This is a genomic window from Klebsiella sp. RCJ4, from assembly GCF_009025755.1.
Lineage (GTDB): Bacteria > Pseudomonadota > Gammaproteobacteria > Enterobacterales > Enterobacteriaceae > Klebsiella > Klebsiella michiganensis.
The window spans coordinates 57,672-115,342 of the sequence record NZ_WCIN01000011.1; the positions used below are offsets into that span (position 1 = coordinate 57,672).

Consider the following 57,671-nt stretch of genomic DNA (forward strand, 5'->3'; position numbering starts at 1 on the left):
TCATCACGTTCGGAATTTGATACGACGCGTGGAAGGTATGAATATTGTAGGTGCCTTCATCCTTAATCCAGCAGTCGTTCTCGCAAATCACCCCGGCATAATCGCTGATTTTGTTATGCGCGTAGATATATCCCAGCTCGAAGCGCCGCCACAGCGCGTTCACCCCGGCGGTAAAATCCTGTTCGTTGCTGGCGTCCATATAAGCGGTATTCAGATTCACCACCACCCCGTCCTCCGGGTCGCGCTTCAGGCCGTTCCAGGTCATGGTCAGGCCATAGCCGGTGCGCCCCGACTGATCGATAAAGTTGCCCTGGGCATCTTTATAGCCGTAGGCGTTCTGCACCACGTTCGCTTCCATGGCCGCGGCAACGGAAAATTCGTCTTTCGCCCATGACACCACCGGGCGCAAATAGGCGACGTTCTTTTTCTGCTCCATATCGCGACCATGATAGCCATCGTTGTCGTACAGCGACGTACCGTCTTCCAGCAGGGTGTTGAGCTCAAAATACCAGTTATCAAGCTGCTTGCTCAGCAGGAAGTTGCCGCCTGCGTCAGAGCGGCCGCGACCCTCTTTCATCATATAGATATAGCCATGGCCGTCGCTGTAGAGGTCGTTGGCGGTATTACCGGAGTGCTCGACGAAGGTGTCCTGATTCAGCGGGAACATGTCGTACGCTTCAAAGCGCCCCACTTTCACCTTCCAGTCGTTCTCCTGACCAAAGAAGAAAACCGCGTCGTCGAGGTTCATCGAGCCGGTCATATCCGCCAGCGGCTGGACAGAGAAACCGGCAAAATAGCCGTTATCCGTTTTGCGGATACCGTCGAAGCCGAGCAGGATACGGCCGTTTAAATCCCACTTATCGTAGGTGGGATCGCTGCCAACATCGGCGTTGGTCATCGCCAGCAGGCCGTGTTTGCTTTCCGCGTCCATGTTGAACTCCACGTCGCCGTAGATTTTCAGATCGCCATAGCCGGATAATTTCAGCTCCGGGACGCTAAGATTCTTTTTACTCTCCGCGGTTGCTGCCGCGCTGTTTACCGGCACACGGGTTTGCGCCGCCTGAATCGCGGCATTCTGCTTCGCCTGTAAATCCCGCACCTGGCCTTCCGCTACCGTCGCCCGGCTTTCCGCGGCGGCTAGCCGCGCTTCAAGCTGTTCCATTCGTTGTTCCAGCGTCAGTTGATTATTTTTTCCGACCGCCGATCCCGTCATTAAACACAAGCCTAGCGCTATTGATAATGTTGTTTTATTCATTTTTATTTTCCCAGAGGTAAAAGGTGGGATAAGGTGAATAAAAATATTCACCTTTTATATTTTGATTTTTATTTAGCAGAAGAATGAATGAAATAAAGTGTAATCTGCCTCCTTAAATAACGTCATTCGCTATACGGATTAACAAACAGAGTGAATATTAATTTCCAGCAACCGGTGTCGCCCTGAAGGCATTACGCGCTCGGTCTATGACCACCTGTGCGTCACTGCCGCTATCAAGTATCGTGTTTTGCGCGGATTCTTTTTCTACCTGCACGGCGACCGCATCGAGTTCTTTTAACCTGGCCGTCGTCAGCAAAGCGCTGACCTGCGCCGCAAAGCAGGCATCCTCTTCGGAGGGCTGCGCCTGCGCCGCTGAAGTCTCCGTGGTCGCCACGATATGGTTATTCGCAATATAATTCCCTTTGCCGGAAACAAGGCGGATGATGACCGGTTTTATTCCCTGCGGCTTGAGATACTGGACATCAATCGTTTCGGAAATATGATTGGCAATAACCGAATTATTACTGCCGTTTATATGCAGCAAGCCATAGGCATCATCCAGGCCGTTGTCATAGGCCTGCATCGGCGGCCAGGGTTCACGATCGCGCAAGAAATGGTTTGCTGAGATCAGATTCTCCGCACAGTTGTTCTCGAGAACGAGCATTCCCGGATAAAATGAATGGAATCGATTGCTGGTGATGCTAGAGCGGACCACGCCCGATAAGTGAACGCTGCTTGCGCCGCGCGGGAAGATATTGTTGGTAGAAATTAATAGCCCACCAAAATTTTCGGCATAAATAGAATAGCCTTTATAGCCCGCGCCAATCAGGTTATCGGTTATTTTTGAAGCCTGCCCGGCGCCACGCAGCTCGATACAGTTACCGCATTCGGCGATAAAGTTATTATGGATCGCCATTGCATCGCTATTGTACGTGGTGAGGCCATGCTCCAGATAGATAAATCCCATCCCGGTAATGCGGAAAGCATCCTGCGCGCTGGCGATATAAATCCCGGTTTTGCCGTTCGTATAGCTATTTTCCGGGTCGTTGTTTCCCAGCCCATCATCAACAAAGTGCAAACCATCAATACAGAAGTTTTCGAACGCCACCGAACTGATACGCGGCGCCCCGCTGCGTTTCACGTAAAATGCAGCGCCAGCGTGTTCATCATCGCCGGGCTGCGGGCAGAGATCGACCAGAATACGGCTCCCGCCCGGCCATATATCGTGCAAATTCGCCCACTCGTCCGCCGGCGTATTAAAGCGAATGCTCGAGGAGACAAAACCATGCCCGGAACCCATAATTTTTAAATAACTGATATCAATTAAGACCTGCGTCTTCAGATGATAATCGCCGGGCGGAATATAAATCGCGGCGCCCGGTTTACCCCCGTCGTTAATATCGGTTTCCGTTTGTCGCGATTTAATATCGGCGAGAATACTGTTAATGACTTCGCCAATATCCTCATACGGGTTGCCGACGTGCCACTGCGTAACATCATAATAATTTTTACGTACCATGAAAAACCGCCTCTAATGATAATAAGAAATCGAACATCAACGCTTAAATTTGACTTTGCTTATTCCTGCGAATACGTCGAGCGATATTGCGTAAGCTGTGCCGGCGCGCCGGAGAGCTGGATCCGGGTGAGCTGACTGCATGAGTAATAGCGTCGCGTACCGCATACGCTGCCCTGATTTGCGAAGACCTCAACAATCCCGGCATCAAAACACAGCGTGACGTCGCTGACGCTGGGCACCGGCGCGCGGTAACGCCCATCGTCCCGGCCTTTTTCATATAGCGTCAGATTTTTACCCTCCTGTTCGAGGATGATTTGCTGGCCGCTATCGCCCGTTAACGTCAAACGGAAACCACCGGCAGGCATAAAGGTTACAATGCCGGCTTTACAGCCTTTCTCATTAACCCAGATATCACCGTCATCCAGCGCATGGCGGCTGACGACCAATGATTCCGGCGGCAGCTCCGGCATCATGCATAGCCGCTGCTGCGCATTGAGATGAAAGCGACGCGGGAGCGACATTTCCCCCGAGTAAGCGGAATCCACCGGTTTCTGGGTCGCCCAGTTATATAACCAGGCAAAGCCGATTCTTCGGTCGTCCTCGCCCCAGGTTTGCAGGGCGTAGAAATCCGTACCGAAATCTAAAGTCTGTAGCGGCTGCTCGGACGGCGTGAAATAGCCGTTCCGGAAAGTACCGGTCTGGGCAAAAAGCAAATTATGCCGCCCGGTTGTCGGCTCCTTGTAGCCAACGACGCCGATAATTAATACCCATACGCCATCCAGGCAGAAGAAATCCGGGCATTCGACGCAGCGACCGCCGTTTTCGCGAAAATAGCCGGGAGCGACATACAGCACATGATGGAACGTCCAGCGTTCACTATCCGCAGAGTGAAATAGCAGCATCGCCGGATCGCCGTTTACCGAGGCGCCGAGGATCATATAAAAGGTGGCATCGGCCTCTTCGTACCACACTTTTGGATCGCGGAAATCGCAGTCCACGCCCGCAGGCAGGTCGGTTAAGACGGTTTTCACCCATTCCGGCTTATCGTAGTCGTCGTGCGCAACGGCCATTTTCTGCACTTCCCGGTAGCCGCGATACAGATCGTAAGCCGGGAGCCGTTCGGTATACCAGAAGCGGGTTTTTCCTTGTTTATCAATATACGCGCTGCCGGAAAACGCGCCGCCCGTCGCGCCCAGCGCGGAAAGATTCTGCTCCGGCTGGAGGAAAACCGGATAATGCCGCCAGTGATACAGATCGCGGCTCACCGCATGATTCCAGTGCATGGGGCCCCATTGGCTGGAGTGCGGATGATACTGGTAAAACAGATGCCACTCGCCGTTCTTATAGTGCAGCCCGTTAGGATCGTTCATCCAGCCGGTACGCGGCGAGAAATGCAATGCCGGGCGCAGCGGCTCCCGCAGATACTCGTCAGCAATATCCTGACCGCTCATCAGGCGCAAATCCTGCCCGGCTGTCGCGATAAAGGTGACGCCGCGCGCGCGCAGTGAATCCGGATGCCAGGTGTAACAAAGCGATATCTCGCTATATTCCGGCAGCCACTCCAGGGTGGCAACGCCGTCCTGAAACGAGGTCCAGGTAAAATACTGGAAGTAGCGCGGCGCCTCCTGAATCTTAAATACAACCTGACCGTTCACGCGAATAGAAAACAGGGGTTGCGCCGCCGGTTCGGACGCTTTCAGCCACAAATCAATGCGCTGACCTTGTTTAATATTAAATGACAGGGACATCCTGAACCTCCTGTGGTTGACCGCGACCTTTTTCCAGCTCACGTTTTGCAAGATCCGTTTTGATTTTCTCAAGGAACGCGTTATTCAGCTTGAAGTAGCGCACCAGATACGCGCTGATGAAATAACTCACCATCGGCAGCAGTGAAAACATCATGATAATGCCTTGAATGGTCTGCGAATTTTGCTGCGGCTCATTCGCGACATAGCCGGTAAACGCCAGAATCCAGGCGACGATAGCGCCGGCGACCGCCAGCCCCATTTTGAGCATAAACAGGTTTCCCGCGAAGGAGATGCCGGTCAGGCGTTTACCAAATTTCCAGTCACCGTAGTCATCGACATCGGACATCATCGCCCACAAAATGGGGCCAGACTGAATTAAATGCAGAACGTTAATAATGATGAATAGCGTCATCAGCGGGGTCAGGGATTGCGGATCAACAAACCACAGCGCAAATGAGAGAATGCCGAGAATAATATTAATAATGCGGAACAGCGCCAGCTTATCAAAGCGATCGGTCAGTGGTTTGGCAAGCACGCTGCCCAGCATATTACAGGCCACGCCCAGCGCCATAAAGAAGGTAATAAATCCGACCGACTCTTTCATGACGTAAGTAGCATAATAGATAGTGACGCCGCCGCGGATAAATGCCGGGAAAACGTTCAGGAAGGTAATAGTGATCATCAAGAGCCACTGATCGTTTTTGATAATATCCCGCAGGTCTTTCTTCAACGACTCGTTTTGCTTAACCGACACCACCCGCTCTTTAATGCTGGAAAAGCAGAACAGGAACATCAGCGTTGCCGCACCGCCCATAATGATCATGGTTAGCTGGAAACCGGACGCGCGATCGCCGTTACCCAGCCAGTCCGTTAACGGCAGAATAGAGGAGGAGATAATTAATGTTGCCAGGCCATTAAGGAAAAAGCGCCACGACAGGCAGCCCATGCGCTCTTTCTGATTGAGCGTAATGACGCCGCCGACCGAGCAATAGGGAATATTAATCGCGGTATAAATCAGCGACATGACCAGATAGGTAACCCAGGCATAGATAATCTTGCCGTTCATGCTGAGCTCTGGGGTCGTGAACATCAGTACCGCGCCCAGACCAAACGGAAACGCCATCCATAATAACCATGGGCGGAATTTACCCCAGCGCGAGACGGTGCGGTCGCAGATGGCCCCCATCAGCGGATCGCTAAAAGCGTCAAAGATGCGGATAACCAGGAATAATGTGCCCACCACCCCGGCGTTCAGGCCATATACATCGGTATAAAACCACGTCAGATAGAGCGCCAGTACGCTCCATATCATTCCTGAACCAGCGTCACCCATGCCGTAGCCGATCTTCTCCCTCAGCCCCAGCTTTTCATAAGCGCTTGGCTTTTCCATTGCGGTAGCAGACATAAATATACCTATTTTTTGTTAAAAGGAGCCCATGGCGCAAATTGTCGCGCCATTTCTAAACATAAATCCCTTACAGGGAAGTAATATTAATTTTTACGCTGCTCTCACGGATAATTAACCGCGAGACAATTTCGTGCATTTCAATACTGTCCGGCTGCTGTTGATGTTTCACCATCTGAAACGCGAGGTGAGCAATTTCATTTACCGGCTGTGCAACGCTGGTGATTTTTTTAGTTTGCGCCAGCAGGGTATTATCAAAGCTGGCAATCGCAATATCTTCAGGAACGGAGATGTTCTTTTCTTTTAGCCCATCGATAATATAGTTTGCCGCAATGTCGTTATACACTAACAGACATGTACAGGTTCGCGTCGGCTCGCTGAGTTTCTCGATAATATCATCAAGAATACTAATATGGCCTGATATCTTTTCACCCTCGCCTTTGGCTATCCAGAACGAATTATCTTTCGCAAGCTTTAAACCGTGACTCGCTATTTTTTTGCTGTACGACGAGACCTTGCGGCTATCCACCCCTTCCTGGGCAACAAAGCCAAATGAAAGATGGCCCGTATGAATAAAATGTTCCGCAATACTTTCCGCCCCCCGATCCTGGTTAATCGATACGGAATTAAAGAACCGGGACACCTGGGTGACAACGGCAACCGGGATCCGGGTAATGCTTAACCATTCTGAAAGTTCGGCTTCAGCTTCTGTCGGCACCCATAGCAAGCTGTCAATGCCCATCCCCACTAAGGTCTGAATAATATGTTTATCCTGCTGCGGCTGGTTCTGATGCGTTTTAACGATCACCGATTTGCCGATATACCGGGCCTCTTCTTCTACCGTCGCCAACAGTTCGCAGAAGTGAGGATTCACCAGATTAGGCAAAACCACACCAATCAGCCCTGAACATTTCCCGCTAAGCTGAAACGAACTCTTGCTGGGGACATAGCAGAGGTAATCCATCGCATCACGCACCGCCTGCCGCGTTTCCGGCACGACGCTGGGATGATTGTTGAGCACTCGCGATACGGTCGCCGTCGAGACCCCCGCTCTTTTCGCTACGTCTTTAATGGATGCCATGATGATTGAATACGCCCCCTAACACTGGCGCTCACTATAAATGGCGAGCGCGGTTGAAAATGTAAGCCAGTTCACATGTTGCTTTGTTACATGGAATCACGTTTAGCCTTCGCAATTTCATAGCCCTATTATGGGTTTTTATTAAAACCAGGCGAGAATATATTACGAGCACCATCAACAGGAAAGCAGAATACAGGAAGGGAGAATAAGAGATTATGCTATTGCTGCGGGATGGCGTTGGCTGGCGCGATAAATACGCAGCATGCGGGGATCCGCGGATGGTCTATGCACGCCCGGCCACGGCAGCCTGCTACGCCGTACGCGACCATTAGCGTTTAAATTGTAGAATTAAAGATGACATGCTGGGCGCGCCGAGTTTTTTCAGCGCTTTGATTTTATGCGTGCTCACGGTTTTAATCGTAATACCCAGTGATTTCCCTATGTGATGATACTGCTTTCCGCAGCACAGCATTCTGATCACTTGATACTCTTTATGGGTCAGCAGGGTCTCCCAGCGGGAGATATAATTATTTCGCTGATAGCCCCTCAGTATTAATTTCAAATATTCCCATATTTCATCTTCAGTTGAGGAAACATGATAGCGCGCATAATGCGGCAAATCAGAAAGATTGCTCCAGAATGAGCGAAAAACGAACACGGCGATGTCTCTGGCCTGCCTTTTTAGATAATCGCCAAAAACAAACGCATCGTAGATGTTCTCTCCTTCACCAAACGTTTCCATTAGCACGCCGGAGAGCGTAACGCTCTCCATTAATGCTTTTAAGGACTTCAGGTCGTGACAAAAGTGCAGCTGAATAGCGGGCATCGCCTTTTGTTCATGCAGGCTATTCAGCCCCAGGCAGAAATAACGATTTGGAGACATTACGGCCACATGTAAAATAGAACTCATAATGAATAAACACCATCTTATAATATATTTCATTTTGCAGAGTGAATTAACCAAGGGCCGTGGAAATAATCAACCGGCAGCATCAGCGTATCACCAATAAACGACAGCGGCGTATCCAGGGTCCATAATGTTCCCTGAAGATAATTATAATCATACTCGCTGTCACCGCGGATCACCGCGATATCCGTTTTAACCCCTGGATACCACGTTTCGCCCTCCGCCAGAGTGGTTCTTCCCATGACGCTGCCGCAGCCCGTCAGCAGAAAACAGACAGCCATACAACCCATCACTTTCGGATTCATATCATCTCAGCCATCAGGATAACGTTGGTACGGTGCCGGCCACGCGAATATCCATCTGCGGATAAGGAATCGCAATATGATGTTCGTCCAGCGCCTCTTTAATATTCTCCAGCAGATCGTAATAGGTATCCCAGTAGTGGGTGTTTTTCACCCACACGCGCACGGTAAAATTAAGTGACGAGGCGCCAAGTTCGGCCAGACGAACGGTGGTGTCACGCTGCCGATCGATGCGTCTGTCAGCATCGATGACCGCCAGAATAACGCGCTTCACTTCCGCAATCCGGCTATCGTAGCCGACGCTAATCATCAAATCGATACGCCGAAATGGATGGCGCGAATAGTTAACGATGCTGTCGGCGATAATTTTGCCGTTCGGGATCACCACGTCTTTATTATCCGCGGTGAGCAAGGTGGTAGAAAATATATGTACGGATTCCACCACTCCGGTAATGGCGCCGATCTGCACCAGGTTTCCGGCCCGGAAAGGACGTAGCGTGACTAGCAGTACGCCAGCGGCAAAGTTTGATAGCGATCCCTGCAGCGCAAGCCCCACCGCCAGCCCCGCCGCGCCGATAACCGCAATAATTGAAGACGTTTCTATGCCTAAGCGGCCAAGCGCGGCGATGGCCGCAAACGCCAGCGTGATATAGCGTACCAGGGCGGCAAAGAAATGGATAACGGTAATATCTACCCTGCGCCGCAGAAGTATTTTCTCGATACCTTTAGATAATAAGGTTGAGACAACCCGGCCGATAAAAAAGAGAATACAAGCGGCAATCACGTTCCAGCCATACTGAAGAATTGTATCGCCATGCCCTTTTAACCACTCCAGCGAAGAAGCGATCTGCGGAAATAAAACCACCTTAGCCATATATTATTTCTTTTCTGCGTAAAACATATGAGGAATAGTATAGAGGAATATGTGGTGATTCAATAAATTCGCAGCGATAAAGTGGTCGTAGATTGTAAGAATAATAAAATTATGTAATTTCTTGCTAACATCTTAATTTTCTGACGAGATAAATATCTTCAACCCAATGAGCTGAAGATATTTAAATGTCATTAAACTTAATAGTAATTAATCGTTAACTGTTCAAGCTGCTTTTGTTTATCAAGAAATGTTTTTTGCACCACCGCATTACTGACATCCAGCGAAACGCTGCTGACGTGCGCCGCGGAATAATGAGAAACGGTCTTATCGCGATAACAGAATAATTCATTTTGGCCGGGCGTGTTCCAGCATCCCGACTCCACAACGGTGCCAATGAAGCGGACTTTTCCGGTATGGCCGGCGTAGCAAAAAGAAGAAGTGCAGGCGAGAAGTAAAGCCGCTGCGGCAGTGCATTGACGTGCGTCCATGGGGTAACACTCCTGTGTTGGGCATTTTTGAAATCAATTTCAAACCACAGGAGATAATTACACTGCTAATTATATTCGATCAATATTTTTTCAGCCCCGACCGGCAATATACGTAAAAAGGCTCAGCTGCCTCTGCGACGCTGAGCCCGGGATCATAACAGGCATCGTGGCTACGATGAAAAACGCCGGTCCTCAGGATAGAGCCGCCGGGCCTCCTCGCGCAAAGCCCGGGCATTTTTCTGTTGCCCAAGATACCGCTCGACGTTAATAAGATTGTTGTACATATCGGCGTCGTTCCACACCGCAATCCAGCGCCTGCCGAGCTGGTTGAAAGCCTCCAGATCCTCCACGTTAGCGCTCGACTGATAGCGGATGATATAGCTGAGCGCCCGATCTTTACGCAGCCTTTCGCTGCCGATGCCGATGTCATGCAGCCGCAGTACGCGGCTGGCAAAACGCTGCGGCGACTGCTGAAAAGCGGTCAGATAGTGCCCCTGCCAGAAGGCGCAGCCGGTGAGCAGCGCGCCGTAGCAGGCCAGGATCATCAGCGCGCAGGGCACCGGCCGCGTGGAGGGCGCGGTGAATGCGGACAGCGGCGCCTGTTCGCCGGTCGGACAGCGATCGGCCAGGTTGACCAGGATAAGAACGAGCAACCAGTGTACCGGCGATTGATACAGCGGATACTCCAGCTGCGTGTGCAGCAAAATGGGCATCAGGCAGGCCAGCAGCGCCAGCTGCCGTACGCCGGGGCGGCGCAGCAGTAGCCTGAATCCGCTAACCCCCAGCACCAGCAGCCCGAGCAGGGCGACCGCTCCGCCCTCGACCCACCAGAACAGCAGGTCATTATGCGGATAGGTTAACCCCGGGACCCGGCGGGACAACGGCGGGACGCTATCGGCCACGAAATGGGCAAAGGACCAGGCGTATCCCCCGTAGCCCCAGCCGACGATCGGATGCTGCAGTATCATTTTCCAGGTCTGCTGCAGAATAAAAACCCGCTCAAGATTCGAGCCGTCATGTTCATGCAGGGCGTTGAGTAACGAGACCGATAGCAGGGCAAGCCCCAGCAGCACGCCGGCCACCGGCGCCAGTACGACACGCCAGCGTGCCCCGCGCGCGGCGGAGCGGCGTAACGGCGAGAAGCAAAAAATGGTCACCATCATCAGCCAGCAGACCACGCCGCCCAGCCATCCGGTGCGGGACTTCAGCAGGGTCAGCGTGGCGTAGAGCAGCCCGAGCCCGAGCGCGCTTCCCCACTGACGATATCTCTCCCTCGCGACGCTGCGGCAGACAAAGCGGGCGTCGGCCGCCAGCCACAGCAGCACCGCGGCGCCGGTGGCAATAAAGGAGCCGGTGACGTTGCGTTGCAGAAAAACGCCGATCGCGAACTGACCGGCCTGGCGCTGCGCCGCCTGCGCCGGCAGCGGCAGCCACGCCGGATGACCGATACCCACCAGCGCATAGACCGCCTGAATCAGGGTGGCGGCGACGATCAGCCATAGCACGGTCTGCTGCTGACGCGGCGTGAGCCGACAGTTCAGCAGCAGAGAATAAAACGCCACGCCCGCCCACAGGCCCGCCAGGCGCGGGAAGGCGTCCAGCCGCCAGTCGGCGGAGGGGCTCCAGAACAGGGGCAGCGTCAGCAGGAACGCCGCCAGCGCCATGCCGCGCAGGAACGGGCTGCTGCGTAGCCTCTGATGCCGCAAAAACCAGGCGCAGCCGACCATCGCGGCCAGCAGCACGCACCAGACCAGCAGCGGTTCCGGTAAATCGGCGCCGCTGCCGCCGGTGCTGGGCAGGACAATATGCATAACGCCAAGCAGGATCAGCGCCAGCATCATAAGGAGCCAGCGGGAGGCCGCCGATGAGTTTTCGGAAATGGTCATCTGCATTAACCTGTCAGAAGCGGGAATGCAAAATGGGTGTCGCCGCCCCGTAATCATTTATCGCCTGCCACTGAATATCGCAGCTCCCGGCCTCAGGACACCAGGACTGACTCAGAGATGAGTAAGGCGCTACCATCCCCGGACGAGCAATATTCTGCCCATTTACCGTTAAGGTCAGTAGCGTAACGAAATAAGGCGTCGGGTTTTTCACCGTTATCGTTTTTCCCTGACGTGACCACGCCAAAGATTTATAGGCATCCTTAGGATTTCCCGGTAAATTTTTCGGTCGATAAAATAGCTTCATTTTATTACGTACAGCTATTTGTACAATATTATTTTCTTTAGCATCCTGGCTGGCTGGGATGCCTGCTATCGTTAACCAGAACAAAGTTTCTCTATCTTGAGGAAGTTGCCCGGGGACTTTCAGAATACGAACATAGTTATCGCGTAATGGTTTTAAGCGAAATAGCATCGGCGTTGCAATAAAAGGGACTTCATGAACTTTATCGTGAGCGTTGTTATTACCTTCGCCGTCATTACCGGAGAAAATTTTAGTCTGCACCAAATATACATTAGCAGAAGTATTTTTCACCTGAAACGAAATACTGTCTTGATCACCATTAAAGATAAAGCGGGTTCCGCCCACGACAATACCAGCGTGGGCAGGGAAAACGCAAAATAAAATGACATAAATTGAGCAGCAGGTCCCAGAGATAAATTTAAACATGCGATCCCCATTACTGATAAGTTAATGAAAAGGTCGCCGTTCCATTTGCCGTACCTGCTGTCACATTTGTGCTGGTTGCCATATATTGTGCATAAAAAACCAAACGATTATCCGCCTGACTGGGGTCGATCGCATAATCTTTACTGGCTTTGTTCAACGGTATCAGGGTTGAATCATCATCTTTGATGGCAATACCTAATCCGGAAGCAGAACCAGCCTCATCAGACAACGCCAATAGATCAGAATTATCACCATCTACTGAACCTGAAAAAGTGAATGAAACCCCTTTAGTCACGCTACTACAGTTTTGTAAATCAATGACAAAAGCAACAGCGGATGACACCGCACCAATATTGCTTAGCTGTCGTGAGTCAATATCCCCAAGCGATACCGTTTGATCGATGGACTCCTGCGCAACAGTACAGGTCTGATTTTGAATCATACCAGAAATATTCACAGTGCCGTCATGGGCGAAGGCCGAAAACGTCCAACCGATACACAATAATAATAATAGTTTCTTTTTCATTATTGATAGTCCACATCAAAATACATCACAGCCGTTGCATACCCTGCGGTTACGGGAATCGTTGTCGCTTTATAATGTAATAAAAAATTCAATGTATTATCGCCTGCAAAGAGCGGGTATTGCTTGCTGGCGGTATTTAATGGGATTGTCGTACCATCACTGTCTTTAATTTCCACACCGACGCCACTTGCCAGCATACCAGTACCGGTCGTATCAGATAACGCCAACAGATTAGAATTACCAGAATCCGCGTGGCCGCTAAACGTTAACGTTGCCCCTACAATACTGTCACCGCATCCTGTCAGCTTAATATCTAAAGGAACATCGGGACTGACATCACCCGTGCTGGAAAAGGTATTTGCTGAGAAGGTTCCAAGATTGATACTTTGCGTCTGGCTGCTGCTATCAATATCACAGGATGAAGGCAGAACGGTACCATTAATCGTCATATTCCAGGTCCCAATCTGGGTATCTGCCAGGGACACACCGCTAAGCAGAAAAAAAGGTAAACATAACCAATACATTTTCATGTCATGCCCTTATTAAGGAATAGTCACCGTGATAGTTTCAATCGCCGAATAATCACCTGGCGTCGGGTTTTTCCCGGTAATGGCCACGGGAACATAGGTAAATGGTACATCCACTGCGCCGTCGCTGAGGGTGGCTGATACATCACCATTATTTGCTGATACAGTATTACCACTACCATCCAAAACTCTTACACCGACGTCTGGATTGGAGGTCACAATATCATCACCGGAAACTTTGCTGGTGGTAACATGCAGGTCAATGGTGGCAGACTCGCTACCACCTAAACATTGAATGCTCATAGGCTGCGTGGTGCCAGTTCCCACTTTCGCTCCAGTACCGGCTTTGCCGTAATCGCCGGAGTAGGTATCCGGTAATATCACCACTGAATTGGATGCAAGTTTACAGGAAGCAGGAACAGTTATCGTACCTGAGACGTAAACAGTTGTTAAAGGGGAGCCATCTGCTGCCCAGTCAGTGGTGAGAAATATTCTCCCAACAAGCTTGTTAGTAATAGTAATGTTTCTTGCTTGAGTTGAGTCAGATATAAAGAAAAATGCCAGTGCTTTATTCCAGCCATTTAGAGTAGTCAGACTATCCTTCATTTGACCGCTGGCAGGATATGGTCCTCCAGAAATAGAAACACCCCAACAACCTCCATAAGTTAATGTATTCACAGAAGGTGAACCATTGGTAACCGCTGCGCCTGCGGTAATACCTGGCGAAATAAAAGTAGAGTGACCACCAATATTATACTGATCGTCAGTCCCACAAATATACATTGATTGACTTGCTGCTGGGCAAACGTATGTCTCATCGGAACTACCGCTCCAGAATGTTACAGGAGCATCTTCATTTGTAACATTTGCACCATTGGAATTAGCTTTAAAATTAAATGGATGGTTAATTGTCACGTTTGATACTGCCGATGTCAAACTACAAGAACTCGCCATCGCCTTATCCGTTTTCCCCCACAGAAAAGCGGCGAAGAATACAAATAGCCCGTATTTAATTAATTTCATCACTGACACCTTTCACTTAATTTATTCACCGGCTGCTGCTTCGCGCTCTCCGGAAGTTGATATTTCACCACGCAGTGCTGTCCGGTGCCCTCGCCCCACTGCACTTCCAGCATGCCGTTCAGTGGCAGCCCGGCGAGATAGGCCTGGCCGTCGTCGCCGACGATGGTGCTGTTACCCGCCTTCTGGCTGACCGTGGCGCCGAACGGCACCGGCTTGCCGTTATGCATCAGGGTCATCAGCGCGCGCACCCCGACGTGGGCGTTAAATTCGGCGCGCACCAGCGCCCCCTGGGTCGGCACCACGTTGGTGACCGCGTCTTCAATATCGACGTTCTGCCCCATGGAGTTGGTATTCAGCGCCACGCGGTTCTGGCGATAGGTAGTGGCGTACGGGATCACCGCGTAGCCGCGCCAGTCGGTTTTCACCCCGGTGGCGTTTTCCAGCTCGACCCCGGCCGCCCCCGGCGCTTTCACCAGAATATTGGTGTCGCCGAGCGGCTGGCTAAGGGTGACGCCGTTGCGGTGGACCACCACGCCGCCGCTCACCCCGTAGTTCACCTGATGGTAGCCGTCGCTGTAGTTGTAGCCGGCCTGCAGGTTACCGTAGGTGCCCTGATAGCTCATGTTGGCGTTGCCACTGTTGCTGGTGCCGTGGTTGCCGTCGCTCTCCTGCACGTTATAGCTCAGGTTGTTATCCGCCAGCAGCGTCCCGTTGATGCCGGTGGTCCCGGTGGTCTTACCGTGCTGGTCGGTGGTGGTGCCGAAGCTCATATTGGTGGTATTGGCCGAACGGTAGATATCCGCGCTATGGTTGCTGGAGAGCCACTGGACAATCGGCAGCGAAATATTAAAGGCGTAGATCTGATCCGCCTCCTCTTCCCCCGGCGACTTGTCATAGTTCCACGTCAGGCTATAGGAGATGCCGTTCCAGCTGCCGTTATAGCCCACCTGCAACATGCGATCTTTCTCATCGGTGTGCCAGTAGGTCTGCTCGGAGCCGGTGACAAAAATCGAGCCGATTTTGCCGACCTGCTGCGAGATATTGAGCTGCGCTTTGCCTTTTTTGGTGTAGTAGAGATCGTAGTAATCGGTCCACACCGGCTTATCCTGCTTGCCGTCGTGATCCTCATCCTTCCACTCATTGTCGCCGGTATAGCCGCTCATGTTTTTATACGTCGTCTCGTCGAGGGTGTAGAACCCCTCCGTCGAGTAGCGGTAGCCCAGCAGCTGGAAGTTGGTGCCGAGATCGTTCAGCGCCTTGGCGTAGAGGAAGCGCACCGACTGACCGTCGTGCTGGCTGCCGTCGGCGAGGGTACTGTTGGCCTGGGTGACATCGGCGGAGATCGCGCCGAAGTCCCCCATGTTCAGCCCGGCGCCCAGCGCAAAGGCGTGGTAGTCGTTGCTGACCTGCGTACCGCCATACAGCGTGAAGCCATGCGGCAAACCGTAAATTGCCGTTCCCTGGGCGAAATTGACCTCATCCTGATCATCGTTGGTGCTGCGGTATTTACCGGCGGTCAGGGCGTATTTAAGCCGTCCTTCGCGCTGCAGCAGCGGCACCGCGGAGTACGGCACGGTAAAGGTATTTTCGCTACCGTCGCTCTCTTTTACCGTCACCTGCAGGTCGCCGCTCGACGAGGTCGGGTAGAGATCGTTAATGGCGAAGGCGCCCGGCGAGACGTAGGTCTGGTAGATAACGTAGCCGTTCTGCTTGATGGTGACCCTGGCGTTGCTCTTCGCGATACCGCGGACCGTCGGCGCAAAGCCTTTCAGGCTGTCCGGCAGCATGTTGTCATCGGAGGCAATCTGGACGCCGCGAAAGCCGAGGCTGTCGAAAACGTCCGACGGGGTGTAGCTTTCCCCCAGCGTAAGCTCCGCCTTCAGCGGCGCGATCGTGCGCTCGACGTAGGTGCTGATATGCTCCCACTTGTTCTGCGTGTCGCCCTCGCCGCTGGTGTAGTTCCAGGTGGAGTAGTCGCGCAGGCGCCAGGCGCCGAGGTTCAGGCCGCTTTGCAGGTTGAGATAGTAGCTGTCTTCTTTGCTATCACCGCCGCTGTTGCCGCCGGTGAAGTCATAGTTCAGCAGCAGCGCGTTGATCCCCTGATCCCACTCTTCCGGGGGGATATAACCGCGCGCGCTCTGCTTTAGCGCCGCCTGCGGCACGCTGATGTTCAGCTGCTGATGCTCAAAGTCGAATTCGGTGGTAGCTTCCGGTATGGCGGCAAAGGGCACGCACTGCTCCGGCGCCAGCTTCGCCAGGTCCGGGAAGGCTTTGGTATTGACCCCCATCTGTTCCAGACGCCCGGTGGTAAAGCACGGCGCCAGCCCGGTATCATCCTGGCCGCCTTTTGTCGCTTTAAAGTTCACGTCTTCCGTGGAGACCAGCTGCTTATTCAGATAAATATCAACGTGATATTTACCGGGGGCCTGGCTATCGCCCTTTTCGAAATGCGAAAGATCGGCCACCGCGTTAGGATCGTCCGATAAAAACGCAGGGTTAAAATAGTTATCCGCCAGCGCGGATAACGGTAATGCCGATAAGGTTGCCGGCAAAATAATACGGTATACCCGACGCCGGGCAAATAGAACCTGCATCACCGCGAGGGTGATATATTTTATTTTTAACGTCATTATTTTGCCGACCTGTTTATTATTCTATTATGGCTTTCTGTTCGGGCGAGTTTGCCCCGTAATCATTAATGGTCTGGAAGGTGATATTTCCCTGCGCGTTCGCCGGCAGTTTTAAATCCGCCTGCGACATCGGCGCCACCATTGTCGTCGGTAACGTTGCGGTACCGGCGTGAATCTGTACCAGCGTCATATAATAGGGCGTGGGATTTTTCACCGTCAGGGTATTACCGCTTTCGTGGAAGCGCAGCTTCGCCGGCGCATCAATCGAGGCCATTGGCAGATTTTTCGGGCGAACAAAAAGTTTAATCCGGCTCAGCACCGCGATCTGCAGGGTATTTTTCCCTTTGGTGTCTTTTGCCGCCGAGGGAATCGCTTTGACGTTAACCCAGTAGAGGCTTTCGCGATCCGTAGGCAGATTATTCGGCCCGACGTACATAATGCGCAGCGTATTTTCTTTCTGCGGCTTCATCACAAACAGCGGCGGGGTGATGACAAAATCGCTGCTTTTGCTTTCGCTGGCGTTTTCCACCCATGACTGAATTAAAAAGGTGGCCTTCGGGTCGGTATTATTCACCGCCAGTGAGACCTGATTATTGCCCTGCGGATAGATGACGCGGGTGGAACCTAGTGATACCCCGCCGTTCGCCGCGGCGTGCGCCTGCGCTTCGGTTTGCGCCTGCGCCGCGGGCACGGCCAGACCGGCACCGGCTAAGGCCAGCGCCACCAGAGACAGGCGGGAAAAAGAAATAACGGACATAAAGTGCCTTTCACAATAAAGATTTGCCGCGGACGGCATCAGGAAATTACAAATAGGTTAACGTGAACCAGGTTTGTGCGTTTGCATCCCCTGCCACGACGGTTCTCGAGGTCGCGCGATATTTGGCGACAAAATTGAGTACGGTCGTATTGTCCTGAATAGCGGTAAAATTCATCGGCTGCGTGTTCGGGATAATTTGATTTCCCTGATTATCAAAAATGCCTAACCCGACGCCCTGCGCGCTCTGCGCACCGTCGGTCACCGCCAGTACCCCCGGATCTTTGCCATCCGTCAGGCCGCGAAAGGCCACGCTGACTTGCTGGCTTACCGTGGTATCGCAATCCTTCAGCGTAATGGTAAACGCCTGCGGATCTGTCCAGCTTCCCAGCCCATGAAATTCATTGGAGCGCACCTGCCCCATCTCAACGGTTAAATCCTCGCTACCGGCATCCACCGCGCAGGCGGCATTGACCACGGCGCCCTGAAACTCAACGTCGCCGCCCTTTACCGTTACCACGTGGTGGTTGCCCGCCTGTGCCAGAGCGGGAAACAAAAACGCCCCCGCGAGGGAAAACGCCTTCAGCCGTTGTGTAGTGAAATTCATATCTACTCCTTTCAATGACACAGCCGCCGTCCCTGGCACAGGATCCCTAAATGAAAATGACTGACGCGACCTTACTGGTAAGTCACGTTAAACGTGGCAGTGGTGTCCACGCTACCGGCAGTCGCGGTATCCGCAGTCTGGTAGTAGTCAGCGGAGAAGTTCAGGGTGTTGTCGCCGTCGATCAGCGTAACAGCCTGAGACGCGGTGCCCAGATCCAGCGCAGAGCCGTCTTTGTCATAAATCTGGATGCCCACGCCCGCCGCGCTACCCGCGCCAGAGGTGTTGTCCAGCACGCCAGCTTCACCCGCCGCCGCGTTGCCGTCGAAGGTCACAGATGCCTGAGAAGCGACGGTGGTATCACAGTCAGCCAGCTTGATGCTGAACGGGGTTTTCTGGTTAGCAACGGAGTCTTTACCGGTGAGGGCAGCCAGACGAACCTGACCCATGTTCACAATCTGGTTGCTGGTATCTGCGGTTACCGCACAGGCCGCATCGACAACAGAGCCTTTAAACTCAACGGTGCCGCCCTGAACGGTGGTAGAAGAACCGCTGGTTGGTAAAGCAGCCATTGCAGAAGAGATACCGCCAGCCATAACCATTGCCAGAACGACGCTTTTTACCATAAATGCTTTTTTCATTTTTAATCCATACACATTAAATTAATTTTGTATTCCCTCATTCATTACCGCTTATTTTTTTATGGCCGAAGTCATTCCCAGGGAACGTTCCCTGCGGCGATAAAAAAGACGGTTTAAATATAAGAAGACACTCCGTGTTGTCCTGGGAATAATTCTTACAGAGAATTTTATTAATCTAAATCAATTTTTTCGTCCAAAACTGGACATTCGAAAATGATGCAAGTCAATAATGATAATTACGTATAAAAATCATGATGTTAATAATTCAAAGAGCTGGTGCGTCTAAAAAACAGGCGTTGTTGTTAATATATTGTTATGGACTTATTTAAAAATCGATAGGAATTCGTTTATTAATTCCCTTCAGCACGCCTCGATGGACGCTGATGTACTCCCCCTTGCGCAGTTCAGACAGGACGTACAGTATTCCGCTGCGGGAAAGATTGGTGCGCCGCTGGATAAAATTGAGCACGTTGATTTGCTCGCGATATTCCTCAGGATAGGAGCCGAGTTCCAGAATCAACGTCCGGATCATGATGAATGATTCCACGCCAATAAACTCCTTCTCGCGGATGGCCATGACCAATAACCGATGGGCCAGAATCCGGGCGATATCATGCCAGAGATTTTGCTCGTCCATAATCTCTACAAACTTAGCAAGCGGAACCAATTGACCAGAGCAAGATGTTTCCGCAGAGAAAAAATGCTTCGGCCTGGCCTCTACGTCGTAAAAGGTACTATATCCATCAATCAGCCCCAGTACCGAGGGGGAAAATAGCGTGGTTATCGCCATATTATTTTCACTATGGCAAACCACGCCGGTCCCCTCGAGCAGGAGGAATATATTCGCGTTATTTTCAGTATCGCAAAATTCAAATCGCTCGTCCGGCTGCAGCTCAAGCGGTGTGCTCACGGGCAGCAGCGCCTGCAAAATACGCTGAATCGCTAACGCGGGCTTGGTATTACGGCCAAACGAAAAGGAACGTAAGGAGCCACGATCAAAATCATCACCGATAATAAACATTATTTATTCTCATATTTAGCCTACGACATTACTTAATTAAAATACTAGCACCAAAAATCGAGGAAATAAAAAAAATTAAAATATCATTATAACTCAACAGGTTAATTTCATTTTGCGTTTTTTACACTAGTCATATCCTACTGATATATCAGCATAAAAACTCTCATTTTCTGCATGGATAAAATACCCTACCCAAGGGAAAAACCATTACTTTTTCTACTCATGAACTATAAATTTATTCACATAAAAACCACATAAAAACGCTATAAAAAATCACATTATCATAAAAAATAATGGCTAAAATGATAATTAAAAAGGCGCTGAAAAAGCATATTAACGCTTGTCCTCCTCAGCTGAAAAAGGCTGAGGAAATGAATAAAAAAAACGAGAAAATAACGATGGCAAACGTTTGTCTGATTATGATGGAAGGGGCTAAGTTTCACGAAAAATTAGCATTCAGCGTAACGCGAGAAATGCCTGGGCAATGAATAGTCAGGCAAAAGCATCATGATGTCCCGGCGGAAATGCGTCCCCGCAGGCAGATTGCGCGATGTCTACCCGGGAGGGGGCATGAAGCGCCCGCCCGGCACCGCGACAATTTACGCTGTAAACAGCTGAAACTTCTTTTTATCGCTGTCGTCGATCGCTCTTAATACCCGGCAGGGGACCCCAGCGGCGACCACGTTCGTCGGTATGGAACGGTTCACCACGCTGCCGGCGCCAATGACCGAGTTTTTTCCGATGGTGACGCCTGGGTTGATAATCACCCCGGTTCCTAACCATACGCCGTCTTCAATTATCACCGGCTGAGAGAACTGCTGCTGGGTATGGCGCAGATCCGGATGAATCGGATGGCCGGCGGTGGAAATGGTCACGTTGGGCGCAAACATCACGTTATTGCCGATGATAATGTCGGCATCATCGACCAGCGTCAGGTTGAAGTTCGCGTAAAAATTATCGCCAATGGTGGTGTGGGTACCGTAGGCCACATGAATCGGAGGCTCTATCCAGCACTGCTCGCCCACGGCAGCGAACATCCGCTGAATAATGTCGTTTCTTAATTCCTGATTAAAGGGGTGCGAGTGGTTGTATTCGTAAGCTCGCGCCTTGCCCATCAGCCGCTGCTGCGGTAACCCATATCCTGAATCAAGATAAAGCTCGCCGCTGTTCATTCTTTCCTTCATATCCATGGTCAATATTTCCTCATTTATCAATCACATCCTTGTGAATTATCGGACTGTTTTCTAAACCGTCATCGCGCTATCGCTCATCTTTTCCGACGTTGCCTTACCCGATAAGGTAAAGGCGGAGATTAGCGTGACGCTCAGCGCAATGCCGCCAAGGATCATATAGGTATCCTGGAAACCGATACGGTCATACATATTCCCGGCAAATGCGGAGAGGAAGATCGCCGCCACCTGTTTGGAAAACTGGAAGCCAACCAGGTAAATCGTCGCCGACAGGCGGACGTCAAACACGCCGGTAATATATTTAAACGCGCCTACCAGCAGGAACGGGACTTCCAGCGCATGGAGCATTTTCAGCGCCACCACTTCAGCGGCCGTCGTGGCGAACGATGACCCGATCATCCTTGCCGCCATCACCATGCCAGCAATCAGCAGGGTATTCTTCGCGCCGATGCGGTTAATAATCCACGGCGAGCTGAACATAATAATCGCGTTACATATTTCCCCGGCGGTGGTCGCAAAACCGAAGGCGCGGGTGCCCGATTCCGGGGTAGCAAAGAAGGATTTAAAGAAGGTGGCAAACTGCTGATCGAAAACGTCATAGACGCAGGCGACGCCGATGACGTACAGAATAAACATCCACATTTTGCGCTGGCGGAACATGCCCACGGCAGTTTTTAAATCCACCGCCGGGCGATTGGCACCTAAAGAATCCATCACCTGTGCGGTCTGGCTGGCCTGCGGTTTCGCAATGGCCACCAGCACGACCAGTACCAGCGCGGCGGCCGACCCCATCCAGAACACCCACTCGGGGTTAACGCTGAACAGCATCCCCGCCGTGGTGGCGCACAGCGCCCAGCCGAGGCAGCCAAAAGTCCGCGCTTTGCCGTACTCAAACCCGCTGTTGCGGCTCACGCGTTCAATATAGGCTTCCATCGCCCCGGCGCCGGCAGAGAACACAAAGCCGATGTAGGCCCCGCCGCTCAGCGCGCCGAGCCAGATATTGGTTTTCAGCAGCGGTGCAAAAACGTACAGGAAAAAGGGCGCGATCAGCACCAGCAGCACCGTCACGATCCACATCAGATGCTTTTTCAGCCCCAGCTTATCGGAGATCACGCCCAGTATCGGCTGAAAACAGATGGCAAACAGCGACAGGCTGGAGAAAACAATGCCGGTCTCGGTTTTATTCAGGCCGATGACGTCCGATAGCCAGATCGGCAGAAACGGAAAGCAAGTGGCCATGATGAAAAAATAGAGAAAGAAGAACAGCCCGAAAATCCAGAAATTGGGGTTGTTTTTATGGGTACAGACGGTCGGGTTCATGGTGTATTCCTCAAAAAGGGCCGACGCGCGGCCCGTCGTCATTACACGCGTTGCAGGCCAATCAAAATGGCGCTTTCCGGATCGAGGACTGGCAGCGCCAGCCCCGCCTGTTGCAACCACTCACCGCTGACGGTCTGCGGCGTCGTCATCCATTCCGGCAGCTTACGCATGGTATGGCCGCCCTCTCCCGTAATCTGAATATCGGGATGGTCGAGCAGCGTCACCTCATAACGGGCGCCCGCTTCCAGCCCCGCCACGCGCAGCGGCGCCATCAGGGTGTAGTCCGGCATCGCCAGCTGGCTGACGAGGAAAATCGCCCGATGCCGATCCTCGCTCACCACGCCGTGCGCGAGGGTAGTGGCGTCCGGCATATCGATACGCCACTGCACGCCGTGATGAATGACATCGCGCCACTGCTTATGCAGCGCCGCGTATTTGCGATAGCCCGCGCGCTCCTGCTCATCGGCGGTCACCGGATCCAGCTCAAGCCCCATATGACCGAACAGCGCCGTCAGGCCGCGAAACGCAATGCTGTGCTGGCGGAAGGTGGCGTGGCAGCGGCGGTTGCCGATGTGCGCGCCCATTACTTCCGGCGGGAAGAAGTAGCTCATGCCGCGCTGGATGGTGTTGCGCTCAAGAGCATCGTTATTGTCGGAAGCCCAGAAGCGATGGCTGCGCTTCAGCACTTCATAATCGATACGCCCGCCGCCGGAGGAGCAGGATTCAAATTCAATATGCGGGAAGCGGGCCACCAGCGTATCCAGCAGGCGATAGAACTGGCGAGTTTGCGCATCGGCGGCGGCTTTGCCGTTATGGGCAGGCTGCACCAGCTCGCGATTCATATCCCACTTCACATAGTCCACCGCGTGCTCGCCCAGCAGCCAGCTCATCCGTTCCAGCAGATAATCAAAGGCTTCGGGGATATTCAGGTTCAGGACAAACTGATGACGCCCGGGCAGCGGCGTATAGCCCGGCAGCGCCAGCAGCCAGTCGGGATGGGCGCGGTAGAGATCGGAGTTCGGGTTAATCATCTCTGGCTCAACCCAAATGCCGAACTCCATCCCCAGCGACTTCACGTGGTCGATAACCGGCGTCAGACCGTCAGGATATTTTTTCTCATCAAGATACCAGTCGCCGAGCGCCGCCCAGTCGTCGTTGCGCCCTTTAAACCAGCCGTCATCAATGATAAAGCGCTCCACGCCCAGCTCCGCCGCCTCATCCGCCATGCGCATGATGTACTGCGGGTCGTGGTCGAAATAGATCCCTTCCCAGGTATTGAGATGCACCGGACGCGGTTTGTTGTCCGGGAAGCGAATAATCTGTTCGCGCAGATAGCGGTGGAACTGCTGGCTCATGCCGTTCAGCCCCTGCGCCGAATAGCTGGCGTAGAGGTTCGGCGTCCACAGCGTTTCCCCTTCCGCCAGCGCCATTTCTCCCGCCAGATAGAGCGCTTCCGCCTGCAGATAGCGGCGACCGTCGGTTTTCACTTCCGCCCGCAGGCGGTGGTTACCGCTCCAGCCCAAATGCACGCCCCACACTTCGCCCTGCATCTCGCTAAAAGCACGGCTGCCGGTAATCAGCGCCGGAAAATGTTCGTGAGAAGTGCGTCCACGACGGTTTTCCAGCACAAAGCTGTCGTGTTCAAGGGTCAGACGATGGGGCTGAAATTCGCGGATCCAGCGGCCATGAAAGGCCATGACTTCGCGGGCGCGCTCGGCGACCGGCAGCGTGACCGCCAGGCGGTCCACCTGCCACGGCTGCGGGCGCAGGTTGGTTAAACCATGACGAACGCTGAGCACGCCGCTGCTATCAAGCTGAATTTCACTGCACAGCCGCAGGCCCGCCTGCGCGTCTTCGCTGAGAAGAGTTAAATTCTGCCCATCCTGCACCACCTCGGTCGTGGTAAACATCGGTGAGGCATCCAGCCCCTGGCGGTGGCCTTCAATGCCCGGCGCGCCAAACAGGCCGTGGCCCAGTTCGGCCATCAAGGTCACCGGGGAATCGACGTCGAGGCGGCCATTGGCCACCGGGCGGGCGATGCTGGCCGCATCCTGCGGCGTAAAGTGGCTTAAATGCGGCCCCCAGTAGATAATTTCGGCGAACGGACGGGTTTTGATCACCACATCAGCCGCTGCGCTTTGCAGACGTAAAATCGAATCAGACATGAGACATCTCCACAACAAGGAATGCCTTACTGTTGATCCGAAACGTTTCGGATGCCAACCAAAACGTTTCGGATCCGTGATCGAGTTCAGGAAATTAATCTGACGGGAGGGGAATCAGGCGGTTTCGCCAGGAATAAATTCAGGCTGCCAGAGCACCTGGAGAGAGGCCAGATCCTCGCCGGCGATTAAGCGGCGGACCATGGTGGCAATCTGGCGGCCCACGCCCTGCCGGGTGGACTGAACCACCGCGCCCACCGGGGTTTCGATGATGCTGTCCTGCGGCAAGCCGTCGTAAACCACCAGCGAGACGCGATCGGCGCCGGTGAGGCGTCCGAGCTGAGCCAGGGCCATCGCCGCGCCGTCGCCGTGGGTGTTGCAATCGGTGACAATCGCCGTTGGCGGTTCAGGCAAGCGCAGCAGTTCCATCGTTGCCTGAAACCCGCCGCGGCGGGTGGGCGGTACGCTGCGCAGCCAGGTTTCCGCCAGGCCCGCTTCGCGCAGCGCCTGCAGGTAACCGTTGCGGCGCTGGGTAATAAACGCCTGATTGTTATTTTCGCTCAGCAGCGCGATGCGCTGATGCCCCTGGCTAATCAGATGACGGGTGGCGCGGTACGTTCCCGCCTGGTTATCGAAATCAAACCAGGCGTAGGGCTGCGGCAGGCGGCTGCGCCCCAGGGCGAGAAAAGGAAAGCCGGAAGAGAGCAGCTGAATCAGGCGCGGGTCGTCGTCCAGGGTATGGGCCACGATCAGCGCATCGACGCGACGACTCTGCACCATACGCATATAGCCGTGCTTATCGGCCTGTTCATCGTCGGCAATCAGCAGTAAATCAATCTCATAGCGCGCCAGCTCGTGACTGATTTCTCCCACCATTTCGAGAAAGACGTTGTTATTCAACGGCGCGGGACGCACGGGGAAAACGAGGCCAACGGCGTCGATTTTGCCCATTTTCAGGCGGCGGGCGAAAGTATTTGGCCGATATCCACGGCGCTGGGCTTCGGCCTCCACGCGGGCGCGCGTCTCCTGCGACACGTCATCATAGCCGTTTAGCGCACGGCTGACGGTCGTTACCGAGATCCCAAGTTCTTTAGCAATGGCTTTCAGCGACATAAGTATCCCTGTCTTCGCGGGAGAATGCGGCTAGTGTCCCGCAATACGGGCATGGCGTCCAGCAAGAGCGACGCCGCGCGGCAATACCTGAACACCGCCGCCCTCGGCGCCTGATGATACGTCACAACGAAATGAGAGGCAGCAAGACCGTTTATTCAACGTGGCGGTAAATTAAACGCCCCCTTCCCCATAAGAAAGAGACGAAGATGCGCTGTGATTCACCAAGCTGAATATATTTGAATCCGACAGGTTTACCCTATACAAATCATATGGTTGATAGATGAATGAGTTAATCGCTCAACCCTGGAAAAATAACGCAACGTCTGGAAAACGTACATTTAATCCCCATAAATCATTCGATTTATTTTTAATTAAAATATGAAGTATGTATCGGAATTATAATTCGCAGTTAAAACAAACATGAACACGGTCTGTTCATTGATATTTATCAACTAAGAATCACTTGATAAAAGTTTTTAAAAAGAGGGAGTGATATAAAAGCAAAATAATGGAATATGTTAATAACAGGGTTTTATGTATAACTCACTACTGCCTGTTTCTTCACGGCACGCTTTATTTTTCTGTTTATTTCTTTCAACATTCGAGCTGTTAACTTATGTCGCCAGCGATGTAGTAATGCCGGGAATGCTAACGGTTATTAAAGATTTAAATGCTCAACCGCATTACGTACCGTGGTCACTTAATGCCTATTTACTTGGCGGCGTCAGCTTTCAGTGGCTTATTGGACCGGCGTCGGATAGATTTGGCCGCAGGCCTTTATTACTCATCGGCTGTGCGCTTTTTTCTGTTTCCTGCCTGGCCACGCCATGGGTAGACAATATCCAGGTTTTTACTCTCCTGCGGTTTATTCAGGGAATAGGTTTGGGGTTTGTGGTGGTGGTGAGCTATCCGGCCCTGCAGGAAGCATTCAACGAATCGGATGCGATCCGCTTAATTGCCCTGTTTGCCAATATCGCGCTGCTGTCGCCGCTGTTTGGCCCTTTGGTCGGTAGCGTTGTGCTTGCATACCTGTCATGGCGCACGCTTTTTATTGCTATCGCGCTGATGGCGGCGCTCACCTGGTTCGGTTTGCTACGCTGGATGCCGGAGACGATCGGCGTCGTACGCCAGGATGGCAGTAAAATTGAATGTCAGCCGCTCGAGGTAAAAACCCTCGCGCGTGCTTATGGCGATTTGTTTACGAACCCACGCTGTATATCCGGCAGCGTTGCGCTTGGCCTCGTCGGGCTGCCTCTGATGGCGTGGATCGCGCTCTCCCCGCTGCTGCTGGTGCATCATCTAAAAATGAGCATGCTGGAGTACGCGCTATGGCAATTACCTGTTTTTGCGGCGTTGATTGCGGGGAATATCGTCCTTAACGTTACCGCTGAAAAATTTAAGCCGGAGCAGTTATTATACTTTTCACTGTCTCCCGTATTTATCGGCATTATGCTGGCGCTGGTCATGACGCTAATATGGCAAAATATTATTGCGCTGATTATCGGCATGGCTATTTATGCTTTTGGCCTGGGCATTTGCAACGCCACTCTGTATCGCCTCACGTTATTTTCCAGCGAGCATGGAAAAGGTTCAGTATCGGCAATGATAGGCATGATTTCCGTCGCTATTTTTAGCCTCGGGGGGGCGTTAATGGCCGGATTGGGCGCCGGCGACAGCCTCAGCGCATATATTATCGCGGCCACTATTCCGATGCTGGCAGCATTATTCATTATCGTTAATATATTCACCCGGCAGAAGAGGAGTAAAACGAAAATAACAGCTTCAGGCCATTAATCACTCACGGACGACTTTTTATTAAGGATGAATAAAATGGACACTTTATCCTGCGTCGATGCCCTCTGCGCACTCGACAGCCCTTATCATGAAGATAGCGATTCACAACGGCTCTTTGATGAAGCCATGCGTGAAATCGTTGCATTTCATGTTATGAATACGCCGGGCTACCGCCAGTGGCTGGCCCGCCACAATATTCCGGCAGATGCGGCCAATATAGATTCGTGGTCGCAGCTGCCGCCGATCTTTGCCGACTATTTCAAACAGAATCTGCCGATCGGCCGCTCCGGTGAGGATGCGCTTGAACTCACCTCTTCCGGTACCAGCGGGCAGAAAAGTCGAATGCGCTATGATGCGCGCAGTATCGGAGCCGCCCAGGGAATGGTCGATCGCATTTTCCGCCATTATGGCTGGGAAACGCCCGATGCGCCCTGCAACTACCTGCTCCTCAGCTACGAACCCGCCGATATCATCACGCTTGGCACCTCTTTTACCGACCAGTTCTTGTGTAAATACGCGCCGGTCAAACGCGCCGTTTACGCGCTGCGTCACACCGGGAGCGGGCATGAGTTCGACCCTTTCGGCGTGATTCGCGCTTTACAGGAGTTTGCTGAAGAGGGGTTACCGGTACGAATCCTGGGTTTCCCGGCATTTATGTGGTTCATACTTGAACGGATGCGAGAAATGCAGCTACCGCCGCTCCAGCTTCATCATCAATCGCTGGCCTTTTTCGGCGGCGGCTGGAAAACGCATGCCGACCGTGAAATCCCTAAATCCGCGTTCTATGCGCGGCTGACCCAACAGCTCGGGATCCCCGATAGCCGATGCCGCGACGGCTATGGTTCCGTGGAGCACTGCGTGCCCTACATTGAATGCGCGCATCACCATTTCCATATTCCCGTTTATTCCCGCGCCTGGATCCGCGATACCGCCTCTCTGGCGGTGAAAGATTATGGGCAGCGCGGTTTTATACAGTTTGTGTCGCCTTATATCACCTCCTGCCCTGCGCACAGCGTGGTCATGAGCGATCTAGCACAATTGCACCGCGCCGAAGAGTGCGGATGCGGTGTGACAACCGATTGGTTTGAGCTGCTGGGCCGGGCCAGCCATAGCAAAGCACGTAGCTGCGCACTGGCGGCGTCAGAACTGATTAAGGGAAATTAATATGTATTTCATTCAGGGAAAAAACTATTCCTCGCTCACGCCAGAAGAGGCCATCGCCATGTTGACGAGCGGGCTGGATAGCGCGCTGGGCCAACCGCCGCGTCCGGAAACCGTGCTTGCCTGCGCCGGGCGTTTTATCGAACAGCTAAAAGACCACGCTTTCCTTCCCCAACTGGGCCCGGCTTATCGGGAAGAGGTGAGAAAGTTTTGCCAACCTGACGCGCTGCGCCAAAAGCTCGAGCATGAGCTGGGGGATAACCCCTTTTCCGTGCGCCGCATTAACTACCGTGAACCGCAGTTTGAAGGCTGGCGTCCTTTGGGCGTCGTGGTGCATGTCACCCCAGCCAATGCGGAACTGCTTCCCTTCTTCGCAATAATAGAGAGCCTGCTGGTCGGGAATATTAACTGGCTGCGCCCAAGCGCCAGCGAACAAGGAATGACAATCGATCTGCTACGGGCGTTTATCCGCTGCGATTTAACTGACCAGCTGGCTAACTTCGTCGCCGTGGTTCCCGTCGAAACCACGCGCCTTTCCCTGCTGCTTACCCACGCCGATGGTATATCGGCCTGGGGTGGCGATACCGCCCTCGAGGCGATTCGTCAACAGCTCCCTGGCGGGTGTCGCTGGATCCCCTGGGGACATAAAATCAGCTTTGCCTGGCTACAACCGGATGCCGTTAATGAAGAAAGCCTTCTCGCGCTGGCGGATGACGTTTGCTGTTTTGACCAGCAGGCCTGTTCCAGCCCGCAAATCGTTTTTGTTGATAGCGATGATTCGGCGGTATTGCAGGATATTGGCGGAAGACTGGCAGAGGCCATGCGGCGCCGTCACGCACGGTGGCAACCGTTAATGCCCGATGAAAAGGCGGCGGCGGATATCACCCGCGCCGTCGCCTTCGCGCAGCTGGACGCCGTATTTGCCGGGGCTGACAACGCTCTGCTGGCAGGAGACGGCTGGCGCATCATTCAGCAACACACCTCGGCCATAACGCCTTCACCGCTGTTCCGAACCGTCCTGCTGCGGCCGCTACCGCAAAATAAAGTGATGCAAACGCTGCGCCCCTGGCGAACCCACCTGCAAACCTGCGGGCTGGTTGCCGCCGATCGGGACAGAATCCCCCTCAGCCAACTGCTGCTGGCAGCCGGCGTCAATCGAATTACCCCCGTCGGTAAAATGCATGACAGCTATCACGGCGAACCGCATGACGGCGTTTACGCCTTAAGCCAGCTGGCTCGTCGCGTCACCGTGACGCTGGATGCCGATGTCCTGCCGCAGCAGGCCACGCTCGATCCGAACCCGCCGCCGCCGATGCTGACGGCGCAGCAGCCGATTATGGATAAAACGGCATTCTTACAGCACGCGATGCGGCCCAGCGCCCAGCTTTTCTTTCGCAGCGGCGGCAGCAGCGGCGTGCCTAAACTCGCCGGGTTTACCTATCGCGACTATCGCCGCCAGATGCAGGCCGCCGCCGCAGGCATGTTCGCCGCCGGGCTGGATCCCGCCCACGACAAAGTGCTCAATCTGATGTACGCGGGCAATCTCTACGGTGGTTTACTCAGCTTCTTCACCCTACTGGAAATGCTTGAAGTGACCCATCTTCCCATGGGCGGCCCCCATGATGATGACTATCACGAGATCGCCCGAACTATTGTGAATCAGGGCGTTACCACGCTCATTGGTATGCCAAGCACGCTGTATCAGCTCTTTACGCGAGAAGAGGCCATTCTGCGCGACTACGGCGGTATTCAGAAACTGCTGCTGGGCGGCGAACATATGGGCGTCGCCCAGCGTGACTATATTCATGGTTTCGGGGTGAAAACCATTCGCTCGGCGCTGTATGGTTCGGTTGATGCCGGGCCGCTGGGACATGCCTGTACGCATTGCCCGGATGGCGTGTTTCACCTGATGACGGATATTCAATGGCTGGAGATTGTCGACCCGCTCGACGATCGGCCCGTCGCGCCCGGCGATGCCGGCCGCCTGCTCTTTACCTCGACGGCCCGCGAAGGTCAGAAGGTTATTCGTTATGACATCGGCGATATGGGTCGTTGGCTGCCGGGCGAATGCCCCTGCGGCGCCCCCAGCCCCCGCTTTGAACTTTTAGGCCGCCACGGCAGCCTGGTGCGTATCGGCACGATGTTTATTCAGCCCCAGCGGCTGGCAACGCTCGCCGCTGCCCCTGTTCAATTGATTCTTCAACATAACCCGCGCAGCGGGCTCGAATGCATCAACATCTTCACCGACGGCAATATTGATACCGTCAAACAGCGGGTCTGCACCGACCCTGAGCTCAAAATGGCATTGGACGCCCATTTGCTGGAGTTAGCCGTGACCAGCCGCCCGTTCAGCGAATTTGAACGGCATCCGCAAAGCGGCAAGACGCCGCTGGTCATTGATAAACGCCGTTGAGCGCACTCCCGCCGATCGGTTCACAATAAGGATATTTGAATATGACAACAGCAAAGATGATGGGTCGCCTTGATCCGCAATCCACCCAAACGGAAGAAGTGGCCGTAAGCCCACCGGGTCTCGAACAGCTTGTCGAGAGGGTTCGCTGCCGCTCGCCTTTCTATGCCGAACACTATCGCCATCTCGCCACCCGCGGCTGGCAGCTGAAGGACCTGCCGCTTATTAATCCCGAACGCTACTGGGAGGGGAGCCAGGGCCTGAAAAACTGGCCCGTCCTCACCGGGCCGGTGGAGGACGGTATTGTCTTTAAGACCGGCGGTACCACCGGCGGCGGCAAGCTGTCGGTTTTTTCCCGCCAGGAGTGGCGTGCGTTCGTCACCAGTTTTGGCCGCAGCCTCTCCAGCCAGCTCAAGCCAGGCGCGCGCGTGGCAAATTTATTTTTCGCCGGTGATTTGTACGCGAGCTTCTTATTTATCCACGGCGCGCTTTCGCACATGTCGATACCGGTATGCGAGTACCCTTTCACCGGATCGCTTGAACCGCACACCCTCACCGAACAGATCGTCCAGCACGATATCAACGTACTGGTGGGCGTCCCGGCGATGCTGCTGCAATATGCGGCAGAGCTCGCTGGAAAAAACCACCGTCTGCCCGGTATCGAGACCATCCTTTACGGCAGCGAGAGTCTTTTTACTGAACAGCTACAGCTGCTGAAATCCACCTTTCCCAACGCCCGTATTGCTTCTATCGGCTGCGCCTGCGTGGATGCCGGGCTTATCGGACTCAGCACGCCGGATTGCCTGGCGGACGAGCATCGGGTCTTTGAACCCGAAACTATCGTGGAAATTATTGATGAAGCGACGGGCGAGCCGATCGACGAAATCAATCGTTCCGGAATGCTGGTGGTCACCAGCCTTACGCGCACGCTGATGCCGCTGATTCGCTATCCGGTAGGCGATTTGGCCGCCTGGCGTGAACCTCCGGGAAGCAAACATCGCAAGTTTATTTTGCAGGGACGCAGTAGCCTCGGGCACCGCTTGCGGGTAGGTTACGCCTCGCTGTTTCCTGATGAAATAGCGGCCCTTATTACGGAAGAGATAGGGCATCAGCAGTGGCAGCTGATGCTGGAGCACGCCGATAACCGGGATCGTTTGAGCTTACGTATCGCCTTTTCCGGTACCCGGCAGCAGGCCGACAGGCTCTGCGGTCAATTACTCGCCAGGGATCACGCTCTCGCAGAACTACAGGCTGCCGGCCAGCTGTGCGTTCAGGTTCACTGGTGCAGCCAGGCGGAACTTATCCGCAATACCCGAACAGGTAAGCTGCAGCGGGTGATCGACAAACGCGCCTACCTCGCGCAGGAGGCGGTGAAATGATTGAAATCAGAGCGTTCCAGCGACAAGACGGCGAAGGCATCAGCGCCTTATTTCGCACGGTTTACGGCGATCGCTATGTCTATCCTGATATCTATATGCCCAGCCTGATTGGCTGGCGCAACGCCCGGGACGAATGGCACAGCGCGATAGCCGAACAGAATGGCATCATCATCGGGCATGCCGCCTTATGGTGGCACCACGCGGATAAGCAGACGGCCGAACTGGCCATGTTCGCGGTGCACCCCGCCTTCAGAAACCGGGGCGTAGCCACCCAACTGGGGGAATATTTGCGTCTTGCCGCAAGCAGGCTTGGCCTGGGCACGCTAACCATCAAAATGGTATCCAGCCATCCACACTCGCAGCGCCTGGCGCAGAGGCTGGGCTTTTACTCAACGGGGTTGCTCAGAGATTACGTCCCCTCCCCCTTTCAATCCGGCCTGCGTGAAAGCATTATCCTCGGCGTATTACCCTTGCAGCCACGCCCCGTCCCGCTCACCGCGGATGATAGCCGCGATGATGGTTGGATAAACTTGCTAAAGGAAAAATTTGGCGCGGCGCAGATCCCGCCCGCCAGGGAAACTTACGCAGCCCCCGTTGAAATTGCCCTTTGTGATGATCGGGTGGACGTCACGATGAATATATCAACGCAACAGATGGTCGACGAGATTTCCCGCCTGCCGGCCCGTAAACTGATTTATATCCGGGCGCGCGTAGATGGCGCGCTGATGTCGCTACGACCCAGGCTGCGGCGAGCAGGTTTTACCGATATGGGGCTGGAGCCAGCGGCCGGAGGCGAGTGGTTCTGGCTGCTGCAGCGCGGCTATCATCCCCGACAGCTCGACCTCTCCTGCCCTATCGCTATTGCCCTGCAGAAAACGGCCGATGGCGATATCAATCATAACGCGCGCGCCTGACAATCCCTTTTATCTGACGCCTGTTTTTGGCACACCGAAGGCCCAGTGTCGGGCCTGACTAGTTCTGCTCGGCGACCAGCAGCGCCTGGGTATCCGGCTCCAGCGCCTGGAAAACGTGCTCCCGATCGGCGGGATAGCAGATGTAATCTCCCTCCCCCAGCTCTTCCGGCGCTTCCGTCAGGCCGACGCGCGCGCGCCCCTGGGTGACAATAATATGCTCCACCGAACCCGGCGGATGAGGGTGGGAAATGCGGTCCGCGCCCGGCTGGGTCAGCAGGAGATAGATATCGCGCCGCGCGCCCGGCGGGCAGGCGGCCAGTAAAATCGCCTGATAGTTTGCCTGCTCGGCGATCACTTTCGTTCCCTCGCCGCGGCGGATCACCTGGGTGGTATTCACCTGCGGCTCCAGCAGCCGGGCAAAGGGAATATCGAGGGCCACGCACAGCGCCCAGAGGGTTTCCAGGCTCGGGTTACCGTTGCCGGACTCCAGCTGCGATAACGTTGATTTGGCGATTCCCGCCCGTCGCGCAACTTCGGCAAGGGAAAGACCGGTGCGCGCGCGTTCCCGCACCAGGCTTTTGGCAATCAGGCTAATTGGCTGAGTCATACAGCCCTCCGTGTTTTTTATAACGAACGTTTCGTTCGTCTTGAAATGCGATTCTGTTGCGTTCATTATAATGGAAATTCGTTCGATATGGCTAAAGAGTATGAAACAACACTTCGCCACGCTTAAAGGTGACACCCTCAGAGCAATTGTTTTAGTCTGCCTCGCGGTAGGCATCGTCGGGATGTCCTACGGTTCGCTGGCCGTCGCCTACGGCTTCCCGATTTGGGTCCCCTTTGTGCTTTCGGTTTGCGTCCTGGCGGGAGCCTCAGAGTTTATGTTTATCGGCATTGTCGCCAGCGGCGGCAACCCGCTGGCGGCAGCGGCGGCCGGTTTGCTGGTCAACGCGCGGCATATTCCCTTCGGCGTGACGGTTCGCGACCTGGTCGGCCAGCGCGCCGCCAGCTTCCTCGGCTGCCATATTATGAACGATGAAAGCGTGGTGTTTGGTCTGTCGCAGAAAACCCCCGAGCAGCGGCGGGCCGCCTACTGGCTGTGCGGCCTGGGCGTGGCGCTGATCTGGCCGTTGGGGGCGCTCCTGGGCGCGGGGGTCGGCAAACTGCTCCCGGCCCCGGAAACCATTGGCCTCGATGCGGTATTCCCGGCGATTCTGCTGGCGCTGGTGGTGCCGGCCTTTAAAAACCGCACCACCCTGATCCGCGCCTGCAGCGGAGCGGCCCTGTCGCTGGCCGCCGTTCCTTTCGCACCGGTTGGCCTGCCGGTTTTGCTGTCGCTGTTTGGCCTGCTGACGAGGAAAAAATAATGGGCAATATGACGCTATTTATCGCCGGTATTGCGATTCTGTCGCTGGGCACCTACTTAATGCGTTTAGGCGGGGCGAAGCTCGGCAGCCGGCTGGCGTTTTCCGAGCGCGCCCAGGCCCTGCTCTCCGATGCGGCGACGGTGCTGCTCTTTTCCGTGGCGCTGGCGACCACCTTTTACGAAGGCGAACATTTTGCCGGGATGGCGCGGGTGCTGGGCGTGGGCCTGGCGGTGTTCCTCGCCTGGCGTAAGATGCCGCTGATCGTGGTGATTATCGCCGCCGCCGTGGCGACGGCGCTGCTGCGGATGGCGGGCGTCGCCTGATCCGGCCTACGAAACGCGAAACATCATGTTGTTATGCAATTGTAGGCCGTGCCAGCGAAGCGCCGCCGGGCAGCTGCCCTTAAGGGCTTACGCTATTTGTGCTTCAATCCAACGGGTAGCGGACGCCATATCCAGCGGCTTGTGCTGATCCACGGTAAACACCGGCCCCAGCCGCATCGGTTCCGCCTGCTGCGCCAGCTGCGCCAGTTCCGGAAGATACTCCTCGCCCGGGTGCCCCGGCTTACGATCCTGCAACCGGCTGGCATAGCGCGACACCGCAAGCTCAGGCGAGATGTGGTTCCAGACCTCCAGCACTTTCTCTACGCCCGCGCGTTGCAGCAGCTGCTGTAGCGTGTCGCGCGGTTGAAAGCCAAACCAGGCGTCAATGAGCCAGATACAGCCTGCCGGCGACTGGCCGACGATCGACCAGATGACTTCATACGCGGCGCAGCCCAGCTGCCGGTTGAAGGTCCGGTCGATCCCGGTAAAGCACGCCATAAACGGCTCTTTAATACCGTCTATAGTCAGATGCGGCAGATTAAACGCTGCCGATAGCTGCCGGGTGACGGTGCTTTTACCCGATGCGGGAATGCCGTTAATTAAAATCACCGTTTTGCAGCCGGGTGTGAGATGTCTGTTCATAACAACGCGACGACCTCCTCTCTGCTGCTGGCGGCCCGCAGCTTCGCCATGGTCTCGTTATTATCAAGCAGAGCGACAATCGCCCGAATCCCCTCTTCAATATGGGCATTGCTGTCCTGCGCGCCGAACATAATGACGATATCCGCCTTCTCGCTATCGGCAAATTGAATCGGCTTATTCAACACCACAAGGCTAAAGCAGTTGCGTTTGACGCCACATTCCGGCCTGGCGTGAGGGATGGCGACACCTTCATCAAACACGTAATAGGCGCCATGATGCAGGGTATTATCGATCACCGCCTGGCCGTAATCTGCCGAGATATAGCCTTTTGCAACCAGCGGGCTGGCCGCCAGCTGGATCACCTTCTGCCAGTCGGACTCCGTGACGCCGACCTGAATAGCATCGGCCTCAATCAGCAGTTCTTTTATCGTCATTATCACTTCCTATATATTATGGCGAATAATGTTACGTAACTCATCAATGCGCATAAAAAGCGCATCGATTTCCTCGCGATGCGTATGACTTTTGGCATAGACCGACAGCGCCCGGTTATATATCAGCATTAATGCTTTCTGCACTTCGCCATTAGCCGGGTTGCCCCGTAACTCGCCTTCCAGCCTGGCAATTTCCCCCGCCAGCTGGCGAGACTGTTCGTCATAATCCTGCGGGGGTTGATTCTCTTTTTTCCACAGCGTTTTCAAAGATTCAAACATAGCGAGCTCCTCCCCGACGGACAGCAAGGCAACGGAATACGGTTTAAAAATATGCGTTTATTTAAACAGAGCGATTTTTTCCATTAATACATGGGTGACCGCGTTATTCGCCGGAATTAAAAATTTGCGCACGCTGTCGTTCACTTTGCCTTTTTCAAACGTGCTTTTACATTGATCGACCCACTGCACATTCATTTCAGTGCCGACGTTCACCTTGTTGATACCTTCAGTGACGGCCAGGCGCATATCTTCATCGCTGACGCCGGTGCCGCCGTGCAGCACTAACGGCACGCCGGTCGCGGCGCTAATCTCTTTCAGCCGCTGGTGCTGAATTTGCGCCTTACCGGTATACAGGCCGTGCACCGTGCCCACGGAGACCGCCAGCATATCCACCTGCGTCTCCTCCACAAAGCGTTTGGCGTCCTCCACCGTGGTGAAGCAGATATCCTCCGCGGCCACGGCTTTGCCATCTTCCGATCCGCCGATCGCCCCCAGCTCGCCTTCTACCGTGATATTCCGCGGGCGCGCCATTTCCACCACGATGCGGGTATTGCCAATATTCTCTTCCAGATCCAGATGGGAGCCGTCGTACATCACCGATGAAAATCCGGCATCCATGGCCGTTTCAATGGCGCTGATATCAGAGCAGTGATCCAGGTGCAGGCAGGTCGGCACGTTTTCACTTTCCGCTAATGAACGAACCGCATCCACCAGTAAACGATAGCCGAGATATTCCGCCGTCCCGGTAGAGATTTGAATCATTAATGGGCTATCGCTTTGTTGCGCCGCTTTAAAAAAGGCGGGCAGCATTTCAATACAGTGCAAATTAAATGAGCCAATGGCTTTAAAATCTCTTTCCTGCGCAATTTTCAGAATAGCGTTGAAGTTATACAGACTCATGAACATTTTCCCCTTTCGGCTTCGCTGATTTACCGTTTACGAACCATGCCAGTGCGGCAACAAAAACAATGAACAAGGCGACAAAGAGCCAGTTGTTCTGGAAGGCGTGGCCTAATACCAGACCGGAACTAATAACGTCCGAATCGCTGAAGGTGACGCCGGTAAAACCGTAGCTTTCCAGCATCGGTACCAAAATGGCGGGCAGGAAGGTGATAAACAGGCCGTGAATGACGCCGCCAATCATCGCCCCGCGGCGGCCGCCCAGCGCGTTACCGAAGACGCCCGCCGTACCGCCGGCAAAAAAGTTGGTTAACAGACCGGGCAGGATCATCGCCAGGCCAAACATCGGGAACACCAGCATGCCGATGATGGAGCCGACGGTCGTCGCCAGGAAGCCGACGATCACCGCATTGGGCGCATACGGGAACAGCACCGGGCAATCGAGCGCAGGCTTAGCGTCCGGGACAATGCGCATCGCAATCCCGCGAAATGCCGGCACCAGCTCGTTGAGCAACAGGCGCACGCCGCTGTAGAGAACGAATACCCCCGCCACAAACTGAATGGACTGCATAAAGGCGTACATCAGGTAGTTAATGCCGTTGGAGAACTGAGCGATATATTCCGGGCCCGCCGCAATCGCGGGAATGAGGTACATCGGCACCATCACCACCGCCATCGCGAGATAGGTGTCCTGGAGGAACTTAAAGTTATCCGGTAATTCAAGATCTTCCGTTGAGCGGGAACCTTTACCCACCACTTTAGCCACCGCCGCCTGCACCAGATAGCCGATAGTGCAGAAATGCCCCAGCGCCACGTCATCGGAACCGGTGATGCGCCTGACGACCGGCTGCGCCAGGGCGGGCATCAGTACCGCCATCACGCCGCCGAAAATACCGCCGGTTAAAATCAGCGGCAGTCCGGTCAGCCCGGCTTTATAGCCAATCACCGCGCCGATGGTCGCCATCCACAGCAGCGCCTGGCCGGTCAAAAAGATATATTTCAGCGGCGTCAGACGGGCGATAATGATATTGACGGCAAAAATCACCATCAGGGTCAGCGCGACTTCGGAACCTAATTCACGGTTGGCTAATCCAGCGATGGCGGCGACATCGGTAATGTAGCCTTTCATGCCGAATCCCTGCGTGAAGATATCGTTAAGGAACGTTAGCGTGGCGACAATAATGTTGATGCCGGCCATCATAATTAAGAAACCGAGCAGCGTTTTAAACGTCCCCTCCGCCGTTTTGCCCGCTGATTTTTTTTGCAGAATGAGGCCCAGCATCGCAATAAATGCAATTAATATTGAAGCCTGGCCGAGTAAATCTTTAACGATAAACTCTACAAAGCTATTCATAGTCCGCTACCTTCAGGTTACGCTCTTTTAAGAATGCGACGATCTTAGCTTCAATCTCATCTTTATCCGTGAGCTTATGCAGTACCACCACGCGTTTAATTTCCTCCGCGCTGGCATCCGCCGTTAATATATCGGCGAAGGTTTTCTGCGTCAGAATCATATCTGATTTAAACGCCCCGGCTTCGGAAATAGTGGTATGTTCAATCTGTGCGGGAATCTCCAGCTTCTTTAAAACCGCCTTCGCCGTCATTTCAATGGCAAAGCTTGAACCGAGGCCGCAGCCACATACGCATAGAATTTTCAGCATGTAGGGTCTCCTCAAATAATATTGAGTTGTTTGGCAAGTTTATAATGATGTCCTTCAGTGTCGACCAGACGTTTTTTCATACTAACTAAATCAATCGGAATAGGTTTGTTGCTTGAATTAATTATGATGGCTTTATTTTTCATCCCTGACTGAATACAGCGAACCACTTCACTGGCCATAATCGTGCCCTGGTAAATTTCTTCGCAGGTCGGATCGCCATTGCGCAAACCGTAGCCTACGATGGTTTTACGAATACGCACGCCAATTTGTGGTTCAAGCTGCTTAATCATGGTATCAATAGCCCCCTGAAAGCCGGGGGAGTACTCCCTGGTGTAGCCTTCAGAGCACAGGATCACCACGCTGTTCTGCTGTGTCAGCTTATGCTTCACCCGCTCGGCCAGCGTTTCTAACGGCATCTGCGATTCCGGAATCAGGGCGATATCAGCATTCGATTTAATCGCGGATTGCAGCGTTAACTCTCCACAATAGCCTCCTAATATTTCGACCATAAAGACGCGGCCCGGTAATGCTCTTCCGGTATTTCTTAACCGGGAAACTTCCTTAATAATCTGCTCGCAGGCGGTGGAAAAACCAATGGTATAATCGCTGCCGTACACATCATTATCGATAGTCATCCCGACGCCAAAGCAGTTAATATCAAATTCGCTCAGCGTATTGAGAAACTGCAGGCTGCCGTCGCCGCCGGCCATAATCAGCACATCAATGCGCAGTGATTTAATTTTTTTAGCTATGGTTTCATATTCACTGCGCAGCAGCCTGCGGCTGGTTCGCCCGGAGGTGATGATCGGAATAGAGGCAATGGAGAAATCAACCAGATCGCGCCAGGCGACCTCGTGATGATTTTTATCCAGCAGTCCGGGTATTCCGCCATTAAAAAGGGTGATATCGGCACTCGCCAGTCTGGCTATCTGGAATATAAAATTATTAATTCCAGAAACATCGCCGCCGCTAATAACCATGCCAATTTTCATTGCCTGTCTCCGTTGCTTTGCTTGCCCACATTTTTCCCTGAGTTCAAGACCGTTATTTGCAATAGAGATCACAATATGCTGATAAATTCCTCCGAGCCTAATATTGACAGTGGGTTTATTTCCTCATTTTTTGTGATGCATATCTCTTTTATAAAATGAGATCGTCTTAACAATTATCTTTTTATTTTCTTTAAGATCATTAAGTTGCTTGAAGCGATAATTGCGCGGGTGGGCTGCCTGTTTTCTCCCATAAACTCAGCGATGATGAAAAAGCAGAAATGTGATAAATAGCGCATTTTTTTGCGTCAGGAAGGTTCACGACTCGCGTATCACGCGGTTCGGGCAACAGCGCTCTTCTGGCGTTCGCAAGTGCGTCGCCTGCTTTTACATCCTATAAAATCTGTGGCGATCTCCATCACATTCTAATCAAAACATGGTTTCATTTTTATCTAATGCCGTAGAAAGTACTCAGTGTCTAATAAAAGCAGTAGTGTCTAGTGTCGAAATTAAATCGACGCTATTTTCTACTCTATCCGGGGCATTGAAGAATGGCGCTGTCGGCAAAAGAAAAATTATTCCAGAAAATAGTCACCCACTACGCACGGAAACCCGCAGGATTCACGGCTCAGGACTGTGCGGACTTTATGCAGGTTAACCGCAGCGTTATCAGCCATTACCTCAACAGGCTGTGCGATGACGGTTACCTGCGTAAAGAAAACACCCGTCCGGTGCGCTTCTATGTGCAGCAAAACGGTGGGGAAAAGATTCAGCCATCTCGCATAGTGTCGAAAAAGCACGACGCCTTTCAGCCGCTGATTGGCGCGCACGGGAGCCTGGCCGACGCCGTCGCGCTGTGCCGCTCGGCGGTGGACTATCCCGGTGACGGTTTGCCTGTCCTGCTCTCCGGGGAGAGCGGCGTCGGCAAAAGCCATCTGGCGATGCTGATTTATCAGTACGCTCTCGAGCGCGGGGTTATCGCAGCGGACAAACCCTTCGTTGAGCTTAACTGCGCCGATTACGCCAACAATCCGGAGCTGCTTTCGGCAACCCTTTTCGGCTATACCCGCGGCGCTTTCACCGGCGCTGACCGCGAGAAACGCGGCGCCTTTGATGACGCCGATGGCGGATTTCTGTTTCTCGATGAAGTGCATCGTCTCTCGGCAGAGAACCAGGAAAAACTGTTTCTGTATATGGATAAAGGATATTTCTACCGTCTTGGCGATAACCGTACGCGCCATCCGGCGTCGCTGCGCTTTATCTTCGCCACCACGGAAAATATCGATACCGTCCTGCTTAACACCTTCCGTCGCCGCATCCCGGTGCGCGTCACGCTGCCCAACTATATTTCGCGCCCGCTGACCGAGCGCGTCACTCAGGTCAGCCACTTTTTGCAGCAGGAAGCGCGCAGCCTGCGTCGGGATATCCATCTCGATAATCAGCTGATGCATCAGCTGGTCACCTCCCCGGTGCGCGGCAATATTGGCGAGTTAAAAAATCAGATTAAAGTGATGTGCGCCAGCGCCTGGAGCGAGAATCGTGAGGCTGACGTCATCACGCTACGCGGCCCGGCGTCCGGCGGTGAAATAATCCGTATTGCCGCCAGCGCGCATGAAGATGCGCTGAATGTCAGCCAGCTGCTGCCCAAAGCGATGCGCGATGAGGTGATTTTTCGCGACTTTTGCCACAGCGGTAACGTGCTGTTGCTGAATCGCAAAGTAGAACAGCTGCTGACTACCGTCAGCGGCGCGGTCTCCGCCGAGTCGCTGTACAGCGGCTATATCTGGCAGAACACCATTCACGCGCTGGAGGAGCTGGAGAGCCTGACCGGCATCTCCTGTAGCCCGGAGATCCGCAAGGCGGTCTGGCTCTGCCTGAGCTATGCGCTGCATGCTCCGGAGGAGGCGCTCGACCCAGGCGAACTGCAAACCATTTCCGATTATGTTTCCGCTAAGGCACGGCTGCTGGCCGAAGAATGCCTCGCTTTGCTGAGCAAACATGTCACCCGGCAGCCGCTCCCCCTGCTTCAGCCGCTGCTAAGCTGCGCTTTTCACACCCTCGCCGGCGAAGACGATCCGATTCAGGGCATTATCGTGTCCCACGGTCGCGCCACGGCGTCGAGCATCGCCGGGATCGCCAACCAGCTCACCGGCGGCTACTACTTTAAAGCCTTCGACATGGCGAACGCGACGTCCACCAGAGAGATCATCGACCTGCTGATTGCCCACGTTTCCCGCCTTAAACAAGGCGCGGGGCTGATTATTCTGGTGGATATGGGGTCGCTAAAAGAGATCTACGAAGAGATTAAGCTCCACCTGCACGGCGAACTGTTGGTTATCAACAACGTCAGTACGGCCATGGCGCTGGATATTGCGGCCAAAATTCAGGATAAGCTGTCGATGGAGGCGATTATTGAGAGCGCCAAAGGCGCGTACGAGGTGGAAACGCGCTACTACGCGGGCGTGTTGCCGGGCAATAAAATCATTATCTCCTGCATCTCCGGCGAAGGGATCTCCCGCAAGCTGAAGGATATCGTTCAGCGCTTCCTGGCACAGGAGGAGATCGACATTATTACGATGGAGTATGACGACCTGAAGTGGAAAATCGCCCACGCCGACCCGGCGCTGAACGGCACGCGGTTGATCATTACCACCACCGATCTGGAAGCCGGGTATATTCCGCTACTTAGCGTAGAGCAGCTGATTAAAGAAAAGACGCGGGTGTTAAAACGCGACTACTTCAACGGCCTGCTGATGGAAGGCGGCCTGGAGCCCATGATTGATGAAGTGGTCAAGCTGTTTACCGTCGAAGGCGTCGCCAGCCGCCTTAACTTCCTCAATCCGGTGGTGATTATTGATGAAGTCGAAGCGGTCATTAAGCAGTATGAAGCCTTCTACAAAATCCATTTTGAAAGCTATCTGCGCATCAATCTGTTTATGCATATCGCCCTGATGATCGAGCGGGTAATGGTCAACAACGGCGTGCGCCACCGGGAAGAGGCGGAGCTGACGCTGGCGCAGCAGGCGTTTGTCGCCGTCCACGACACCTTTTTCCAGGCCCTGAACCGCAAATATAATATCACCCTGCCGCTTACCGAAGTGCTGATGATTTATGAAATCATGGAGCCGTGGATCGCCTTTGACCCCGACCATTAACCCCCCGTTGCCAGCGTCGGCTGGCAAACCTGTCGACACTGAATAAACTGCCCATTCAACACTGCAAAAAGCGTCCAAAAATCCGTTTTTATCATTTAAAAACATACATATAAAAACATGGCACGCTGATTGCTATTTCATTTTCAGATACCTGAAAAGATGAAGGAATATGCAATGCGAGAGATGTACATCGCAACCCATGGCCGCTACGCAGAAGGGATAGTGTCGGCATTAAATCTGCTGATTGGCGACGACCATGGCGTCACGCCCGTCTGCGCCTACTGCGGTGAAATTGAGTCAACGGCTGAACTGGCCATCCGCTTTGACGCTATCGCCCGGCAGGCGGCCGGTCGCGGCAATGAGCTGGTGCTGTTTACCGATATGCCCGGCGGGAGCGTCAACAATACCGCCGTACAGATGATGGTCAAATATCCCCACGCGCACGTCATCAGCGGCGCCAGCCTGATTATGCTGATGGAGTTTTGCATGTCGGAACACGTTGAAACCGCGCAGCGGCTTCAGGATGCCGTCGCCGCCGCCAGCGGGGCGATGCAGTACATGAATCAGTTGCCGGAAATCATCGCGGCGCGCCAGGCTGCGCAGCACAAAACGCAGGACAATATTGATGATTTTTTTGCCGAAGAGGGAAACCCGTGACTATCGCACTCGAAGCGCTTGATGCGCGCTATCTCTCGCCGCAGCCGAGGTTAAATCATACCTGGCTTAACGCGGCAATCGGCGAAGTGCTGACGCAGCTCGACGCCATGCTGCCGCGCTTTACGGCAACCTTTCCCGCCGCCAGTGCGACACGGGGCCGCTATGAAAGCGTAGAGAAAGTCGACTGGACCGAGGGATTCTGGACCGACATGCTGTGGCTCGCCTGGGAGGTCACCGGCGATGATAAATATCGGGCGGTGGCGGAAAGCCTGCTCGATAGCTTTGAAGAACGTCTCGATAAGCAGATTAAAGTGGATACCCACGACCTGGGCTTTCTCTATCTCCTCTCCTGCGTTAACGCCTGGAAGCTCACCGGCAACCTGCGCGCACGCGAACTCGCCCTGCGCGCGGCCGAGCTGCTCTATCGCCGCTTTAACGCCACGGCGGGCGTCATTCAGGCCTGGGGAGATTTAAACGACCCGGCGCGCCAGGGGCGGATGATCATCGACTGCAATCTCAATGTTCCGCTGCTATTTTGGGCCGCCAACGAAACCGGAAATCAACGGTGGCGCGAGGCCGCCAGCCGTCATCTGGCGCAGGCGGCACGCTATCTGGTGCGTGAAGACGCCTCTACTTTTCATACGTTCTATATGGATATTCATAACGGCAAGCCGCTGCGCGGCGATACGCACCAGGGATTCAGCGACAACTCCTGCTGGGCGCGCGGCCAGGCGTGGGGAATTTATGGTTTCGCGCTGGGATACGCCCACACCGGCGATGCCTGGCAGCCCGAGCTCTCCCGCCGGCTGGCGCACTATTTTCTTAACCGCTTACCGGAAGATTTTGTCTGCTACTGGGATCTGATTTTTACCGCCGAAGATAACCAGTACCGGGATACCTCTGCGGCGGCGATCGCGGCCTGCGGTCTGGCGGAACTGCTGAAGCTATTACCGCTCACCGACCCGCTGCGTCCGGCCTACGGCAACGCTATTGAACTGATGATGCGCAATTTACGCGAGCGCTACTTTGCCCACGCGCAGGACGGCCTGCTGCGCGAAGGCGTTTATAACTTTGGCCGCAATATGGGCATTAACGAACCTAACCTCTGGGGCGATTACTTCTATTTCGAAGCCCTGGTTCGCCTTTCCCGCATCTGGACACCCTACTTTTGCTAACTGGAGCTACACCATGATTTCTTTAGTACGTATTGACGATCGTTTAATCCACGGACAGGTTGCCGTGGTCTGGACCAAGCATCTGGGCGTGAACCGCATCCTGGTCGCCAATGACCAGATCGTGAATAACGAAGTGCAGAAAATGTCGCTGCGCATGGCGGCTCCCGATACCGCAAAGTGCGCCATTATGGCGGTGAAGGACGCGGGCGATGTGCTTAACGACCCGCGTTCAGAAGCCATGAAAATTATGGTGATCGTTAACAATGCCGCCGACGCCCGTCGGCTCGTCGAACAGGCGCCGGGGATAAAAACGCTGAACGTCGCTAACTTTGGGCGCATCACCGACAACCTGGCGGCGAAAAAGCGCATTAGCGATACCGTCTACGTGACGCCGGAAGATGTGGCGGATTTCCACGCTATCGCCGACCGCGGCGTTGCCGTTGAATATCAGGTCCTGCCATCTCATCCGGTGAAAAACCTGATTGAGATGCTGGATAACGCCGCCAGTTAAGCGAGGTCGCTATGTTAACTTCCGCAATTCTTGTTGCTGTCATTATGTTTCTGGTGAAAACCGCCGACCATACGCTGGGTCAACCGCTGATTGAACGTCCGCTCATCTGCGGCGCGCTTGTGGGGCTGGCGCTGGGAGACCTGCAACAGGGCATTATTATCGGCGCCACGCTGGAGCTGATTTTCCTTGGCACCATCACCATCGGCGGCTCGGTTCCTGCCGACCTTGCGGTGGGGTCAGTACTGGCAACCGCTTTTACGATTCTGACCCACGCGGAGCCGCCGGTGGCCGTTGCGCTGGCGCTGCCTATCAGCCTGCTGGCGGTCTTTGTTTATCAGGTGCTGAAGCTGGTCTATACCGCTCTGGTTGAAAAATACGATGCGCTACTGGAACAGGGGCGTGACCGTGCGGCGCTGGGTTTGACGCTCGGTATGACCTTCTTTTACGGCATCCCCTTCGCCCTGATCGCCTTTTTTGGCGTGCTCTTCGGCACCGAGGTCATCCGCAGCCTGGTCGAGAGCATTCCGGGTACGGTCATGCGCGGCATGACGGCGGTTGGCGGCATTCTTCCGGCGCTTGGGTTCGCTATTCTGCTGAAGGCGCTGTGGAACCGTAACATCGCCGCCTTCTTCTTTATCGGTTTCGCGATGGCGGCCTATCTGCAATTGCCGATTATGGGGATTGCGATTATTGCAGCCTCGGTAGCGGTCTATCTGTGCTTTAACGAATTCAATCAGCTTAAAGCGAATAAACAAACGGCAACGGCGGCCGCGTCCGCCTCAGTTGACGATAAGGATGGGTTCTTCAATGACTGATATCCAGACACAAAGCGTTAGCGCTTACGCCGATGATAAAAGCGAGAAAAAGCTTTTTCGTCAGCTTTTTATCCGCCAGTTTCCGCTGCTGGGGTCGATGAACTTCACCCGTATGGAGGGATTAAGCTACGGCTGGGCGCTGGCGCCAATGCTGAAGAAAATCTACGCCAACGACCCGCACCGTTATCTTGAGTCGCTTAAGCGAAACAGCCAGTTCTTCAATACCAACCAGCATCTGGCGCCCTTTATTATGGGCCTGACGCTGTCGATGGAAAAAGAGAATGCCGCCAACCCGAACTTTGATACCTCCAGTATTAACGGCATCAAAGTGGCCTTAATGGGGCCATTTGCCGGGGTCGGTGATTCCTTCTTCTACGGCGTGCTGCGTATTATCGCCACCGGGATTGCCATTGGCCTGGCGTCGCAGGGTAATCCACTGGGGCCGCTGCTGTTCTTGCTGATTTACAATATTCCCAGCTATCTGCTGCGCTATTACGGCGGCGTCATGGGTTACCGTTTAGGCTCGAAGTATATCGCCGAAGCGACGCAGTCCGGGCTGCTGAGCTGTATCACCAAAGCCTCATCAATTATGGGTTTAATGATGGTGGGGGCGATGAGCGCCAGCATGGTGAAGTTTACCACCACCTTTAAAACCACCATCGCCGGGCAGCCCTTTGTACTGCAGGAGATCCTCGACAAAATTTGCGTCGGGTTAATTCCTCTGCTTTTAGTCCTGGGCTGCCTGAAGCTGCTCAATAAAAAGGTCAGCCCCAATAAGGTGTTAATTATGCTAATTGTCTTCGGCTTTGCCGCTGCGGGTATTGGCATAATTTAACCCATCTCCTGGCTCCCTTTAATAAAAGGGAGCCGTCCTCTTACTCGTGATATGTATCGACGCAAATAAAAAATCAGTCAGTGTCTAATTAACGCTCAACACATTAAAGCAACGTCATGTATTTTAAGGACTTTATATTCTGGCACAGCAATTGCTATTTAATAAGTGTCTTTTATTTCTCTCCAGAAATTATGGCACTTAATAAATCCTACAGGAATTAAAATGAAAACATTACGCACGCTATTGATCGGCATCCCGCTGTCCTGTTTTACGCTAAATACGCTTGCCGCGGCAACCTGGGTTGATAATCGCTACGCGCATACTACGGCTTCTGAGAAAAATCAGTATAAAATAGGTCTGGGTCATATATTTGATAATGGCGCCGGTGTTCTGGCCTCCGCCATGTACGACCTCGGACAAGATTTTAATCAAATGAAAAGCTCCTTTCAGGAGTTTGAAGGCTGGTATCCGATCCCGCTTAATGAAAAATGGACGCTGACGCCGGGCGGATTAACCGATATTGATAGTAAAGGAACGAAGCTGGCGCCTTATATCAGCCTCGATTATAAAATCAGTAAATCTTTAAGTTTTAGCAGCCGCTACCGCTATAACCATATGACCCATAAAGATCGCGATTACAACGGCTATATGGATTACAACGACAGCCATCAGTTCGACCTGTACCTTAATTACCAGGCGACTGAGAAACTGTGGCTTCAGTTCAACCCGGAGTTCTTCGTCAACACAAACGACTTCAATGCCTCTAACGGGCAGAAAACTCACTGGGAACCAAGCATTGTGGCGCGCTACCGCGTCGATAAACACTGGCTTCCCTATGCGGAAGTGGCCTGGCTCGATCAGGATCAGAATCACGACGATCAGGTGCGATTCCGCCTCGGCATTCGCTATTACTTCGATTAAACCCCGCAAGGGCAGCGAAGCTGCCCTTCTCATATCGCCGTCAGGCTTACTGCAAACGCACGATAAACGGAGAGAAAACGGCACTGCCGCCGGCGTTTTCATGCGCGCCACGCGCGTAAATGCCCGTACGCGCGCCGATCCATTTTCCCGCACCGGCGGAAAACGACGGCGTCACCTGCTGCCATTCACGCTGCGTAAGCCGATAACGAAAGCGGACTATCCCGTCGTAGTCCACCCGGAACCCCAGCGCAATCTCGTTGCAAGCGGCGATCGCCTCAAGTTCGATGGATTCTTGATGCGTTTCACCGCAATCGTCTATCCATCCGTGGCACAGCGATAGCTGAAGAGTCGGCGCGCAATACCTCACGCGCAGTGCGGCAAAGCGTTGGCCGTAAATCGCGATTCCCGCTTCATCGCCATCCTGAGAAAACATCAGATGAACCGCTGTCTGCACGTGAAAACGTTCAGCGGGAAACTTTTGCAGCAGCAATTGAGGTAAACGATACAGGCTGATATCGGAAGCGGTCGCCGCGCAGCGCAAGCGTAGCCCTTGCGCATGCGGCATTAGCCAGCGGCGCTGGGGGTTTGCCTGCCATTGCCATTGAAGGCCGGGCTGGCCGCACGGGAAATCGTCGCTGGTCTGCAAACAACATGGAGCAAGAGGCAGCGCGGGTAAGCGATGCAGGCTTACGGGCTGCCCCTTACCGTGATCGTCAAGCCGTTGCCCAATTTGCGGCCAGCCGTCAGCCCGCCAGCTCAGCGGCTGAAGATGCACTATGCGGCCGTACACGCCTTTATCCTGAAAGTGGAAAAACCAGTTTTCACCGTTCTCCAGTTCAACCCACGCCCCCTGATGAGGGCCATTTATCGGTGAATCTCCCTGATGCAGAACATCGCGACTTTGCCATGGACCAGATAGCGTCGGGGCGCGCATGACCGTTTGCCAGCCTCGCTTGACGCCTCCGGCCGGAGCGAATATCCAGTATTCGCCGTTGCGTTTATATAATTTGGGGCCTTCCAGAGTGGGATGCGAGGGCGTTCCGTCAACAACGATCCGGCCGTTATCCAACAGCCGGGATGCATCCGGCGCCATTTCAAAAATCTGCAGCTTGTTTTTCACCCCGCTGCGGCTGAAAGCGAAAGCGTGAATCAGCCAGGCTCGTCCATCATCGTCCCAGAACGGACAAGGGTCTATCCAGCCGGGGGAAGCGTTCAGGCAATAGGGTTCGCTCCACTCGCCTCGCGGATCCCGGGCGTGGGAAACAAAAATACCCTCGTCGGGCAAACTGTAGAAAACCCAGAACAGGCCCCCATGGAAACGAATGGAGGGCGCCCAAATCCCCTTTCCCGGCTGAACGCTATCGTATTCAGGCGAAGGCAGGCGTTTAACAATATGGTTAACGATTTGCCAGTGGATGAGATCGCGAGAGTGGAGAAGCGGTAAGCCGGGCAATTGATGGAAACTGGAAGCCACCATCCAGAAATCATCGCCTGTGCGAATGACATCGGGATCGGCGTAATCGGCATGAATCACGGGGTTTTGATAGAACAGCGGCATAGTGGGGGACCTTTTATTGTCGACTGTTCATCGTGTTGCAATAAGCGGACCACCGGATAAAAAGACTTAATTAACAATAAAATAAGCATACCTTCAGACACAAAAAAAGCGCCCCCTGGGCGCTCTTTCGACAGTAGCTTTACGCTTATTTATTCAGTTCCGCAGTCATGTGCACGCGGTTACCGGTAAACGCTTCGGTAATTTTGTAAGATGAAGCGCCAGCGGCCTGGGCCTGAGCGGCGATTTTCGCTTCCGCACCGTCCATCGTTGCGGCGGTCGCGGTCACGGTTTCCGCAGCGAAAGAACCAAAAGAAGCGGCCAGAGCGATAACTGCGACAAAAGTTTTGATGCTTTTCATGATATAAACCCTTTACGTTAGTTGTTTGAATAAGGCGCCGTGCCTTGATGTGATAAATAGTAGCCCTCACATCGCCAAACAAAAAGCGGAAGGATTTGTTGTCATCATTCAAAAAAACTGACTTAAATTTAACCCTCGATTAACCGCTGCGGATGCGTGTAAACGGTCGCCCTGCCCGGCTTGCAGAATCCCACCAGCGTCAGGTTGCAGCGCCCGGCGACGTCAACCGCCAGCGTAGTCGCGGCAGAGACCGCAAAGAGGATTTCCACCCCGCACATGGCCGCCTTCTGCACCATTTCATAGCTGGCGCGGCTGGAGACCAGCGCCGCGCCGTTCTGCCAGGCGCCTTCTGATTCCGCGCGGTGTCCCAGGAGCTTGTCCAGCGCCACGTGGCGACCCACGTCTTCATGGCCGCCCGCGAGCTCGCCGGAAGGGCTTACCCAGGCCGCGGCGTGAGTACAGCCGGTAAGGCGGCCTATCGGCTGAAAATCATGCAGGTGAGCCAGCGCGCGATCGAGATTCGCCAGATCGAACGTCTGGGTAAAGGGCAGCGGCTGCACGGGCTTCCCGATATCGTTGAGCTGCTCAACGCCGCATACGCCGCAGCCGGTGCGTCCGGCCAGCGCGCGACGGCGCTCTTTCAGCCCCATGAAGCGGCGGCTGGAGAGTTCGATTTGCACTTCCAGGCCGTTACAGGCCTGAACGACGTCCATACCATAAATCTCGCCCCGGTTTTCGATAATCCCTTCGGATAAGGAAAAGCCGACGGCGAACTGCATCAGGTCTTTCGGCGTCGCCATCATCACCACGTGCGAGATGCCATTATAAACCAGCGCAACGGGTACCTCTTCAGCTAACTCGTCTGGCTGAGGATGTTGCAAATTTTGGCGCTTCCAGAGCGATACCTGGCGATAACCTGTGATATCTGTCACATTTTCGATTTGTTCAAGAGGCTTCTTGTTCACTTTGTCTTAACCGTATTGGAACAGGCATACACACAATGTGGTATTCTGTTTATATCCCTTCGGGAACGAGGGAAATTACCCCCAATTCTGAACCTTTGCGGCCCTTACCGCAAAGCAAATAACTATACGTGACAATGTCGAAACAAGGAGCGAACCATGCAGGTCAGCAGAAGGCAGTTCTTTAAGATCTGCGCTGGCGGTATGGCAGGAACCACGGCAGCGGCGCTGGGCTTTGCGCCCGGTTTAGCGCTCGCGGAAACACGGCAGTACAAGCTGCTGCGCACCCGCGAAACCCGTAACACCTGCACTTACTGTTCCGTTGGCTGCGGGCTGTTAATGTACAGCCTCGGCGACGGCGCAAAAAATGCCAAAGCGTCTATCTTCCATATCGAAGGTGACCCGGACCATCCGGTCAACCGTGGCGCGCTCTGCCCTAAAGGGGCCGGTCTGGTGGACTTTATCCATTCCGAAAGTCGCCTGAAATTTCCGGAATACCGTGCGCCAGGCTCTGATAAATGGCAGAAAATCAGCTGGGATGAAGCGTTCGATCGCATCGCTAAGCTGATGAAAGAGGACCGCGACGCCAACTTTGTCGCGCAGAATAGCGAAGGCACCACCGTCAACCGCTGGCTGACCACCGGTATGCTGTGCGCCTCCGCCTCCAGTAACGAAACCGGTTATTTAACCCAGAAATTTACCCGCGCGCTCGGTATGCTCGCGGTCGACAACCAGGCGCGCGTCTGACACGGACCAACGGTAGCAAGTCTTGCTCCAACATTTGGTCGCGGTGCGATGACCAACCACTGGGTCGACATCAAGAACGCCAATCTCGTCGTGGTGATGGGCGGCAACGCCGCTGAAGCTCACCCGGTTGGATTCCGCTGGGCGATGGAAGCCAAGATTCGCAACGGCGCGAAGCTGATTGTGATCGATCCGCGCTTTACGCGTACCGCGGCGGTAGCTGATTTCTATACCCCAATTCGTTCCGGTACTGACATTACCTTCCTGTCAGGCGTCATCCTGTACCTGTTGAACAACGAAAAAATTAACCGTGAATATACCGAGGCTTACACCAACGCCAGCCTGATCGTGCGTGAGGATTACAGCTTTGAAGACGGTCTGTTCAGCGGCTACGACGCCGAAGCACGCAAGTACGATAAAACGTCCTGGAACTATGAGCTGGATGAGAACGGCTTTGCCAAACGCGATACCACGCTGCAGCATCCGCGCTGCGTCTGGAACCTGCTGAAGCAGCACGTTTCCCGCTATACGCCGGAAGTTGTCGAAAACATCTGCGGAACGCCAAAAGCCGACTTCCTCAAAGTCTGCGAGTACATCGCGGAAACCAGCGCGCACGATAAAACCGCCTCGTTCCTCTACGCGCTGGGCTGGACGCAGCACTCCATCGGCGCGCAGAACATCCGCACCATGGCGATGATCCAGCTGCTGCTCGGCAATATGGGCATGGCGGGCGGCGGCGTAAACGCCCTGCGCGGCCACTCCAATATTCAGGGTCTTACCGACCTGGGGCTGCTGTCGCAGAGCCTGCCTGGCTATATGACGCTGCCGAGCGAGAAACAGACTGACCTGCAAACCTACCTCGCCGCCAACACGCCGAAACCGCTGTTGAAGGACCAGGTGAACTACTGGGGTAATTACCCGAAATTCTTCGTCTCTATGATGAAGGCCTTCTTTGGCGATAAAGCCACGGCGGAAAACAGCTGGGGCTTTGACTGGCTACCGAAGTGGGATAAGGGCTACGACGTCCTGCAATATTTCGAGATGATGAACCAGGGCAAAGTGAACGGCTATATCTGCCAGGGCTTCAACCCGGTAGCGTCGTTCCCGAACAAAAACAAGGTTGTCGCGTCGCTGTCGAAGCTTAAGTTCCTGGTGACCATCGACCCGCTCAACACCGAAACCTCCACCTTCTGGCAAAACCACGGGGAGTCGAACGACGTCGATCCGGCGAAAATCCAGACCGAAGTGTTCCGCCTGCCGTCCACCTGCTTCGCCGAAGAGAACGGTTCTATCGTTAACTCCGGCCGCTGGCTGCAGTGGCACTGGAAAGGCGCGGACGCCCCGGGGATTGCGACCACCGACGGTGAGATCCTCGCCGGTATCTTCTTACGCCTGCGCAAGATGTACGCCGAACAGGGCGGACCGGCGCCGGAACCGGTGCTGAACATGACGTGGAACTACGCCACGCCGCATGAACCAGCGTCGGAAGAAGTGGCAATGGAGAGCAACGGCAAGGCGCTGGCAGACATTACCGACCCGGCAACCGGGGCGGTGATCGTCAAGAAAGGCCAGCAGCTCAGCTCGTTTGCGCAGCTGCGTGACGACGGCACAACTTCCAGCGGCTGCTGGATCTTCGCCGGTAGCTGGACGCCTGACGGCAACCAGATGGCGCGTCGCGATAACGCCGATCCATCGGGCCTCGGCAATACGCTGGGCTGGGCATGGGCGTGGCCGCTTAACCGCCGCATTCTGTATAACCGCGCCTCCGCGGACCCGCAGGGTAAACCGTGGGATCCGAAGCGCCAGCTCCTGAAATGGGACGGCGCGAAGTGGGGCGGCGTGGATATTCCAGACTACAGCGCCGCGGCGCCGGACAGCGATGTCGGGCCGTTTATCATGCAGCCGGAAGGGATGGGGCGTCTGTTCGCTATCGATAAGATGGCGGAAGGGCCGTTCCCGGAACACTACGAGCCGTTTGAAACGCCGCTGGGCACCAACCCGCTGCACCCGAACGTGGTCTCTAACCCGGCCGCTCGCGTCTTTAAAGGCGACCTTGAGCAGATGGGCAAAGCGGAGAAATTCCCTTACGTCGGTACCACTTACCGCCTGACCGAGCACTTCCACTACTGGACCAAGCACGCGCTGCTTAACGCCATCGCGCAGCCGGAACAGTTCGTGGAGATCGGCGAGAAGCTGGCGAACAAGCTCGGCATCGCCCATGGCGATACCGTGAAGGTCTCCTCTAACCGCGGCTATATCAAAGCCAAGGCGGTGGTGACCAAGCGTATTCGCACGCTGAAAGCGGACGGTAAGGATATCGATACTATCGGTATTCCGATTCACTGGGGCTACGAAGGCGTGGCGAAGAAAGGGTTTATCGCCAATACCCTGACGCCGTTTGTCGGTGATGCGAACACGCAGACGCCGGAGTTCAAGGCTTTCCTCGTGAACGTGGAAAAGGCGTAACGGAGACGAATTATGGCTTATCAATCGCAAGACATTATCCGTCGTTCCGCGACTAACGGCTTCACCCCCGCGCCCCGCGCGCGGGACCATCAGGAAGAGGTGGCGAAGCTTATCGACGTCACCACCTGTATCGGCTGTAAAGCCTGCCAGGTGGCCTGTTCCGAGTGGAACGACATCCGGGATGAAGTCGGTCACAACGTCGGGGTGTACGATAACCCCGCCGACCTGACCGCCAAATCCTGGACCGTGATGCGCTTCTCGGAAGTGGAGCAGAACGACAAACTGGAGTGGCTCATCCGTAAGGATGGCTGTATGCACTGCGCCGACCCGGGCTGCCTGAAGGCCTGCCCGGCGGAAGGGGCAATCATTCAGTACGCCAACGGCATCGTCGACTTCCAGTCCGAGCAGTGCATCGGCTGCGGCTACTGCATCGCCGGCTGCCCGTTCAACGTGCCGCGCCTGAACCCGGAAGATAACCGCGTCTACAAATGTACGCTGTGCGTGGACCGCGTTAACGTTGGCCAGGAGCCGGCGTGCGTGAAAACCTGCCCGACCGGCGCTATCCACTTTGGCTCCAAAGAGGATATGAAAACGCTGGCGGGCGAGCGCGTCGCCGAGCTGAAAACCCGCGGCTACGACAACGCGGGCCTGTACGATCCGGCAGGCGTTGGCGGCACGCACGTGATGTACGTGCTGCACCACGCCGACAAGCCGAATCTGTACCACGGCCTGCCGGAGAACCCGGAAATCAGCGCCACGGTTAAGTTCTGGAAAGGGATCTGGAAGCCTCTCGCGGCGGTCGGCTTTGCGGCCACCTTCGCCGCCAGCATCTTCCACTACGTCGGCGTCGGCCCGAACCGCGCGGAAGAGGAAGAGGACAATCTGGATGAAGAGAAAGACGAGGTGCGCAAATGAAAAGACGTGACACCATCGTGCGCTACACCGCGCCGGAGCGAATTAACCACTGGGTCACCGCCTTCTGCTTCGTGCTGGCGGCGGTGAGCGGGCTGGGCTTTTTCTTCCCGTCCTTCAACTGGCTGATGCAAATCATGGGCACCCCGCAGCTGGCGCGTATTCTGCACCCGTTCGTGGGCGTGATTATGTTTGCTTCGTTCATCATCATGTTCTTCCGCTACTGGCACCACAACCTGATCAACCGGGACGATATTTTCTGGGCGAAAAATATTCGCAAGATTGTCGTCAATGAGGAAGTGGGCGACACCGGGCGCTATAACTTCGGCCAGAAATGCGTGTTCTGGGCGGCGATTATCTTGCTGGTGCTGCTGCTGGTGAGCGGCGTGATCATCTGGCGTCCGTACTTTGCGCCGGCCTTCTCCATCCCGGTTATCCGCTTCGCGCTGATGCTGCACTCCTTCTCTGCGGTGGCGCTGATTGTAGTGATCATGGTGCATATTTACGCTGCGCTGTGGGTGAAGGGCACCATTACCGCGATGGTGGAAGGCTGGGTCACGAAGACCTGGGCGAAGAAACATCACCCGCGCTGGTATCGTGAAGTCCGCGAAAAGCAGGATAAGCGCCAGTCGTAGGCCCGAGCGCGTTGTTCGTCTCTGAAATGGCGTCGTATATCGACGCCATTTTTTTGCGGATAACGCGCTGTTTTGACAACGTTAGCCAGAGTGCGCCGCAGGCGTGAGCGGCACCTTTCCCGTTTCGCTCAAGCCATGGCGCAGGGCAGCTAATCCTAACGGTGCATAGTCGGGGGTATCGATATCAGGTATCGTAGCGCACACATTGCGATGTCGTGGCTATATCCCGTATGCCGATTGCGGTTATCATTAATGACATCACCAGAGCGGGCGCATGATGCCCGCCAAATCGCAGAGCGGACGCGACCATCGCCGAATCTGCTGAAACCAGGAAGTGACTGAATGAGCATTCGTATCATCCCGCAAGATGAGCTGGAAAAGAGCGAGAAACGCGCGACGGATATGATCCCGCCGCTGTTGTTTCCCCGGCTCAAAAATTTATATAACCGTCGCGCCGAACGCCTGCGCGAACTGGCTGAAAATAACCCGCTGGGTGATTACCTGCGCTTTGCCGCGCTTATCGCCCACGCGCAGGAAGTGGTGCTGTACGACCATCCGCTGCAGATGGATCTCACCGCGCGCATCAAAGAAGCGAACGACCAGGGTAAACCGCCGCTGGATATCCACGTTTTGCCGCGCGATAAGCACTGGCACAAGCTGCTGCATTCGCTGATTGCCGAACTGAAGCCGGAGATGAGCGGCCCGGCGCTGGCGGTCATCGAGAATCTGGAAAAAGCCTCCGAGCAGGAGCTGGAACTGATGGCAAGCGCGCTGTTTGCGTCCGATTTTGCCTCTGTCAGCAGCGATAAGGCGCCGTTTATCTGGGCCGCGCTTTCGCTCTATTGGGCGCAGATGGCCAGCCTGATCCCCGGAAAAGCCCGCGCTGAATATGGTGAACAGCGTCAGTTCTGCCCGGTTTGCGGCTCGATGCCGGTCTCCAGCATGGTGCAAATTGGTACCACACAGGGCCTGCGCTATCTGCACTGCAACCTGTGCGAAACTGAATGGCACGTGGTGCGCGTGAAGTGCAGCAACTGCGAACAAACGCGCGATCTGCACTACTGGTCACTGGATAACGAGCAGTCGGCGATTAAAGCCGAAACCTGCGGCGACTGCGGTACCTACCTGAAGATTCTCTATCAGGAAAAAGACCCAAAAGTGGAGGCCGTAGCCGACGACCTCGCCTCGCTGGTACTGGACGCACGGATGGAACAAGAGGGCTTCGCCCGCAGCTCCATCAACCCGTTCCTGTTCCCTGGCGAAGGGGAATAACGGCAGGCATCATGTCGGGCGGCGCCTGCTGCCCGGCTTACCATTGATAATGGCGTAAACACCCCGGTATGCCGGCAAAATCTTTGGTTTTGCGAGCCGCTTTCCAGAATCACTTCCCGACGAAAATCCCTGGTTTTCTTTTGCTCACAATCAGGCTATAACACTGTATATCCAAACAGCTTAAGGGAATAAAAAATGGCGCTTGAAAAGGGTATCGCAGAGCTGGTGCGGGAATTTATCAATGCGGGCCGCCCCTCATCGCGCGAACAGAATATTGATGACCGGAGACGCGGCTATCTCGCCAGTACGGTACTGGCTGGGGAACAGGAAAAGCGCGTTCAGGTAGAAGATATCGAGCTCGACGGCATGGCATTTCGCGTTGTCTCTCCCCTTAACGCTTCCGGCGCACTGCCTGCCATTATCTATTTCCACGGTGGCTGCTTTATCAGCGGCGGTTTCGCCACGCATGACCATCAGCTCCGCCAGCTGGCATACCACAGCGGCTGCCGCGTTATCGCCGTGCAATACCGGCTGGCGCCGGAGCATACTTTCCCTGCCGCCCATGACGATGCGGAGAGAGGCGCGCTGATTATTCACCGCCGCGCGGAGCAGTTAGGCATCGACGCTTCCCGTATTACGCTGGCTGGCGACAGCGCCGGGGGACACCTGGCATTAGTGACCGCCCTGCGGCTCAAAACGGCGCAGGCCTGGCAACCCGCGCAGCTGGTTTTGATTTACC

General features: G+C 54.4%; 54 protein-coding genes (2 of these 54 cut by a window edge). 20 read left to right on the forward strand and 34 right to left on the reverse strand.

The genetic code is table 11. From position 1 onward, the window contains the following. The 19 genes from F8562_RS03615 to F8562_RS03705 form a co-directional block, all read right to left on the reverse strand. On the reverse strand, positions 1 to 1,255 hold the 5' portion of the coding sequence (locus tag F8562_RS03615) for a carbohydrate porin (RefSeq protein WP_042933929.1). 125 nt of this gene lie to the left of the window's left edge; 1,255 of the gene's 1,380 nt are visible here — the first part of the coding sequence; the start codon lies at positions 1,253 to 1,255; its stop codon lies off the left edge, out of view. Positions 1,256 to 1,412: 157 nt separating this feature from the next. Continuing rightward, positions 1,413 to 2,774: a NosD domain-containing protein gene (locus tag F8562_RS03620; RefSeq protein WP_014837034.1), complete on the reverse strand. Its 1,362-nt coding sequence runs from the start codon at positions 2,772 to 2,774 to the stop codon at positions 1,413 to 1,415. A gap of 59 nt (positions 2,775 to 2,833) precedes the next feature. Continuing rightward, the gene (locus tag F8562_RS03625; protein ID WP_014837033.1) at positions 2,834 to 4,522 is read right to left on the reverse strand and encodes a glycoside hydrolase family 32 protein; all 1,689 of its coding nucleotides are present in this window, start codon (positions 4,520 to 4,522) and stop codon (positions 2,834 to 2,836) included. Next, positions 4,506 to 5,927 (reverse strand): glycoside-pentoside-hexuronide (GPH):cation symporter, encoded by a 1,422-nt coding sequence (locus F8562_RS03630; protein WP_014837032.1) that lies wholly within the window; start codon positions 5,925 to 5,927, stop codon positions 4,506 to 4,508. Before F8562_RS03630 ends, F8562_RS03625 begins: the two co-directional genes overlap by 17 nt. Before the next feature lie 70 nt (positions 5,928 to 5,997). Next, the gene (locus F8562_RS03635) at positions 5,998 to 7,008 is read right to left on the reverse strand and encodes a LacI family DNA-binding transcriptional regulator (RefSeq protein ID WP_042933928.1); all 1,011 of its coding nucleotides are present in this window, start codon (positions 7,006 to 7,008) and stop codon (positions 5,998 to 6,000) included. Between the two features lie 328 nt (positions 7,009 to 7,336). Further along, a complete protein-coding gene (locus F8562_RS03640; RefSeq protein WP_032693292.1) occupies positions 7,337 to 7,918 on the reverse strand; it encodes a helix-turn-helix transcriptional regulator in 582 nt (193 codons plus the stop codon). A 29-nt stretch (positions 7,919 to 7,947) separates the two neighbouring features. After that, positions 7,948 to 8,220, reverse strand: a complete 273-nt coding sequence (locus tag F8562_RS03645) for a YceK/YidQ family lipoprotein (protein WP_014227406.1) — start codon at positions 8,218 to 8,220, stop codon at positions 7,948 to 7,950. Positions 8,221 to 8,233: 13 nt separating this feature from the next. Then, positions 8,234 to 9,091, reverse strand: a complete 858-nt coding sequence (gene mscS, locus F8562_RS03650) for a small-conductance mechanosensitive channel MscS (protein WP_014837029.1) — start codon at positions 9,089 to 9,091, stop codon at positions 8,234 to 8,236. 197 nt (positions 9,092 to 9,288) lie between these two features. Next, positions 9,289 to 9,579 (reverse strand): hypothetical protein, encoded by a 291-nt coding sequence (locus F8562_RS03655; protein WP_014837028.1) that lies wholly within the window; start codon positions 9,577 to 9,579, stop codon positions 9,289 to 9,291. 170 nt (positions 9,580 to 9,749) lie between these two features. After that, entirely contained in the window at positions 9,750 to 11,465 is a 1,716-nt protein-coding gene (locus F8562_RS03660; protein ID WP_224256622.1) for a PglL family O-oligosaccharyltransferase, read from the reverse strand. Positions 11,466 to 11,478: 13 nt separating this feature from the next. Then, on the reverse strand, positions 11,479 to 12,192 hold the full coding sequence (locus F8562_RS03665) for a molecular chaperone (protein ID WP_042933926.1): 714 nt from the start codon (positions 12,190 to 12,192) through the stop codon (positions 11,479 to 11,481). Between the two features lie 10 nt (positions 12,193 to 12,202). Beyond that, on the reverse strand, positions 12,203 to 12,718 hold the full coding sequence (locus F8562_RS03670) for a fimbrial protein (protein WP_038423915.1): 516 nt from the start codon (positions 12,716 to 12,718) through the stop codon (positions 12,203 to 12,205). Beyond that, positions 12,718 to 13,248, reverse strand: a complete 531-nt coding sequence (locus F8562_RS03675) for a fimbrial protein (RefSeq protein ID WP_042933925.1) — start codon at positions 13,246 to 13,248, stop codon at positions 12,718 to 12,720. The genes F8562_RS03670 and F8562_RS03675 overlap by 1 nt, the downstream gene beginning before the upstream one ends. A 12-nt stretch (positions 13,249 to 13,260) precedes the next feature. After that, positions 13,261 to 14,268: a fimbrial protein gene (locus tag F8562_RS03680; protein WP_014837022.1), complete on the reverse strand. Its 1,008-nt coding sequence runs from the start codon at positions 14,266 to 14,268 to the stop codon at positions 13,261 to 13,263. Then, the gene (locus F8562_RS03685) at positions 14,268 to 16,898 is read right to left on the reverse strand and encodes a fimbrial biogenesis usher protein (RefSeq protein WP_151891887.1); all 2,631 of its coding nucleotides are present in this window, start codon (positions 16,896 to 16,898) and stop codon (positions 14,268 to 14,270) included. The genes F8562_RS03680 and F8562_RS03685 overlap by 1 nt, the downstream gene beginning before the upstream one ends. A gap of 19 nt (positions 16,899 to 16,917) precedes the next feature. Further along, entirely contained in the window at positions 16,918 to 17,655 is a 738-nt protein-coding gene (locus tag F8562_RS03690) for a fimbria/pilus periplasmic chaperone (protein ID WP_014227396.1), read from the reverse strand. Positions 17,656 to 17,701: 46 nt separating this feature from the next. After that, the gene (locus F8562_RS03695; protein WP_014227395.1) at positions 17,702 to 18,259 is read right to left on the reverse strand and encodes a fimbrial protein; all 558 of its coding nucleotides are present in this window, start codon (positions 18,257 to 18,259) and stop codon (positions 17,702 to 17,704) included. Positions 18,260 to 18,330: 71 nt separating this feature from the next. Then, on the reverse strand, positions 18,331 to 18,897 hold the full coding sequence (locus F8562_RS03700) for a fimbrial protein (protein ID WP_014837020.1): 567 nt from the start codon (positions 18,895 to 18,897) through the stop codon (positions 18,331 to 18,333). A gap of 325 nt (positions 18,898 to 19,222) precedes the next feature. Continuing rightward, complete coding sequence (locus F8562_RS03705; protein ID WP_094909525.1) at positions 19,223 to 19,918, reverse strand: winged helix-turn-helix transcriptional regulator; 696 nt, start codon at positions 19,916 to 19,918, stop codon at positions 19,223 to 19,225. A gap of 293 nt (positions 19,919 to 20,211) precedes the next feature. Here F8562_RS03705 and F8562_RS03710 point away from each other — a divergent pair, with 293 nt between their 5' ends. Next, positions 20,212 to 20,406: a hypothetical protein gene (locus F8562_RS03710; protein WP_032693299.1), complete on the forward strand. Its 195-nt coding sequence runs from the start codon at positions 20,212 to 20,214 to the stop codon at positions 20,404 to 20,406. Positions 20,407 to 20,517: 111 nt separating this feature from the next. Here F8562_RS03710 and F8562_RS03715 read toward each other — a convergent pair whose 3' ends face one another. From F8562_RS03715 to F8562_RS03730, 4 genes are all read right to left on the reverse strand, one after another. Further along, a complete protein-coding gene (locus tag F8562_RS03715; RefSeq protein WP_014837017.1) occupies positions 20,518 to 21,108 on the reverse strand; it encodes a DapH/DapD/GlmU-related protein in 591 nt (196 codons plus the stop codon). Between the two features lie 54 nt (positions 21,109 to 21,162). After that, entirely contained in the window at positions 21,163 to 22,428 is a 1,266-nt protein-coding gene (locus tag F8562_RS03720; RefSeq protein ID WP_014227390.1) for an MFS transporter, read from the reverse strand. 41 nt (positions 22,429 to 22,469) lie between these two features. Next, on the reverse strand, positions 22,470 to 24,593 hold the full coding sequence (locus F8562_RS03725; protein WP_014837016.1) for an alpha-galactosidase: 2,124 nt from the start codon (positions 24,591 to 24,593) through the stop codon (positions 22,470 to 22,472). 114 nt (positions 24,594 to 24,707) lie between these two features. Next, positions 24,708 to 25,703: a substrate-binding domain-containing protein gene (locus tag F8562_RS03730; protein ID WP_014227388.1), complete on the reverse strand. Its 996-nt coding sequence runs from the start codon at positions 25,701 to 25,703 to the stop codon at positions 24,708 to 24,710. A 534-nt stretch (positions 25,704 to 26,237) separates the two neighbouring features. Between F8562_RS03730 and F8562_RS03735 the strand changes: the two genes are divergently transcribed. The 5 genes from F8562_RS03735 to F8562_RS03755 are packed head-to-tail and all read left to right on the forward strand — an operon-like array spanning position 26,238 to position 33,361. Beyond that, a complete protein-coding gene (locus F8562_RS03735; protein WP_038423911.1) occupies positions 26,238 to 27,497 on the forward strand; it encodes an MFS transporter in 1,260 nt (419 codons plus the stop codon). Positions 27,498 to 27,533: 36 nt separating this feature from the next. Then, positions 27,534 to 28,661 (forward strand): acyl-protein synthase, encoded by a 1,128-nt coding sequence (locus tag F8562_RS03740; protein WP_014837014.1) that lies wholly within the window; start codon positions 27,534 to 27,536, stop codon positions 28,659 to 28,661. A 1-nt stretch (position 28,662) separates the two neighbouring features. Beyond that, positions 28,663 to 31,071 carry an acyl-CoA reductase gene (locus F8562_RS03745; RefSeq protein ID WP_094909524.1) on the forward strand — a complete coding sequence of 803 codons (2,409 nt, stop codon included), beginning with the start codon at positions 28,663 to 28,665 and terminating at the stop codon, positions 31,069 to 31,071. A gap of 41 nt (positions 31,072 to 31,112) precedes the next feature. Beyond that, positions 31,113 to 32,447 carry a phenylacetate--CoA ligase family protein gene (locus F8562_RS03750; RefSeq protein WP_014837012.1) on the forward strand — a complete coding sequence of 445 codons (1,335 nt, stop codon included), beginning with the start codon at positions 31,113 to 31,115 and terminating at the stop codon, positions 32,445 to 32,447. Then, entirely contained in the window at positions 32,444 to 33,361 is a 918-nt protein-coding gene (locus F8562_RS03755) for a GNAT family N-acetyltransferase (protein WP_014837011.1), read from the forward strand. Before F8562_RS03750 ends, F8562_RS03755 begins: the two co-directional genes overlap by 4 nt. Before the next feature lie 58 nt (positions 33,362 to 33,419). Here the strand turns inward: F8562_RS03755 and F8562_RS03760 are convergent, their stop codons facing one another. After that, the gene (locus F8562_RS03760; RefSeq protein ID WP_004855902.1) at positions 33,420 to 33,968 is read right to left on the reverse strand and encodes a helix-turn-helix domain-containing protein; all 549 of its coding nucleotides are present in this window, start codon (positions 33,966 to 33,968) and stop codon (positions 33,420 to 33,422) included. A gap of 100 nt (positions 33,969 to 34,068) precedes the next feature. On the opposite strand from F8562_RS03760, the gene F8562_RS03765 reads away from it, so the two are divergent. Then, complete coding sequence (locus F8562_RS03765; protein WP_009653646.1) at positions 34,069 to 34,728, forward strand: AzlC family ABC transporter permease; 660 nt, start codon at positions 34,069 to 34,071, stop codon at positions 34,726 to 34,728. Beyond that, the gene (locus F8562_RS03770; protein WP_009653628.1) at positions 34,728 to 35,051 is read left to right on the forward strand and encodes an AzlD domain-containing protein; all 324 of its coding nucleotides are present in this window, start codon (positions 34,728 to 34,730) and stop codon (positions 35,049 to 35,051) included. The genes F8562_RS03765 and F8562_RS03770 overlap by 1 nt, the downstream gene beginning before the upstream one ends. 87 nt (positions 35,052 to 35,138) lie before the next feature. On the opposite strand, the gene F8562_RS03775 is transcribed toward F8562_RS03770, so the two are convergent. The 7 genes from F8562_RS03775 to F8562_RS03805 are packed head-to-tail and all read right to left on the reverse strand — an operon-like array spanning position 35,139 to position 39,959. Beyond that, on the reverse strand, positions 35,139 to 35,693 hold the full coding sequence (locus F8562_RS03775; RefSeq protein WP_014837010.1) for an AAA family ATPase: 555 nt from the start codon (positions 35,691 to 35,693) through the stop codon (positions 35,139 to 35,141). Continuing rightward, positions 35,690 to 36,127: a PTS sugar transporter subunit IIA gene (locus F8562_RS03780; protein WP_014227381.1), complete on the reverse strand. Its 438-nt coding sequence runs from the start codon at positions 36,125 to 36,127 to the stop codon at positions 35,690 to 35,692. Before F8562_RS03780 ends, F8562_RS03775 begins: the two co-directional genes overlap by 4 nt. A gap of 9 nt (positions 36,128 to 36,136) precedes the next feature. Further along, the gene (locus F8562_RS03785; RefSeq protein WP_014227380.1) at positions 36,137 to 36,406 is read right to left on the reverse strand and encodes a hypothetical protein; all 270 of its coding nucleotides are present in this window, start codon (positions 36,404 to 36,406) and stop codon (positions 36,137 to 36,139) included. 57 nt (positions 36,407 to 36,463) lie between these two features. Then, positions 36,464 to 37,306 carry a class II fructose-bisphosphate aldolase gene (locus tag F8562_RS03790; RefSeq protein ID WP_014227379.1) on the reverse strand — a complete coding sequence of 281 codons (843 nt, stop codon included), beginning with the start codon at positions 37,304 to 37,306 and terminating at the stop codon, positions 36,464 to 36,466. Next, on the reverse strand, positions 37,293 to 38,660 hold the full coding sequence (locus tag F8562_RS03795; RefSeq protein WP_004855887.1) for a PTS sugar transporter subunit IIC: 1,368 nt from the start codon (positions 38,658 to 38,660) through the stop codon (positions 37,293 to 37,295). The genes F8562_RS03790 and F8562_RS03795 overlap by 14 nt, the downstream gene beginning before the upstream one ends. After that, complete coding sequence (locus F8562_RS03800) at positions 38,653 to 38,967, reverse strand: PTS sugar transporter subunit IIB (protein ID WP_004855885.1); 315 nt, start codon at positions 38,965 to 38,967, stop codon at positions 38,653 to 38,655. The genes F8562_RS03795 and F8562_RS03800 overlap by 8 nt, the downstream gene beginning before the upstream one ends. Positions 38,968 to 38,978: 11 nt before the next feature. Next, complete coding sequence (locus tag F8562_RS03805) at positions 38,979 to 39,959, reverse strand: 6-phosphofructokinase (protein ID WP_004855882.1); 981 nt, start codon at positions 39,957 to 39,959, stop codon at positions 38,979 to 38,981. Positions 39,960 to 40,507: 548 nt separating this feature from the next. On the opposite strand from F8562_RS03805, the gene F8562_RS03810 reads away from it, so the two are divergent. The 7 genes from F8562_RS03810 (at position 40,508) to F8562_RS03840 (ending at position 48,025) form a co-directional block, all read left to right on the forward strand. Continuing rightward, positions 40,508 to 43,111 carry a sigma 54-interacting transcriptional regulator gene (locus F8562_RS03810; RefSeq protein WP_014837008.1) on the forward strand — a complete coding sequence of 868 codons (2,604 nt, stop codon included), beginning with the start codon at positions 40,508 to 40,510 and terminating at the stop codon, positions 43,109 to 43,111. 174 nt (positions 43,112 to 43,285) lie between these two features. Then, positions 43,286 to 43,768, forward strand: coding sequence for a PTS sugar transporter subunit IIA (locus F8562_RS03815; RefSeq protein WP_014837007.1), 483 nt, complete (start codon positions 43,286 to 43,288; stop codon positions 43,766 to 43,768). After that, positions 43,765 to 44,943, forward strand: a complete 1,179-nt coding sequence (locus F8562_RS03820; protein ID WP_094909523.1) for a glycoside hydrolase family 88 protein — start codon at positions 43,765 to 43,767, stop codon at positions 44,941 to 44,943. Before F8562_RS03815 ends, F8562_RS03820 begins: the two co-directional genes overlap by 4 nt. Before the next feature lie 13 nt (positions 44,944 to 44,956). Next, positions 44,957 to 45,454: a PTS system mannose/fructose/N-acetylgalactosamine-transporter subunit IIB gene (locus F8562_RS03825; RefSeq protein WP_014837005.1), complete on the forward strand. Its 498-nt coding sequence runs from the start codon at positions 44,957 to 44,959 to the stop codon at positions 45,452 to 45,454. A gap of 11 nt (positions 45,455 to 45,465) precedes the next feature. Continuing rightward, positions 45,466 to 46,269 carry a PTS mannose/fructose/sorbose/N-acetylgalactosamine transporter subunit IIC gene (locus tag F8562_RS03830; RefSeq protein WP_014837004.1) on the forward strand — a complete coding sequence of 268 codons (804 nt, stop codon included), beginning with the start codon at positions 45,466 to 45,468 and terminating at the stop codon, positions 46,267 to 46,269. Then, on the forward strand, positions 46,262 to 47,104 hold the full coding sequence (locus tag F8562_RS03835) for a PTS system mannose/fructose/sorbose family transporter subunit IID (RefSeq protein ID WP_014837003.1): 843 nt from the start codon (positions 46,262 to 46,264) through the stop codon (positions 47,102 to 47,104). The genes F8562_RS03830 and F8562_RS03835 overlap by 8 nt, the downstream gene beginning before the upstream one ends. A gap of 222 nt (positions 47,105 to 47,326) precedes the next feature. Beyond that, on the forward strand, positions 47,327 to 48,025 hold the full coding sequence (locus F8562_RS03840; RefSeq protein WP_014837002.1) for an oligogalacturonate-specific porin KdgM family protein: 699 nt from the start codon (positions 47,327 to 47,329) through the stop codon (positions 48,023 to 48,025). 46 nt (positions 48,026 to 48,071) lie between these two features. On the opposite strand, the gene F8562_RS03845 is transcribed toward F8562_RS03840, so the two are convergent. From F8562_RS03845 to fdhD, 3 genes are all read right to left on the reverse strand, one after another. Next, positions 48,072 to 49,583 (reverse strand): glycoside hydrolase 43 family protein, encoded by a 1,512-nt coding sequence (locus tag F8562_RS03845; RefSeq protein WP_094909522.1) that lies wholly within the window; start codon positions 49,581 to 49,583, stop codon positions 48,072 to 48,074. A 145-nt stretch (positions 49,584 to 49,728) separates the two neighbouring features. Further along, the gene (locus F8562_RS03850) at positions 49,729 to 49,941 is read right to left on the reverse strand and encodes a YdgH/BhsA/McbA-like domain containing protein (RefSeq protein WP_004127125.1); all 213 of its coding nucleotides are present in this window, start codon (positions 49,939 to 49,941) and stop codon (positions 49,729 to 49,731) included. A 128-nt stretch (positions 49,942 to 50,069) separates the two neighbouring features. Then, on the reverse strand, positions 50,070 to 50,906 hold the full coding sequence (gene fdhD / locus F8562_RS03855; protein ID WP_088168149.1) for a formate dehydrogenase accessory sulfurtransferase FdhD: 837 nt from the start codon (positions 50,904 to 50,906) through the stop codon (positions 50,070 to 50,072). A 156-nt stretch (positions 50,907 to 51,062) separates the two neighbouring features. Here fdhD and fdnG point away from each other — a divergent pair, with 156 nt between their 5' ends. The 5 genes from fdnG to F8562_RS03880 all read left to right on the forward strand — a co-directional run. Then, the gene (gene fdnG, locus F8562_RS03860; RefSeq protein WP_014837000.1) at positions 51,063 to 54,113 is read left to right on the forward strand and encodes a formate dehydrogenase-N subunit alpha; all 3,051 of its coding nucleotides are present in this window, start codon (positions 51,063 to 51,065) and stop codon (positions 54,111 to 54,113) included. 12 nt (positions 54,114 to 54,125) lie between these two features. Then, positions 54,126 to 55,028, forward strand: a complete 903-nt coding sequence (gene fdxH, locus F8562_RS03865; protein ID WP_014227375.1) for a formate dehydrogenase subunit beta — start codon at positions 54,126 to 54,128, stop codon at positions 55,026 to 55,028. Continuing rightward, positions 55,025 to 55,660 (forward strand): formate dehydrogenase cytochrome b556 subunit, encoded by a 636-nt coding sequence (fdoI, locus tag F8562_RS03870; protein ID WP_004116787.1) that lies wholly within the window; start codon positions 55,025 to 55,027, stop codon positions 55,658 to 55,660. The genes fdxH and fdoI overlap by 4 nt, the downstream gene beginning before the upstream one ends. A 342-nt stretch (positions 55,661 to 56,002) precedes the next feature. Continuing rightward, the gene (fdhE, locus tag F8562_RS03875; RefSeq protein ID WP_004132861.1) at positions 56,003 to 56,932 is read left to right on the forward strand and encodes a formate dehydrogenase accessory protein FdhE; all 930 of its coding nucleotides are present in this window, start codon (positions 56,003 to 56,005) and stop codon (positions 56,930 to 56,932) included. A 195-nt stretch (positions 56,933 to 57,127) separates the two neighbouring features. Next, positions 57,128 to 57,671: the 5' portion of an alpha/beta hydrolase gene (locus tag F8562_RS03880; protein ID WP_014836999.1), read on the forward strand. 374 nt of this gene lie beyond the right edge of the window; the window shows 544 of its 918 coding nt (coding positions 1-544); the start codon lies at positions 57,128 to 57,130; its stop codon lies off the right edge, out of view.

Excerpts from the sequence above, each read along its gene's own strand:
- F8562_RS03710 (WP_032693299.1), top strand. The coding sequence starts at position 20,212 with ATGGCTAAAATGATAATTAAAAAGGCGCTGAAAAAGCATATTAACGCT.
- F8562_RS03705 (WP_094909525.1), bottom strand. The coding sequence starts at position 19,918 with ATGTTTATTATCGGTGATGATTTTGATCGTGGCTCCTTACGTTCCTTT.
- fdxH (WP_014227375.1), top strand. The coding sequence starts at position 54,126 with ATGGCTTATCAATCGCAAGACATTATCCGTCGTTCCGCGACTAACGGC.
- F8562_RS03680 (WP_014837022.1), bottom strand. The coding sequence starts at position 14,268 with ATGAAATTAATTAAATACGGGCTATTTGTATTCTTCGCCGCTTTTCTG.
- F8562_RS03795 (WP_004855887.1), bottom strand. The coding sequence starts at position 38,660 with ATGAATAGCTTTGTAGAGTTTATCGTTAAAGATTTACTCGGCCAGGCT.
- F8562_RS03815 (WP_014837007.1), top strand. The coding sequence starts at position 43,286 with ATGCGAGAGATGTACATCGCAACCCATGGCCGCTACGCAGAAGGGATA.
- F8562_RS03720 (WP_014227390.1), bottom strand. The coding sequence starts at position 22,428 with ATGAACCCGACCGTCTGTACCCATAAAAACAACCCCAATTTCTGGATT.
- F8562_RS03675 (WP_042933925.1), bottom strand. The coding sequence starts at position 13,248 with ATGAAAATGTATTGGTTATGTTTACCTTTTTTTCTGCTTAGCGGTGTG.
- F8562_RS03695 (WP_014227395.1), bottom strand. The coding sequence starts at position 18,259 with ATGAATTTCACTACACAACGGCTGAAGGCGTTTTCCCTCGCGGGGGCG.
- F8562_RS03640 (WP_032693292.1), bottom strand. The coding sequence starts at position 7,918 with ATGAGTTCTATTTTACATGTGGCCGTAATGTCTCCAAATCGTTATTTC.
- fdoI (WP_004116787.1), top strand. The coding sequence starts at position 55,025 with ATGAAAAGACGTGACACCATCGTGCGCTACACCGCGCCGGAGCGAATT.
- F8562_RS03840 (WP_014837002.1), top strand. The coding sequence starts at position 47,327 with ATGAAAACATTACGCACGCTATTGATCGGCATCCCGCTGTCCTGTTTT.
- F8562_RS03715 (WP_014837017.1), bottom strand. The coding sequence starts at position 21,108 with ATGGATATGAAGGAAAGAATGAACAGCGGCGAGCTTTATCTTGATTCA.
- F8562_RS03625 (WP_014837033.1), bottom strand. The coding sequence starts at position 4,522 with ATGTCCCTGTCATTTAATATTAAACAAGGTCAGCGCATTGATTTGTGG.
- F8562_RS03785 (WP_014227380.1), bottom strand. The coding sequence starts at position 36,406 with ATGTTTGAATCTTTGAAAACGCTGTGGAAAAAAGAGAATCAACCCCCG.
- F8562_RS03670 (WP_038423915.1), bottom strand. The coding sequence starts at position 12,718 with ATGAAAAAGAAACTATTATTATTATTGTGTATCGGTTGGACGTTTTCG.
- F8562_RS03850 (WP_004127125.1), bottom strand. The coding sequence starts at position 49,941 with ATGAAAAGCATCAAAACTTTTGTCGCAGTTATCGCTCTGGCCGCTTCT.
- F8562_RS03730 (WP_014227388.1), bottom strand. The coding sequence starts at position 25,703 with ATGTCGCTGAAAGCCATTGCTAAAGAACTTGGGATCTCGGTAACGACC.
- F8562_RS03635 (WP_042933928.1), bottom strand. The coding sequence starts at position 7,008 with ATGGCATCCATTAAAGACGTAGCGAAAAGAGCGGGGGTCTCGACGGCG.
- F8562_RS03825 (WP_014837005.1), top strand. The coding sequence starts at position 44,957 with ATGATTTCTTTAGTACGTATTGACGATCGTTTAATCCACGGACAGGTT.
- F8562_RS03750 (WP_014837012.1), top strand. The coding sequence starts at position 31,113 with ATGACAACAGCAAAGATGATGGGTCGCCTTGATCCGCAATCCACCCAA.
- F8562_RS03745 (WP_094909524.1), top strand. The coding sequence starts at position 28,663 with ATGTATTTCATTCAGGGAAAAAACTATTCCTCGCTCACGCCAGAAGAG.
- F8562_RS03685 (WP_151891887.1), bottom strand. The coding sequence starts at position 16,898 with ATGACGTTAAAAATAAAATATATCACCCTCGCGGTGATGCAGGTTCTA.
- F8562_RS03775 (WP_014837010.1), bottom strand. The coding sequence starts at position 35,693 with ATGAACAGACATCTCACACCCGGCTGCAAAACGGTGATTTTAATTAAC.
- F8562_RS03790 (WP_014227379.1), bottom strand. The coding sequence starts at position 37,306 with ATGAGTCTGTATAACTTCAACGCTATTCTGAAAATTGCGCAGGAAAGA.
- F8562_RS03755 (WP_014837011.1), top strand. The coding sequence starts at position 32,444 with ATGATTGAAATCAGAGCGTTCCAGCGACAAGACGGCGAAGGCATCAGC.
- F8562_RS03845 (WP_094909522.1), bottom strand. The coding sequence starts at position 49,583 with ATGCCGCTGTTCTATCAAAACCCCGTGATTCATGCCGATTACGCCGAT.
- F8562_RS03760 (WP_004855902.1), bottom strand. The coding sequence starts at position 33,968 with ATGACTCAGCCAATTAGCCTGATTGCCAAAAGCCTGGTGCGGGAACGC.
- F8562_RS03660 (WP_224256622.1), bottom strand. The coding sequence starts at position 11,465 with ATGACCATTTCCGAAAACTCATCGGCGGCCTCCCGCTGGCTCCTTATG.
- F8562_RS03770 (WP_009653628.1), top strand. The coding sequence starts at position 34,728 with ATGGGCAATATGACGCTATTTATCGCCGGTATTGCGATTCTGTCGCTG.
- F8562_RS03780 (WP_014227381.1), bottom strand. The coding sequence starts at position 36,127 with ATGACGATAAAAGAACTGCTGATTGAGGCCGATGCTATTCAGGTCGGC.
- F8562_RS03620 (WP_014837034.1), bottom strand. The coding sequence starts at position 2,774 with ATGGTACGTAAAAATTATTATGATGTTACGCAGTGGCACGTCGGCAAC.
- fdhE (WP_004132861.1), top strand. The coding sequence starts at position 56,003 with ATGAGCATTCGTATCATCCCGCAAGATGAGCTGGAAAAGAGCGAGAAA.
- F8562_RS03725 (WP_014837016.1), bottom strand. The coding sequence starts at position 24,593 with ATGTCTGATTCGATTTTACGTCTGCAAAGCGCAGCGGCTGATGTGGTG.
- F8562_RS03690 (WP_014227396.1), bottom strand. The coding sequence starts at position 17,655 with ATGTCCGTTATTTCTTTTTCCCGCCTGTCTCTGGTGGCGCTGGCCTTA.
- mscS (WP_014837029.1), bottom strand. The coding sequence starts at position 9,091 with ATGGCTAAGGTGGTTTTATTTCCGCAGATCGCTTCTTCGCTGGAGTGG.
- F8562_RS03810 (WP_014837008.1), top strand. The coding sequence starts at position 40,508 with ATGGCGCTGTCGGCAAAAGAAAAATTATTCCAGAAAATAGTCACCCAC.
- F8562_RS03735 (WP_038423911.1), top strand. The coding sequence starts at position 26,238 with ATGTATAACTCACTACTGCCTGTTTCTTCACGGCACGCTTTATTTTTC.
- F8562_RS03835 (WP_014837003.1), top strand. The coding sequence starts at position 46,262 with ATGACTGATATCCAGACACAAAGCGTTAGCGCTTACGCCGATGATAAA.
- F8562_RS03700 (WP_014837020.1), bottom strand. The coding sequence starts at position 18,897 with ATGAAAAAAGCATTTATGGTAAAAAGCGTCGTTCTGGCAATGGTTATG.
- F8562_RS03655 (WP_014837028.1), bottom strand. The coding sequence starts at position 9,579 with ATGGACGCACGTCAATGCACTGCCGCAGCGGCTTTACTTCTCGCCTGC.
- F8562_RS03630 (WP_014837032.1), bottom strand. The coding sequence starts at position 5,927 with ATGTCTGCTACCGCAATGGAAAAGCCAAGCGCTTATGAAAAGCTGGGG.
- F8562_RS03740 (WP_014837014.1), top strand. The coding sequence starts at position 27,534 with ATGGACACTTTATCCTGCGTCGATGCCCTCTGCGCACTCGACAGCCCT.
- F8562_RS03665 (WP_042933926.1), bottom strand. The coding sequence starts at position 12,192 with ATGTTTAAATTTATCTCTGGGACCTGCTGCTCAATTTATGTCATTTTA.
- F8562_RS03830 (WP_014837004.1), top strand. The coding sequence starts at position 45,466 with ATGTTAACTTCCGCAATTCTTGTTGCTGTCATTATGTTTCTGGTGAAA.
- F8562_RS03800 (WP_004855885.1), bottom strand. The coding sequence starts at position 38,967 with ATGCTGAAAATTCTATGCGTATGTGGCTGCGGCCTCGGTTCAAGCTTT.
- F8562_RS03805 (WP_004855882.1), bottom strand. The coding sequence starts at position 39,959 with ATGAAAATTGGCATGGTTATTAGCGGCGGCGATGTTTCTGGAATTAAT.
- F8562_RS03765 (WP_009653646.1), top strand. The coding sequence starts at position 34,069 with ATGAAACAACACTTCGCCACGCTTAAAGGTGACACCCTCAGAGCAATT.
- F8562_RS03645 (WP_014227406.1), bottom strand. The coding sequence starts at position 8,220 with ATGAATCCGAAAGTGATGGGTTGTATGGCTGTCTGTTTTCTGCTGACG.